Source organism: Lentilactobacillus sp. Marseille-Q4993, assembly GCF_951230165.1.
In the GTDB taxonomy this organism is placed as follows: Bacteria; Bacillota; Bacilli; order Lactobacillales; family Lactobacillaceae; genus Lentilactobacillus.
Genome location: NZ_CATNVB010000003.1, coordinates 57672 through 115342, shown reverse-complemented (window position 1 = coordinate 115342; position 57671 = coordinate 57672). Strand labels below are relative to the sequence as shown.

General features: G+C 40.1%; 60 protein-coding genes (2 of these 60 cut by a window edge). 46 read left to right on the top strand and 14 right to left on the bottom strand.

Translation table 11 applies throughout. From position 1 onward, the window contains the following. The 3 genes from QOW94_RS02220 to QOW94_RS02210 form a co-directional block, all read left to right on the top strand. Positions 1-1278, top strand: the 3' portion of a protein-coding gene (locus QOW94_RS02220) for a DUF5776 domain-containing protein (RefSeq protein WP_283678489.1). It extends 1122 nt beyond the left edge of the window; only the last 1278 of its 2400 coding nucleotides appear in the window; the start codon falls outside the window, past its left edge; its stop codon occupies positions 1276-1278. A gap of 314 nt (positions 1279-1592) precedes the next feature. Then, a complete protein-coding gene (locus tag QOW94_RS02215; protein ID WP_283678487.1) occupies positions 1593-3716 on the top strand; it encodes an alpha-galactosidase in 2124 nt (707 codons plus the stop codon). 205 nt (positions 3717-3921) lie between these two features. Then, entirely contained in the window at positions 3922-4365 is a 444-nt protein-coding gene (locus QOW94_RS02210) for a hypothetical protein (RefSeq protein WP_283678485.1), read from the top strand. A gap of 43 nt (positions 4366-4408) precedes the next feature. Here the strand turns inward: QOW94_RS02210 and QOW94_RS02205 are convergent, their stop codons facing one another. The 6 genes from QOW94_RS02205 to glpK form a co-directional block, all read right to left on the bottom strand. Then, on the bottom strand, positions 4409-5215 hold the full coding sequence (locus tag QOW94_RS02205; RefSeq protein ID WP_283678484.1) for a hypothetical protein: 807 nt from the start codon (positions 5213-5215) through the stop codon (positions 4409-4411). Positions 5216-5283: 68 nt separating this feature from the next. After that, complete coding sequence (locus QOW94_RS02200) at positions 5284-6210, bottom strand: hypothetical protein (RefSeq protein ID WP_283678482.1); 927 nt, start codon at positions 6208-6210, stop codon at positions 5284-5286. After that, positions 6207-6776: a hypothetical protein gene (locus QOW94_RS02195; RefSeq protein WP_283678480.1), complete on the bottom strand. Its 570-nt coding sequence runs from the start codon at positions 6774-6776 to the stop codon at positions 6207-6209. Before QOW94_RS02195 ends, QOW94_RS02200 begins: the two co-directional genes overlap by 4 nt. Positions 6777-7172: 396 nt before the next feature. Next, on the bottom strand, positions 7173-9572 hold the full coding sequence (locus tag QOW94_RS02190) for a Xaa-Pro dipeptidyl-peptidase (protein WP_283678479.1): 2400 nt from the start codon (positions 9570-9572) through the stop codon (positions 7173-7175). A 157-nt stretch (positions 9573-9729) separates the two neighbouring features. Next, on the bottom strand, positions 9730-10824 hold the full coding sequence (locus QOW94_RS02185) for a helix-turn-helix domain-containing protein (RefSeq protein ID WP_283678477.1): 1095 nt from the start codon (positions 10822-10824) through the stop codon (positions 9730-9732). A gap of 175 nt (positions 10825-10999) precedes the next feature. Next, complete coding sequence (gene glpK / locus QOW94_RS02180) at positions 11000-12505, bottom strand: glycerol kinase GlpK (RefSeq protein ID WP_283678474.1); 1506 nt, start codon at positions 12503-12505, stop codon at positions 11000-11002. A gap of 217 nt (positions 12506-12722) precedes the next feature. Here glpK and QOW94_RS02175 point away from each other — a divergent pair, with 217 nt between their 5' ends. From QOW94_RS02175 to QOW94_RS02075, 21 genes are all read left to right on the top strand, one after another. Continuing rightward, entirely contained in the window at positions 12723-13427 is a 705-nt protein-coding gene (locus tag QOW94_RS02175) for an MIP/aquaporin family protein (protein WP_283678471.1), read from the top strand. Positions 13428-13718: 291 nt separating this feature from the next. Continuing rightward, the gene (locus QOW94_RS02170) at positions 13719-14015 is read left to right on the top strand and encodes a BMC domain-containing protein (protein WP_283678469.1); all 297 of its coding nucleotides are present in this window, start codon (positions 13719-13721) and stop codon (positions 14013-14015) included. Positions 14016-14042: 27 nt separating this feature from the next. Beyond that, the gene (gene pduB / locus QOW94_RS02165) at positions 14043-14870 is read left to right on the top strand and encodes a propanediol utilization microcompartment protein PduB (RefSeq protein WP_283678467.1); all 828 of its coding nucleotides are present in this window, start codon (positions 14043-14045) and stop codon (positions 14868-14870) included. Between the two features lie 21 nt (positions 14871-14891). Further along, positions 14892-16568: a propanediol/glycerol family dehydratase large subunit gene (locus tag QOW94_RS02160; protein WP_283678465.1), complete on the top strand. Its 1677-nt coding sequence runs from the start codon at positions 14892-14894 to the stop codon at positions 16566-16568. Positions 16569-16590: 22 nt separating this feature from the next. Then, positions 16591-17307, top strand: a complete 717-nt coding sequence (locus tag QOW94_RS02155; protein ID WP_283678464.1) for a propanediol/glycerol family dehydratase medium subunit — start codon at positions 16591-16593, stop codon at positions 17305-17307. Between the two features lie 15 nt (positions 17308-17322). Then, positions 17323-17847 carry a diol dehydratase small subunit gene (locus QOW94_RS02150; RefSeq protein ID WP_283678463.1) on the top strand — a complete coding sequence of 175 codons (525 nt, stop codon included), beginning with the start codon at positions 17323-17325 and terminating at the stop codon, positions 17845-17847. 20 nt (positions 17848-17867) lie between these two features. Next, the gene (locus tag QOW94_RS02145) at positions 17868-19709 is read left to right on the top strand and encodes a diol dehydratase reactivase subunit alpha (RefSeq protein ID WP_283678462.1); all 1842 of its coding nucleotides are present in this window, start codon (positions 17868-17870) and stop codon (positions 19707-19709) included. Further along, the gene (locus QOW94_RS02140; protein WP_283678461.1) at positions 19699-20049 is read left to right on the top strand and encodes a glycerol dehydratase reactivase beta/small subunit family protein; all 351 of its coding nucleotides are present in this window, start codon (positions 19699-19701) and stop codon (positions 20047-20049) included. Before QOW94_RS02145 ends, QOW94_RS02140 begins: the two co-directional genes overlap by 11 nt. 16 nt (positions 20050-20065) lie before the next feature. After that, entirely contained in the window at positions 20066-20554 is a 489-nt protein-coding gene (locus tag QOW94_RS02135) for a BMC domain-containing protein (protein ID WP_283678459.1), read from the top strand. A gap of 14 nt (positions 20555-20568) precedes the next feature. Continuing rightward, complete coding sequence (locus QOW94_RS02130) at positions 20569-20844, top strand: BMC domain-containing protein (protein WP_283678457.1); 276 nt, start codon at positions 20569-20571, stop codon at positions 20842-20844. 28 nt (positions 20845-20872) lie between these two features. Further along, a complete protein-coding gene (locus QOW94_RS02125; protein WP_283678455.1) occupies positions 20873-21514 on the top strand; it encodes a phosphate propanoyltransferase in 642 nt (213 codons plus the stop codon). 25 nt (positions 21515-21539) lie between these two features. Then, positions 21540-22052, top strand: coding sequence for a PduM family microcompartment protein (gene pduM, locus QOW94_RS02120; RefSeq protein WP_283678453.1), 513 nt, complete (start codon positions 21540-21542; stop codon positions 22050-22052). Then, on the top strand, positions 22034-22303 hold the full coding sequence (locus tag QOW94_RS02115) for a EutN/CcmL family microcompartment protein (RefSeq protein ID WP_502867223.1): 270 nt from the start codon (positions 22034-22036) through the stop codon (positions 22301-22303). The genes pduM and QOW94_RS02115 overlap by 19 nt, the downstream gene beginning before the upstream one ends. Before the next feature lie 17 nt (positions 22304-22320). Beyond that, the gene (locus QOW94_RS02110) at positions 22321-22899 is read left to right on the top strand and encodes a cob(I)yrinic acid a,c-diamide adenosyltransferase (protein WP_283678450.1); all 579 of its coding nucleotides are present in this window, start codon (positions 22321-22323) and stop codon (positions 22897-22899) included. Beyond that, entirely contained in the window at positions 22899-23372 is a 474-nt protein-coding gene (locus QOW94_RS02105; RefSeq protein WP_283678448.1) for a GlcG/HbpS family heme-binding protein, read from the top strand. The genes QOW94_RS02110 and QOW94_RS02105 overlap by 1 nt, the downstream gene beginning before the upstream one ends. A 2-nt stretch (positions 23373-23374) precedes the next feature. Continuing rightward, entirely contained in the window at positions 23375-24814 is a 1440-nt protein-coding gene (locus tag QOW94_RS02100) for an aldehyde dehydrogenase family protein (protein ID WP_283678447.1), read from the top strand. Between the two features lie 3 nt (positions 24815-24817). Further along, positions 24818-25939 (top strand): 1-propanol dehydrogenase PduQ, encoded by a 1122-nt coding sequence (locus QOW94_RS02095; protein ID WP_283678445.1) that lies wholly within the window; start codon positions 24818-24820, stop codon positions 25937-25939. Between the two features lie 22 nt (positions 25940-25961). Further along, the gene (locus tag QOW94_RS02090; protein ID WP_283678443.1) at positions 25962-27143 is read left to right on the top strand and encodes an acetate/propionate family kinase; all 1182 of its coding nucleotides are present in this window, start codon (positions 25962-25964) and stop codon (positions 27141-27143) included. 18 nt (positions 27144-27161) lie between these two features. Beyond that, positions 27162-27512 (top strand): BMC domain-containing protein, encoded by a 351-nt coding sequence (locus QOW94_RS02085; RefSeq protein ID WP_283678441.1) that lies wholly within the window; start codon positions 27162-27164, stop codon positions 27510-27512. A 40-nt stretch (positions 27513-27552) separates the two neighbouring features. Then, positions 27553-28335 (top strand): tyrosine-protein phosphatase, encoded by a 783-nt coding sequence (locus QOW94_RS02080; protein WP_283678440.1) that lies wholly within the window; start codon positions 27553-27555, stop codon positions 28333-28335. Positions 28336-28354: 19 nt separating this feature from the next. After that, positions 28355-29224 carry a GNAT family N-acetyltransferase gene (locus QOW94_RS02075; RefSeq protein ID WP_283678438.1) on the top strand — a complete coding sequence of 290 codons (870 nt, stop codon included), beginning with the start codon at positions 28355-28357 and terminating at the stop codon, positions 29222-29224. 62 nt (positions 29225-29286) lie between these two features. Here QOW94_RS02075 and QOW94_RS02070 read toward each other — a convergent pair whose 3' ends face one another. The 3 genes from QOW94_RS02070 to QOW94_RS02060 all read right to left on the bottom strand — a co-directional run bounded on the left by QOW94_RS02070 (position 29287) and on the right by QOW94_RS02060 (position 30680). Continuing rightward, positions 29287-29727, bottom strand: coding sequence for a EutP/PduV family microcompartment system protein (locus tag QOW94_RS02070; RefSeq protein ID WP_283678436.1), 441 nt, complete (start codon positions 29725-29727; stop codon positions 29287-29289). Positions 29728-29831: 104 nt separating this feature from the next. Continuing rightward, on the bottom strand, positions 29832-30023 hold the full coding sequence (locus QOW94_RS02065) for a hypothetical protein (RefSeq protein WP_283678434.1): 192 nt from the start codon (positions 30021-30023) through the stop codon (positions 29832-29834). Positions 30024-30266: 243 nt separating this feature from the next. After that, positions 30267-30680, bottom strand: coding sequence for a hypothetical protein (locus QOW94_RS02060; protein ID WP_283678433.1), 414 nt, complete (start codon positions 30678-30680; stop codon positions 30267-30269). Positions 30681-30794: 114 nt separating this feature from the next. Between QOW94_RS02060 and QOW94_RS02055 the strand changes: the two genes are divergently transcribed. The 7 genes from QOW94_RS02055 (at position 30795) to QOW94_RS02025 (ending at position 37785) form a co-directional block, all read left to right on the top strand. After that, positions 30795-31133 (top strand): hypothetical protein, encoded by a 339-nt coding sequence (locus QOW94_RS02055; RefSeq protein WP_283678432.1) that lies wholly within the window; start codon positions 30795-30797, stop codon positions 31131-31133. An 85-nt stretch (positions 31134-31218) separates the two neighbouring features. After that, the gene (locus QOW94_RS02050) at positions 31219-32097 is read left to right on the top strand and encodes a hypothetical protein (RefSeq protein WP_283678430.1); all 879 of its coding nucleotides are present in this window, start codon (positions 31219-31221) and stop codon (positions 32095-32097) included. Between the two features lie 368 nt (positions 32098-32465). Further along, complete coding sequence (locus QOW94_RS02045; protein ID WP_283678428.1) at positions 32466-33056, top strand: ECF-type riboflavin transporter substrate-binding protein; 591 nt, start codon at positions 32466-32468, stop codon at positions 33054-33056. Between the two features lie 15 nt (positions 33057-33071). Further along, positions 33072-34763: an ABC transporter ATP-binding protein gene (locus QOW94_RS02040; RefSeq protein ID WP_283678426.1), complete on the top strand. Its 1692-nt coding sequence runs from the start codon at positions 33072-33074 to the stop codon at positions 34761-34763. Between the two features lie 13 nt (positions 34764-34776). Further along, on the top strand, positions 34777-35634 hold the full coding sequence (locus QOW94_RS02035; RefSeq protein WP_283678425.1) for an energy-coupling factor transporter transmembrane component T family protein: 858 nt from the start codon (positions 34777-34779) through the stop codon (positions 35632-35634). Positions 35635-35648: 14 nt separating this feature from the next. Then, complete coding sequence (mmuM, locus tag QOW94_RS02030; RefSeq protein ID WP_283678424.1) at positions 35649-36605, top strand: homocysteine S-methyltransferase; 957 nt, start codon at positions 35649-35651, stop codon at positions 36603-36605. 226 nt (positions 36606-36831) lie between these two features. Beyond that, the gene (locus QOW94_RS02025) at positions 36832-37785 is read left to right on the top strand and encodes a coiled-coil domain-containing protein (protein ID WP_283678423.1); all 954 of its coding nucleotides are present in this window, start codon (positions 36832-36834) and stop codon (positions 37783-37785) included. A gap of 53 nt (positions 37786-37838) precedes the next feature. On the opposite strand, the gene QOW94_RS02020 is transcribed toward QOW94_RS02025, so the two are convergent. Next, a complete protein-coding gene (locus QOW94_RS02020; RefSeq protein WP_283678422.1) occupies positions 37839-38225 on the bottom strand; it encodes a hypothetical protein in 387 nt (128 codons plus the stop codon). A 141-nt stretch (positions 38226-38366) separates the two neighbouring features. Here QOW94_RS02020 and QOW94_RS02015 point away from each other — a divergent pair, with 141 nt between their 5' ends. The 5 genes from QOW94_RS02015 to QOW94_RS01995 all read left to right on the top strand — a co-directional run bounded on the left by QOW94_RS02015 (position 38367) and on the right by QOW94_RS01995 (position 40467). After that, complete coding sequence (locus tag QOW94_RS02015) at positions 38367-38561, top strand: hypothetical protein (RefSeq protein ID WP_283678421.1); 195 nt, start codon at positions 38367-38369, stop codon at positions 38559-38561. A 125-nt stretch (positions 38562-38686) separates the two neighbouring features. After that, positions 38687-39076 (top strand): hypothetical protein, encoded by a 390-nt coding sequence (locus QOW94_RS02010; protein WP_283678420.1) that lies wholly within the window; start codon positions 38687-38689, stop codon positions 39074-39076. Between the two features lie 18 nt (positions 39077-39094). Further along, the gene (locus tag QOW94_RS02005) at positions 39095-39430 is read left to right on the top strand and encodes a hypothetical protein (RefSeq protein WP_283678419.1); all 336 of its coding nucleotides are present in this window, start codon (positions 39095-39097) and stop codon (positions 39428-39430) included. An 80-nt stretch (positions 39431-39510) separates the two neighbouring features. Further along, positions 39511-39996, top strand: a complete 486-nt coding sequence (locus QOW94_RS02000; protein WP_283678418.1) for a hypothetical protein — start codon at positions 39511-39513, stop codon at positions 39994-39996. A gap of 33 nt (positions 39997-40029) precedes the next feature. Then, on the top strand, positions 40030-40467 hold the full coding sequence (locus tag QOW94_RS01995; protein WP_283678417.1) for a hypothetical protein: 438 nt from the start codon (positions 40030-40032) through the stop codon (positions 40465-40467). A 71-nt stretch (positions 40468-40538) separates the two neighbouring features. On the opposite strand, the gene QOW94_RS01990 is transcribed toward QOW94_RS01995, so the two are convergent. Together QOW94_RS01990 and QOW94_RS01985 are read right to left on the bottom strand one after the other, a co-directional pair. Continuing rightward, complete coding sequence (locus QOW94_RS01990) at positions 40539-41393, bottom strand: hypothetical protein (RefSeq protein WP_283678416.1); 855 nt, start codon at positions 41391-41393, stop codon at positions 40539-40541. A 41-nt stretch (positions 41394-41434) separates the two neighbouring features. Continuing rightward, on the bottom strand, positions 41435-42106 hold the full coding sequence (locus QOW94_RS01985) for a hypothetical protein (protein ID WP_283678415.1): 672 nt from the start codon (positions 42104-42106) through the stop codon (positions 41435-41437). A 351-nt stretch (positions 42107-42457) separates the two neighbouring features. On the opposite strand from QOW94_RS01985, the gene QOW94_RS01980 reads away from it, so the two are divergent. From QOW94_RS01980 to QOW94_RS01960, 5 genes are all read left to right on the top strand, one after another. Then, the gene (locus tag QOW94_RS01980) at positions 42458-43012 is read left to right on the top strand and encodes a restriction endonuclease subunit S domain-containing protein (protein ID WP_283678414.1); all 555 of its coding nucleotides are present in this window, start codon (positions 42458-42460) and stop codon (positions 43010-43012) included. Positions 43013-43014: 2 nt separating this feature from the next. Further along, on the top strand, positions 43015-44601 hold the full coding sequence (locus QOW94_RS01975) for a type I restriction-modification system subunit M (RefSeq protein ID WP_283678413.1): 1587 nt from the start codon (positions 43015-43017) through the stop codon (positions 44599-44601). Next, positions 44601-45791 (top strand): restriction endonuclease subunit S, encoded by a 1191-nt coding sequence (locus QOW94_RS01970; protein WP_283678412.1) that lies wholly within the window; start codon positions 44601-44603, stop codon positions 45789-45791. Before QOW94_RS01975 ends, QOW94_RS01970 begins: the two co-directional genes overlap by 1 nt. 24 nt (positions 45792-45815) lie before the next feature. Then, positions 45816-48818 carry a type I restriction endonuclease subunit R, EcoR124 family gene (locus QOW94_RS01965; RefSeq protein ID WP_283678411.1) on the top strand — a complete coding sequence of 1001 codons (3003 nt, stop codon included), beginning with the start codon at positions 45816-45818 and terminating at the stop codon, positions 48816-48818. An 89-nt stretch (positions 48819-48907) separates the two neighbouring features. Continuing rightward, positions 48908-49828, top strand: a complete 921-nt coding sequence (locus tag QOW94_RS01960) for a site-specific integrase (protein ID WP_283678409.1) — start codon at positions 48908-48910, stop codon at positions 49826-49828. On the opposite strand, the gene QOW94_RS01955 is transcribed toward QOW94_RS01960, so the two are convergent. Then, on the bottom strand, positions 49757-50431 hold the full coding sequence (locus tag QOW94_RS01955) for a restriction endonuclease subunit S (protein ID WP_283678408.1): 675 nt from the start codon (positions 50429-50431) through the stop codon (positions 49757-49759). The genes QOW94_RS01960 and QOW94_RS01955 overlap by 72 nt on opposite strands. A 120-nt stretch (positions 50432-50551) precedes the next feature. Between QOW94_RS01955 and QOW94_RS01950 the strand changes: the two genes are divergently transcribed. After that, the gene (locus tag QOW94_RS01950) at positions 50552-52369 is read left to right on the top strand and encodes a hypothetical protein (RefSeq protein ID WP_283678407.1); all 1818 of its coding nucleotides are present in this window, start codon (positions 50552-50554) and stop codon (positions 52367-52369) included. Between the two features lie 45 nt (positions 52370-52414). Here the strand turns inward: QOW94_RS01950 and QOW94_RS01945 are convergent, their stop codons facing one another. Then, complete coding sequence (locus QOW94_RS01945) at positions 52415-53347, bottom strand: nucleoside hydrolase (protein ID WP_283678405.1); 933 nt, start codon at positions 53345-53347, stop codon at positions 52415-52417. Positions 53348-53526: 179 nt separating this feature from the next. Here QOW94_RS01945 and QOW94_RS01940 point away from each other — a divergent pair, with 179 nt between their 5' ends. From QOW94_RS01940 to QOW94_RS01925, 4 genes are all read left to right on the top strand, one after another. After that, positions 53527-54117, top strand: coding sequence for a hypothetical protein (locus tag QOW94_RS01940; protein WP_283678404.1), 591 nt, complete (start codon positions 53527-53529; stop codon positions 54115-54117). A 21-nt stretch (positions 54118-54138) separates the two neighbouring features. Then, positions 54139-55035 carry an HNH endonuclease gene (locus QOW94_RS01935; protein ID WP_283678402.1) on the top strand — a complete coding sequence of 299 codons (897 nt, stop codon included), beginning with the start codon at positions 54139-54141 and terminating at the stop codon, positions 55033-55035. Between the two features lie 455 nt (positions 55036-55490). Next, positions 55491-57098, top strand: coding sequence for a peptide ABC transporter substrate-binding protein (locus QOW94_RS01930; protein WP_283678401.1), 1608 nt, complete (start codon positions 55491-55493; stop codon positions 57096-57098). A gap of 13 nt (positions 57099-57111) precedes the next feature. Then, positions 57112-57671, top strand: the beginning of a protein-coding gene (locus tag QOW94_RS01925) for a metal-dependent hydrolase family protein (RefSeq protein ID WP_283678400.1). The gene runs 628 nt beyond the window's last position; the window shows 560 of its 1188 coding nt (coding positions 1-560); the start codon lies at positions 57112-57114; the stop codon falls past the right edge of the window.

Sequence of the window (57671 nt, the reverse complement as noted above, 5' to 3'; positions counted from 1 at the left end):
GTTCTGTTTGGTGGTAAGAGCGGTGATACGACAATCAATGTTAGTGGTTTGAAGGCTGATAAGTACACCAACAATACTGCCAAAGTAACCGTTTCAAAGACTCCTTGGTATGGTGTCGATACTGCAGTTGACTCGCCAAAGGTTGTTGAACAGGGAACTGTTCCGGTCAAAGATGGGAAAATCTCCGTTCCTGTTAATGACATTGATGCCACTTCAGGTTATCAATTGCAAGTAACCCCAAGTGATTCTAAGAACGAAAAAACTAACTTGACGGTAACCCAAGCCACTGATAAGGATCCAATCAGAGTAGAAGCTGAAAATAGCCAATTTGTTGGTAAAGAAGTTTTTAAATCTCAAGGAAGCTATGCATCGGCAGACTATTATGCTAACCATATAAACAAGGTTGGTGATGGAGTCACTACCAAGATTTATGCTCCTAAATCTGGGGAATACAAGTTAGAAATTGGATACGGCGGTGGCCAAGCCTCAGTTGCAGAAATGACACTGAACGGTAAAAAGCTTCAGGATGCATCATTTGAAAAATCAAATAATGGAATTGCGGCCACAACTGCACCGGTTGGTAACCGAAAAGTTCTTCAGTATGGAACGGTGTCACTAAAGAAGGGTGAAAATACGTTATCAACTATATATAAGTCAGGAAGTTTGCAGCTTGACTACTTTAATTTCACCCCAGTAGATCAAAGTACTTCTTCTTCGACTAACTCAAATAATTCATCAAGTTCAAGCTCATCAAGTACTAGTTCGATAAGCAGTTCAGTAACGTCCTCAACCAGTTCATCCTCGTCCGCTTCGTCGTCAAGTAGTTCATCATCTAGCAATTCAGCTAAGAAAATTACTAATAAGATGACTAAAGCAATTTACGCTAAACGAGGAATCTACGAATACAAGTCAACTTCATTCAAGAAAAGCAATCGCGTTGCTAGGGTTGCCAAGAATAAGGTCTTGAAAGTTAAGGCACTGGTTACTGAAAATGGCGTTGCTCGTTATCAATTGACAAATGGTAAGTACGTAACTGCTAATAGTAAGTACGTAAGAAATGCAAACTATCGGGCTAAGCATTCAGTAATTTATGTTAAGTCAGCCAAGGGTATTAACGAGTACAACAAGGTTAGCTTAACTAACAAAATTAAGCACCTCAAGAAGGGTACCAAGCTTCATGTCAAGAAGATCGTATTGAATAAATACACTTCGCGGTTTGAATTAACCAACGGTAACTTTGTAACCGGAAATTCAAAATTAATTTCAATTAATAGGTAGTTGAGATTAAGGTATCAATTTTTAGTATTCAAGGGTAACATAGAGCAATCTTTTTTGCTGAACCAATTAAATATTCTCCTAAACTAATTAACTTAATCAAAAGGGTCAAGAAACCTTCTCCAGTTTCTTGACCCTTTGCTTTACAAAGAAAGTTCAGTATCATAGTGAGAAAAGACCACCAATTCTATATTTAATAGTTACAAAAAGGCACTATTAATGCTAAAAATGATATTTAACCACCTTGTGGAATCGCTTACAATTATTTATATAATGAACCAATGAAAATCATGAATGACACGGAGGAATTTTAATAGATGAAAGTACTTGATGATCAGAAAACATCAATCAATGTTCAAACTGATTCAGCTGAACTAGGATTTGAAGTGATTGATAATAGAATTATTCTAACAAAGCTTAATTCAAATGACCTAAGTGATGCCGATGAAGAGTTGAAAAAGCATTTTCAGATTACTGAAGTTCAGGTTACGGGTCGTAATTTCCATCATAAGGGAGTCAGCTTTGTAGATTCAAATCCCGGTCGTGATATGAAGTTCGAAGACTATGAAGTTACTGATAATGAACTAGGCAAATTAGTGACAATTGAGCAGGTTGATGAAGAGAATAGCCTAAAGACTACAAATTACTACCAACTGTTTAATGAATCCACGGTTATTAGAAGTTGGGTTCGTGTTGAAAATATTGGTAACCAGGATTTGGGGATTGAATACGTATCTTCGTTTGCCCTAAGTGGGATTAATCAATTTAAAGACATTGAAGGCAACTATTCTGAAGATAATGAAGTTTCTATCCCTAATAACGATTGGACAGCAGAGGCTCAGTGGAAAACGATGACCTTAAAGGACGCTGGCCTTGATTACTGGGCTGATGGTGAGAAGAATCAAGCATCAACCAAACGGATCAGTGTTACCAATAATTCATCATGGTCATGTTCTGAATATTCACCAAATGGTATTTTGCATAACACTAAGACCAATCAGACCGCCGTATGGCAAATTGAAAATAATGGTGCTTGGCACTATGAACTGACTGATATTGGTCGCGGAAATCTATTGGCAATCCGACTTTCTGGCCCTGAAGAATATGATAATAACTGGTGGAAGAATCTTAAGCCAGGGGAGTCATTTACCACTGTTCAAGTAGCTTTCGGACAACTAGTTGGTGACTTTGAAGATGCATTAGGTGAAATGACAAAGTATCGTCGTTTGATTAGACGTCAAAATGAGGATAATGACAAGTTGCCAGTCATCTTCAATGATTATATGAACGGTCTGGCTGGAGATCCAACAACCGATAAGGAGATTCCACTGATTGACGCAGCTCATAAGGTTGGCTGTGAATACTTTGTTATTGATTGTGGTTGGTACGCTCCCGGATACTGGTGGGATAGTGTTGGTGAGTGGCAACCTTCTAAGGAACGCTTCCCAGATGGAATTGAAAAGTTGATTCAGTACATTCGTGATAAGGGGATGACCCCTGGACTTTGGCTTGAAATCGAAGTTGTTGGTATCAAGTCACCACTTGCTGATAAGTTACCAGATGACTGGTTCTTTACTCGTCACGGCAAACGAGTAATTGATTGTGATCGTTATCACCTTGATTTCACTAATCCTGAAGTAAGAAAGTTTGCTGATGAAGTTGTGGACCGATTAGTTAAGCAATATGGCGTTGGCTATATTAAGATGGATTACAACATTACGACTGGAATTGGGACTGAATTGAACGCTGATAGTTTTGGTGATGGTCTGTTGAACCATAACCGTGCCTACTTGAAGTGGTTAGACGATGTTTTCAAACGTTACCCTGAATTGGTAATTGAAAATTGTGGTAGTGGTGGAATGCGTCATGACTACGCAATGCTCCAACGCCACAGTATTCAATCAATGACTGATCAAACTGATTATGTACGGAATGGAAACATTGCTGCTGTTGGTGCATCAGTTGTAACCCCAGAGCAATGTGCAATTTGGTCATATCCACTTCAAGATGGTGATGATGAGGAAGTAATCTTCAATATGATCAACGCAATGCTACTAAGAATTCACCAGAGTGGCTATCTTAACAAGGTTAAAGGTCACCGACTGGAATTGGTTGCTGAAGGAATCAAGGCTTATAAGTCTTATCGAAATATCATTCCTGAAAGTTTGCCAATTTGGCCAGAAGGGCTGAGCCAACTGGATGATGGCTGGTATAGCTATGGTTTGAAGCATCAAAAAGATGTTTACTTAGCAGTTTGGCGCGGTGATGAAGAAAGCTCTAAGCATACAATTTCACTTGAGAAATATGGTAAAGTTGCTAAACTTGAACAGGTTTATCCTCAAGCGGATAACAATAGTAGGTTTGAGTTTAAAGATAGCCAGCTGAATGTTGTCTTTGATAAGCCAAAGATGGCACGGCTATACCACGTAACATTTGAATAAAAGAATAACTGCGGAATTTCCGCAGTTCATATCGCCTTTCTCAGGTCGCTCCTGATAAAGACGCAAAAAGTTCTCTACTAATCAACTAATCTCCTACTGGCGTGTGGCCGGCGGGAGTTTTTTTGTTAAGTGAATAATTGTAAAAAGGTAATTATGTTAAATCATAAGTGGTATCATTTAATCATATTCTATTTGGAGGCTCATCATGACATTACATAAAGCACTATTACACACTGGACTTGCATTGGCAGCGTTAGGAACAATTGGGGTTGCTAGTTCTGCCAAAGCATCGGCAAAGGCTACTACTTTAAACTACATGCCTAAGCAATTGAGAGGTAATTGGATTCATCGTCAAGACAGCAAATATGCTTATGGTTTCAGTTTATCAAAGCACAAGTTTAGATATGTTGACTTCAGTAAGAAGAATAAACTAATTGGAATCGATCAAGACGGAATTGGAAAAAATATGTTCGTTAAGAAGCTGAACAACAAAGGCCTTTACGAAATTGGGGTTAAAGAAGGCACTTTCTACGGTTGGGAAGTTAAGGTTGTTAAACATCATGGTAGAAAAGCGATTGCGGCTGAATCAATTATGATTGGCCACCCAACGAAGCATTTTAAGGTATCGGGTTATTATTATAAGCATTAGAATTAGTCAAAAAGCATCCGAAATTTTTTCGGATGCTTTTTCCTTACCACTTAGCGTTATCATCGTTCTGTTTTCTCATAAACCAACCATCATCAAATCCAACATCGTACTCACTACTTGAGTAGCCACCGCCACCACCACGATGGGGATGGTTACTCTGATAATTGCCGTAGATGAGCCAAATGATGATAATCAAAATTATTACAGACCACAGAAATATATCATTTGAATCGGGGCCACCACCGTCGAGAACGGCCGAGTTTAAATGCTTACTCATAAATCTCGTGTATTGGTTAGCAACTTTAGTAACGTTACTACCACTGATATCATCATTATCCACCAGTGTCGTCATGATAATGTCTCGTAGGTCACCCATCACAGTACTGCAATTTTCTGACATGGAAACTGCAACGGCAGGCTTTTGTTTAGGAGAAACGAAGATAATATTTATTTTATAGCTAAGCAGATCAAAGTCTGACATAGTAGCGTCGTTTGCAGTATTCTTGTTGTACCCGACATGATTAGCAATCACTGATTGTGTAGCATTGTAAGCTCGATATGAAAATGTTGTTTGCCGATTCTTAGGATAGTAGACGGGGTCGTTCGAGTTGTCATATCCCTTAAACTTCTCATTCGACGTCACCACCCAAATCTGCTGCGGGTGCTTTAGTTTAGCTAGTTTGGCATTATCATCCATGATTTGCTGTTTTTGGGCATCAGATAAGATACCCATTTCGTCATCGATGACCGGTTGCGGATGAAATTGATTTGCTGAAACTTGCTGTGGAATTAATATCAGAAAGGCAAGAGCCAAAATCGTCCTTGTTATTAATTTACGTAGTCGGTTCATTGCGTTCCCCCCGAACGTTATGTATGTACTTAAATATTTAGCATACCTTTAGGCTTATGGCTGAAAAACTAGTAAGAATCATCGTCACCATCGTCAGGATTAGACGAACCAACATATGAACCATCCTTGTAACCAAACCCATCGTTATCTTCTTGCAGACCAACATAGTAACCGTCCGCATAGCCCCCGTCGTAACCGCCATCGTAATAGCCGCCCCCACGAGGATTTTTAGGATGATGCTTTCGGTAAAAGTGGTGGACAATCCAAATCAGAATAACCAGAATGAAGAATCCTCGAATCGTAACTTGGTCCCAGGAAAGACCTGGTGCATCACGTGGTTCATTACCATGTTTGAGCATAAACCGGGAATAGTCATGGGCGACAGTCGTAACATTTTTCCCAGATAATTCGGTTGGATTGACCAGGTAAGACATAATTTTGCTCCGAACTTCACCCATGCGACCAGCAGTTCCGTTAGACATTGCAAACGCAACTGGGTACTTTTGCTTAGGAGAAACGATGAGGATATTGATGTGACTTGATACTAGTTCATCAAACTCATAGTAGGATAATTCCCGATACTTGGTTTCGTTAGGGTTACTTGGATAGTAATTTTGAAAGTAGGCAAAGTCGGCTTTGGAAACATTGTCAACGTCGCGCCAATTGTAGTACGTCTGAATGATGGTGTCGTAGATGCCACTAACTGAGGATGATACCCTCTCAGGATTACGTTTAGTTAGGTCGTCCTCCTCGTAGTTTTCCTGAATGCTAGGGAATTTTTTGTTCGAAGTGAAAACCCAGATCTGTTGGGGATCCTTTAGCTTGGCTAGTTTGGCGTTATCCGCAGCGATTTGCCGTAACTGGCTTTTGGAAAGGATGCCCATCTCGTCTTGAATGACCGGTTTTGTGGGGAGATGGTACTTGGCGTGGGTGGTTAAGGGAATCAAAAACGTTCCCATCATTATTAGTGGAATGAGATATTTCTTTAACTTCAATCTGCTGTCACCTTACTTAGTAATTGGGTTAAACCGGTGCGGTCTATCATTTTAAAGCGATAATTTGTGCCAAAACCGGCTTCAAAAGTGCCGTTTGTTATCACGTATTTTTGCTTATTTTGAGTGGCCAGTAGCTTGCCCGCGGTTGGTTGCCAGTCCAACTCCACCTGTTCATTCTTATTGTGAATGCAGTAGGCGGTAAACTGTTGACCCTCAACAATGAGATTATTACCGTCGGTCGAAGGCGTTACCGTAACGTTTTGGTATCCCAAATCAATAAAGATTTTGGCAACGTAGTAGGTGAACGAAGTTGAATCTAGACGGTCGGCGTAGCTTAGTTCGTTGGCGACTTTATCAAACTCAAAATCGCGGTAGTTGTATTTGTTGATGGGACGATTAGTATGCAGTTGGTATTTGATCAATGCCCAGATGCCGGCAATGATGGCAAAGATAATCGCTGCAATGATTAGTTTGGCAATGAAATAAAGTAGGATGAGAACAATTCCAGAAAGAATTGCTAGAAAGCCGTTGATTGCTCCCTTGATGCCGTTGTCACTGTTATCCATGGGTAAACTCCGATTTGTTATGTATTTTACAAGCGTGCGAGTTTAAGAATATCAGATTAAGGGCATTGACGTAAAGGCGGTGGTACAGAAAGCATACAAAGATGCTTTCGTTGTACCACCCCCGCAGAGAGCACTACAGGAATCTTTGATTTCGTCTTAGTGCCCCCGCAAGAACAACAATTAGTGAATTCTGCGAAAAGCGGGATTCACTCTTGATGTTTACTGCAAACCCAACAGTAACTGAGAGCCATGAATAATGGATCTCAGTCCTGATGGTTACTGCGTGTAGTAAGGATTTGGATGAAAGCAAAAAAGTAACGATAAATTTCAAGAAAATGAAATTTTATCGTTACTTTTTTTCGATTTACCTAGTTGTATCCCAGCCTCGTCCTTTATTTAGTTATCAAATTTTCTAAACCTCAACTCCGATTCCGCCAAGTTCACCTCATACTCAATCCCCTGATTTCCCTTAATTGTGCAGTAAAAATCAGTTGCATAGATAACGACGCCGAGTTGGTGGCCTTTCTTGATTCGCCAGAACGTTGGCTGAAGGTCGAAGGTTAATTTATAATCATGATTTGGTTCCAATTCATCAACCTTATAGCTATTCTCGCGATGTTGCATGTTGATGTGAGCCTCACTAAAGCGTTTGAAATCAGTAGTTTTCTTTTGAAGGGTGAACTCCTTGAGATCATCTTTTTGCCAATGATAGCCGAGAAAGATGGTTTGGGAATCTAGCACTGATGGTACTTCGACCAAGCGTTTGTCGGTACCGTAATCGACAAGGGCAACACTCAGCATGCCAATGTTCTGATTGCTCTTGGCGGTTAAGGTGATTTGAGGGAGGCCGTCGATGGTCAAGTCGTTTTCAAGTGGGTTAGTGAGCAATCGAAGGCAGTGACCGTCCATTGGGCTTCCCGTAATACTGTATAAATCAGTCCGCCACTTTTCAATTTCCTTATCGTAAAGATTAAAAGTATCTTCGGCCAATTTATCCGAAAACGATGACTGATTTCCCGAATTAGTAAAGTCCGATTCAAGATTCAACGTCTTTGGTTTAGCTTCATCACCACCCCAGTCACTAGTGGGATACCAGGTTTCGGGTTTGGCATTATCCTGCACTATCACCTCAGGTAGCCATTCATTAACGTGGTTTTCAAAGCCGAAAAGTTTGTTGGTGAACCACAGATTAACGATATCTGAAAAATCGAACGATCGGAAATTATTCAAATATTCATGTTGTCCTTGATGCAAAATTAGTTTTTGGGTACCAGGACGTGTTTTAAGAGCTTCGCGCATTTTCCAAACTTGGCCGGGACGGACGTTCCAGTCATTTAAACCGTGAACCAATAGCATATCCGCCTTAGCGTGATTTTTCCGCAGCAAGTTGCGTTCGTCCCAAAATCGGGAGTAACTACCAGAGTCGTGAGCCTGGTCGATTTTCATTTGGGCTAAATGTTGTTGCCAATGATCTTTGACGGTTAGGTAATCACCAGCTTCCTGTTGGCGGCTGAAAGTCCACTCGGCGAGCGAGTCCGCATCGTCACCGTCAGGAGCCATCATCAAGCCGTTTTCCCGGTAGTAATCGTAGTAGTTTGATAGGCCAGCTTCAACGACGCAAGCTTTGAGTCCGTCAACGCCGGTTAAAGCACTAGCATTCTGCAGGGTGCCCAGATACGAACGACCAGTCATGCCGACGTTGCCGTTAGACCACCAAGCTTTGATCTCAATCTGCTCTGTTTTATTGGTAAACGCGGTTCGGTCACCGTGGAGCCATTCAATGACCGAAGTAGCGCTGATTGTTTCAGCATCAGTTCCAGTAGTTCTAAACCCGTCGGAGTCTTTAGTGCCGACGCCGGATGAATATACAACTGCGTACCCACGGGCTAGTAGAAATTCGTTGAGGGTGTACATCCATTCCTTTTGAAACGATTCTTCAGCCTCTGATGAATAACCGTGAACTTCACGGGGGCTTGGTACTGATTTAGGTGTGTCGTCTGCTTTAACATCTTCGTAGGTTAACTGGTTTGGTTGTTTCCGTTTGAGGGGACGCTTATTATCGTGAGCCATTTTAAGCGACCAATCGACGTTCATTCCTTCACCGTATGGGTCGGCAGTGAAAACGGTTGGAACCTTTGTGCCGGTCTCGGTTTCTGAAGGACGAATGATGTTGACCTTTAGTAAATCTCGTTTGCCATCATTGTCGCTATCAAGAGGAGCTTCAACGTATACAACTTCCCAAATTAGTTTGGTAGTATCCGCAATCGCCTGAGTCTTACCGTTGAAAATAGTTGGAATTTTCAAGTCATCGAACTGGTGATAATATCCCTTGCTAGCAAGATAGTCGATTAGCACTTCACCAAACGTGGTCCGGGTGTTCAAGAGACGATACCATGCATCAATCAACTGGTTAACATCGGGTTCAACTTGGGGGAGAAATTCGGGCAGGCCGGAATTGGTAATGGTGGTCTCCGGATCGGTGGCGGAGAAGTTGAGCCCTTCAGTAAATCCAAGTAGTTGCAAGGAAATGTTGTTGAATGCCGGCCTAGATAATGGGCCTGGCTCATTTAGGTAGTCCAGAGCGTTCATAGTTGGTGTAGCTAGGAGTTTCGCAAGTTTGGCTCGCTTAGTTGTTGGTGTCTTGGCCTCAACGAAGAATCGGTCGAGTAGGTTATGTAAGAGTTGCTTGGTACTTAAGTCGGATATATCTTGATCCGTAATAAAGTGAATTGATTTGAGTTCAGCTACAATTTTACCGTGAGGCGTTGGTATGTACGCAAATTGATTGAGTTTCATTGGGTTGATTCCTCCCGAAAGGTTTAAGTTAAGTATACACTTATATGAGATTATCATTAATTATTTTCTAATAAAAAGGAGCTTCAATGGAGAATTTCAACAAAGTGAAATTATCACTGAAGCTCTGGTATTTATGAGGTTATGCACTAACCCCACATTAACTATTAAAATTTGTGTATACCCACTGGATTTCAGATGCATCACTTACCATCATTTTGTCGGCTGGAACGTTAGGTTGCTCACCATCAACGGTGAATGTCCAACCGCAGTTTCTGTTTGAATCAATCAAATTATCAATGCTGTTGATGTAGATGTGATCATTAACTGATTGATAGAAGAAATCGATTCCCTCTTGCTTGAAAAATCGTTTTGAAACACTGAAAACGGTACATTGTGGCGTCCAGTCAACGGTGTGGGGAATCGTGAAGATTCGCTTTGCCGAGATTGTTTGCTTTCTATAAGCGGAAGGGGTGGTGTTAGCCAACTTCTTGAATGTTTTGGTAAAGTAGCTAGTTTGAGAAAAGCCAACTAGGTTGGAAATGATATTAACTGGCTTGTTAGTCAAAGCTAATAATTCTTTAGCTTTCGCAATCTTTAGCCGGTTCACGTAGTCGATAAATGTAATATGAAGCTGTTGTTTGAACAGGCGGCTTAGGTATGATGACGAAAGGAAAACCTGGTCGGCAACTTCGTTAAGTGAAATGGGCTGGGTGACGTTGCGAAGAATGTAGTCAACGGCATTCGATAGGCTCTTATAGGATTCGCTACTATCAAATGTAGACGTTTGTGATTCTCCTTGCTGAACGACAGAATTATCTTCAAAGTTCGGGTTCATTTTAAGTAGGATACTAAGATAATTCATTTGATTGAACTGATTGTTATCAAGTGGTTCTAGCACCATAGTTAGCATGCTTTCCGGATTGTTTTCAAAAACCTGTGAAAAAATATTTTCCAAATACTGTTTTGACATCCTAATTCTATCTTCTGGAACTGTGTTGGAACTGCACACGGTAAATCCCCACAATTTACCGTTAATACAGATTGGAAATAGGGTGTACTTTTTAGCTTGGTTTACGTCGAGATGCTTTTGGATATCCCGTTCGTCGGAATAGACCATCTCATCACAAACTAAAACCCCCGTCAGGCTATAAAAGTGTGCTGTAATTTGAGTGATTTCTGAAAAGGATTGTAAATATGATCCTAAATTTGAATATTCCTCTTGTGTTGGCATGTTTACGGCAATGTTTTGCACATTCTTTACCCCCTTATTGGAAAGAGTTAAGAAAGCCCTTTCAAATTTGATTATAACGAGTTTGGAATTTCATAGCAACGCAAAATATTGCTAATGACAGTATAAATTATTCAAAACTAGCTCTAAAAGCCTTTGATTTGTAAGGAAGTGAACAAAATAATTACATTCTTGGTAGCTATTTTTTTATATGTTTAAATTCCTGGGTTGCCCGAACCGCATTTTTCCAACCCTCATATAAAAATTCCCGATTATCAGGTGACATTGATGGATAAGTTGAGGTTCCTGGCTTAACCAGTTGCTTGATTTCTGCAAAACTATCCCAGTACCCTACCGCAAGGCCAGCAAGGAATGCAACTCCCCGGGCATCTGCATCTTCAGCACTTGATTGCAGAAGTTGGACATCTAGAATATTAGATAAAAATTCCCGCCAGTATTTGCTCTTAGTTACTTCACCGTTTACTCTTAGTTCATTGATGTAGATGTTTGATTCGTTTTGCATCAGTTTGATAATATCTGTGGTCTGATAGGCAATTGAGTCAATCGTTGCTCGGATAAAATCAGCGTTAGTTGTCTTGCTCGTCATGCCAAACGAAGCGGCTTGAGCGTTCGGATCCCAGTATGGAGCGCTGAGGCCGGTAAACGCTGGAACCACGTACATATTGTTGTTGTCGGTTGACTGAGTTGCCAAAATGTCTGCATCAGCGACCGATTTTACCATTTTAAGTCCATCTTTAAGCCATTGTAAAGCTGCTCCGGCGACAAAAATACTACCTTCTAAAGCGTAGTTTACCTCACCGTTAAGTCCATAACAGATGGTGGTGATGAGGTTATTATTTGATAGCTGAAGTGTGTTTCCGGTGTTCATGATGATGAAAGCGCCAGTGCCGTATGTGCCAACGACGTCTCCTCGCTCAGTTGCTAGTTGGCCAATTGTGGCAGCTTGCTGATCACCAGCGATTCCGCAGATTGGGACCTCAGTGTTGAAAAAAGTCCGTTTATCAGTCGTATCATAAACTTCAGAGTTAGATTTTACCTCCGGAAGTATGTTTGCTGGGATTTTAAGGAGATCCAACAAGTCTTCGTCCCAACTGAGCTCCTTGATGTTAAAGATCATTGTTCGGCTAGCGTTGGTGTAGTCAGTTACGTGTACCTTGCCCCGAGTAAGCTTCCAGATCAGCCAAGTATCCATTGTCCCGAATAATAATTTTCCCTTTTCAGCCTTTTCCCTAGCACCGTCTACATGGTCTAATAACCACATTATTTTAGATGCTGAAAAGTATGGGTCGATTCTCAATCCCGTTTTGCGGTGAATCATTTCTGAGTACCCGTTACTAATCATCCGATTCGTGTACTCTTCGGTTTGTCGAGATTCCCACATCAATGCGTTATGAATTGGGGTACCGGTCTTTTTGTCCCAGATTACGGTGGTTTCTCGTTGGTTTGAGATTCCAATTCCAGCAATTTGTTCTGGCTTTAATTTACCCATTATAAGGACGCCAGTTATTGCCGACATAACTTGTTCCCAAATTTCGTTAGCATCTTGTTCAAACCAGCTTGGTTTAAAAGAGAATTGGGAAATGGGCTTGCTAGCGTGAATTACTTTGTTACCGTCATGATCAATGATTGTGGCGGTTGTTCTAGTAGTCCCGATATCAATGGAAAGAATGAATTGTGAGTTCAAGTGGGGCACCTCCAAGCGTGGATATTGTTCAGTAGTTAACTTAATTATAAATCTTTGTTCTTTTAAACTGATGAATATTTAATAAACTTAATTAAATACAAAATGGCATTTTTTTATCTTGTTTATCATCTCAGAAAAAAACGAGCTAAAATATTACTCTTGAATCTTGTTAGAATACAGGTGCATGGAATATATGAATATATAGGTGGTGTTTATTGTGGATGGATTTATTGGTGAGTTTTTCGGAACGATGATCCTAATATTACTAGGTGCCGGAACTGGTGCCAGTATTAGTTTGAATAAAGCATACGCAAAGGGGCAAGGATGGCTCTTCGTGTGTATTTCCTGGGGAATGGCGGTAACGATGGGGGTCTATGTTGCTGGAGCTCTTGGTTCAGATGGTCATTTGAATCCGGCGGTAACGATTCCGTTTGCTTTGTTTGGAATGTTTCCTTGGAGTGAAGTATTACCATACTTGGCGGGGCAGTTCCTTGGTGCCTTCGTTGGGGCAGCGTTAGTTATTATTCAATTTGCACCTCACTTCAAGGAAAGTAAGGGTGAGGAGAGTGGTAATTCAGTTGGTATTTTTGCGACTAGACCAGCAATTAAGTCTTCACTCTTTAACTTTATCTCCGAAGTTATTGCAACATTTGCTTTTGTATTTATCTTGGTTAATTTAGGCAACTTTACGGTTGGCTTGAAACCATTTATCGTTGGAATGCTGATTGTTGTGATTGGGTCAGCTCTTGGATCCACAACTGGATTTGCGATTAACCCTGCTCGTGATTGGGGTCCGCGGTTAGCTTATACGCTCCTGCCAGTACCAAACGGTGGTAGTGGTGAGTGGTGGTACTCATGGGTGCCAATGTGTGGCCCGTTAGTTGGCGGGGCAATTGCAGTTGGGCTTAAGACAATCTTGTAACTATAGTTAATTCAGAAATAAAACGGGTGTCACTTTTAAAGTGCATCCGTTTTTTTGTTGAACAAATTTTACTTCTTCAAGTTCAAAAATGTTCAATTTTGGAATGATTAATTCCAAAAAGGTATTTTTTTGTGAAAATGGTAATTTAGTGTTTTAGATTTATCCATTTTTGATAATAAATATTTGACCTGAATAAAATAATGTAAGCGGTTTAATATAAACTTTACTTGTTTTTAAAAACACCGGTTATCTCAGACAGGGATAGCCAAATACTATTAGGAGGTTTCACTCATGGAACAAGAAGCTTTAGGTTTAATCGAAACACAAGGATTGGTTGCTTCAATCGAGGCGGCAGATGCAATGGTTAAGGCTGCTAACGTTGATCTCGTTGGTCAAGAAAAAATTGGCCATGGTTTGGTTACTGTAATGGTTCGCGGAGATGTTGGTGCTGTTAAGGCCTCTGTAGATGCCGGTGTCACAGCTGCTGAAAACATTGGGGAAGTTGTTTCAAACTACGTAATTCCACGCCCACATACCGATGTTGAAAAGCTATTGCCAACTAACAAGTCAGCTGCCGACAAGAAATAAATTGTCAGACAGTAATGGTAACTAAATATGACAAGACTAAATGAAGATGAAGTTGTTCAGAATGTAGCTAAAGAACTACTAAAGCGTGGAATTTCTTTGAGCAACAATAAGCAGTCTGATTTGTCAGGAGGCCATGGAATGAATAATTTTTTGAATACCACTAGCTCAGTTCCTGAGTTGGTCGGTACCAGAGAAATTGGTGACACGATTGGAATGTGCATTCCGAGCGTTGATCCAATGCTCTTGGACAAATTGCACGTTACCAAGAAGTTTTCAGTATTAGGAATTTTAAGTGCTCGTTCAGGAGCCGGCCCTCATATTATGGCGATGGATGAAGCAGTTAAGCAAACAAACACCGAAGTTATTGATATTGAATTGCCTCGGGATACTAATGGTGGAGCTGGTCATGGATCATTGATCTTGATCGGTGGATTCGACCCTTCAGATGTTCGCCAAGCAATCAATGTCGCTCTTGATAACTTAAGCAGAACTTTTGGTGATGTTTACAATTCGGCTGCTGGTCACTTGGAACTTCAATTTACAGCTAGAGCAGCGGGTGCATGTAACTATGCGTTCGACGCTCCTGTCGGCAAAGCTTACGGATTAATTTGCGGTGCCCCCGCAGGAATAGGGGTCGTAATGGCCGATACAGCTGTCAAAACTGCTGGAGTTCATGTGATTTCGTTTGGTTCACCAGCCCATGGAACCAGCTTTTCTAACGAAGGAATGGTTCACATTTATGGTGATTCTGGTGCCGTTCGCCAAGCAGTTATTGCAGGTCGAGAAGTCGGCTTGAAGCTGTTGGCTGAATTAGGTGAAAAACCAGTTAACGATTTTCCATCATACATTAAATAATTTGAGGGAGGAGGATTTAATTTGAAACGTCAAAAAAGATTTGAAAAACTAGAAAAGCGCCCAGTTCATCTAGATGGATTTGTTAAACGTTGGGATGACGAAGGGTTAGTCGCCATGATGGGAAAGAATGACCCAAAGCCAAGTATCAAGATTGAAAATGGTGTGGTTACTGAATTGGATGGTAAGACTCAGGACGAGTTTGACTTGATTGACCAATACATTGCTAAATACGGAATCAATCTTGAAAACGCTGAAAAGGTTATGAATATGGATTCATTAAAGCTAGCCAATATGCTTTGTGATCCAAACGTTCCCCGTTCAGAAATCGTTCAACTGACAACTGCAATGACCCCAGCTAAGGCTGAGGAAGTTATCAGTAAGTTGAACTTTGCTGAAATGATTATGGCTACTCAAAAGATGAGACCAAGAAGAACTCCAGCTACCCAATGTCATATTACTAATACATTGGATAACCCAGTGGAATTAGCTGCTGATGCGGCTGAAGCTGCAAGAAGAGGGTTCCCAGAACAAGAAACCACCACTGCGGTTGCGCGTTACGCACCAATGAACGCCATTTCAATCATGGTTGGTTCACAAACCGGCCGGCCTGGAGTTATTACCCAGTGTTCAGTTGAAGAGGCGGATGAACTTAGTTTAGGGATGAGAGGATTTACCGCTTATGCCGAAACCATTTCCGTTTACGGAACTGACCGCGTGTTTACTGATGGTGATGATACCCCTTGGTCAAAGGGATTCTTAGCATCATGTTATGCATCTCGTGGTTTGAAGATGAGATTTACTTCCGGTGCCGGATCAGAAGTTATGATGGGTTACACCGAAGGAAAATCAATGCTTTACCTTGAAGCCCGTTGTATTTTCATCACCAAGGCATCTGGTGTTCAAGGTCTACAAAACGGTGGTGTTAGTTGTATCGGGATCCCAGGAGCCGTTGCTGGCGGAATTCGCGAAGTGTTAGGCGAGAACTTGCTTTGCATGATGCTCGACATCGAATGTGCTTCTGGTAATGACCAAGCATTTTCTCACTCAGATATTAGAAGAACTGAAAGATTACTCGGCCAATTCATTGCTGGAACTGATTACATTTCATCAGGATACGCGGCTGAGGAAAACAAAGACAATACATTTGCGGGTTCAAATATGGATGTGTTGGATTACGACGACTACGTAACTATGGAGCGTGACCTTGCTGTTAATGGTGGCATTTACCCAATCGAAGAAGATGAGGCCATTATGATTAGGAACAAGGCTGCTAAAGCAATTCAAGCCGTATTCGAAAGCTTAGGATTACCACCAATTACTGATGAAGAAGTCGAAGCTGCAACTTACGCAAGTAATTCAGATGACATGCCAAAACGTGACATGGTTCAAGACATGAAAGCCGCTCAAGACCTGATGGCTCGTGGAATTACCGTTGTCGATATTATTAAGGCTCTTGATGAACATGGCTTTGACGATGTTGCCGATGCAGTTACCCATCTGGCTCAGCAAAAGGTTTGTGGTGATTATCTGCAAACTTCAGCTATTTTTGATGGTAACTGGAATTGTATCTCTGCTATTAACGATACCAACGATTACAAAGGCCCAGGTACTGGTTACCGAGTTTGGGAAGATGAAGAAACATGGAACAAGATTCAGGATGTCCCATGGGCACTCGATCCTAAGAAGACGGACTTTTAGTTAGTTAAAAGGAGGGATACAAATGGCTAAGGAAATTGATGAAGCGCTGTTAAGAAGCATTATCAAGGACGTAATTAGCGAGGTAGGTACTGTTGAAACCCCCATTTCGTTCAAGGATGATCCTAAGACAAGTGCAGCTCAAAGCAGTTCAAACGCTGCCGTAGCAACTCAAACCCGTCCAACAGCTAACAAGGTTGACTGGTTCAAGCATGTAGGTATTGCGAAACCTGGATTTTCAAAGGATGAAGTTGTTATCGCAGTTGCTCCAGCGTTTGCAGAAGAAATTACAAGAACGATGATTAAAACCCCTCATAAAGATGTGTTAAGACAAGTAATTGCCGGCATCGAAGAAGAAGGGCTTAAAGCACGAGTAGTTAAGGTTTACCGGACATCTGATGTGTCATTCTGTGCCGTTGAAGGTGATAGTTTGTCAGGTTCAGGGATCACGGTTGGTATTCAATCAAAGGGAACCACGATTATCCATCAAAAGGATCAGGAACCCCTAAACAACCTTGAGTTATTCCCACAAGCTCCAGTTCTAACACTGGATACTTACCGGGCAATTGGTAAAAATGCAGCTCAGTATGCAAAGGGAATGTCTCCAACCCCTGTTCCAACTGTCAACGATCAAATGTCTCGGGTTCAGTATCAAGCACTTTCTGCATTGATGCATATTCAAGAAACCAAGCAAGTGGTTGTTGGTAAGCCAGCTGAAGAAATTGAAGTAAATTTTGATTAATGGAGGACCATTGTAATGAGTGAAGTAGATGAATTAGTTTCAAAAATTTTAACCCAGATCAAAGACGATGATTCTTCCAATGGTTCTGGCAGTAATCTATCAACGCCAACCAGCTCAAACGGAGCCGAATTAGGACGCAACGATTATCCTCTGTATCAAAAACATCCAGAGAAAATCAAGTCACCAACTGGAAAGCCATTGGATGACATCACAGTTAAAAATATTGCTAGCGGTAAAGTTGATTCTAAGGATATGAGAATCACCCCAGATACCTTGAGAATGCAAGGCGAAATTGCTAAGAATGCTGGAAGACCAGCTATTCAAAAGAATTTCCAGCGGGCTGCTGAATTAACTAAGATTCCAGATGACAGATTGTTGGAAATGTACAATTCCCTTCGACCATACCGTTCAAGCAAACAGGAGTTGCTAGATATTTCTTCTGAATTGAAGAATAAGTACAACGCTCCAGTATGTGCCGGTTGGTTTGAAGAAGCCGCTGACTTCTACGAGAAGAATAAGAAGCTTAAAGGCGATAACTAATCTAGTCAGGAGTTTTAGATATGAAGCGAGTAATTGGTGTAGATATTGGAAATTCCTCGACGGAAGTTGCTCTTGCTGACGTATCAGAATCTGGTGAAGTCAATTTCTTAGGTTCCGGAATTTCTGAAACAACGGGAATCAAGGGTACCAAACAGAACCTGATTGGGGTAAAGAAGTCGATCAACAACGTATTGGAATCGACCAACACCTCGTTGAATGACGTTGATGTCATTAGAATCAACGAAGCTACGCCGGTTATTGGTGATGTTGCAATGGAGACAATTACCGAAACGGTGATTACGGAGTCGACCATGATTGGTCATAACCCTGGAACCCCTGGAGGGATTGGCACCGGTTCTGGTTACACCGTAAAGTTATTGGATTTGTTGAAAGAAACTGATAGGTCAAGACAATATATCGTGGTTGTCCCTAAGGACGTTGACTTTGCGGATGCTGCTAAATTGATTGATGCTTATGTTACGGCAGGGTACAAAATCACCGCAGCTATTTTACAAAGTGACGATGCTGTCTTAATTGACAATCGATTGCAACACAAAATTCCAATCGTTGACGAAGTATCCGGAATCGATATGATTCCAATGAATATGTTAGCCGCGGTTGAAGTTGCGGGTAGTGGTCAGGTAATCTCTCAACTTTCTAATCCATACGGCATTGCTACGTTGTTTGGTCTTTCATCAGATGAAACCAAGAACATCGTTCCAGTAGCCAGAGCACTTATTGGAAACCGGTCAGCGGTTGTTATCAAGACGCCGGCTGGGGATGTCAAAGCAAGAGTAATTCCAGCAGGAAAAATTATGATTAATGGTGATGGCAAGAAAGGTGACGTTAATGTTGCCCAGGGGGCTGAATCCATTATGAAGAAAATCAACGAGTTTAATTCAATTTCAGATATCACTGGTGAATCGGGAACCAACGTTGGTGGAATGCTAGAAAAAGTTCGTCAAACAATGGCTGACTTAACAAGTAAGCATAATAGTGAAATTGCGATTCAGGATTTACTTGCTGTAAATACATCAGTTCCAGTTAAGGTACGCGGTGGACTAGCCGGTGAGTTCTCGATGGAACAAGCCGTTGGAATTGCTGCAATGGTTAAATCAGATCATCTCCAGATGCAAGCTATTTCAGATCTTATTCAATCTGAATTGCACGTTCCCGTTGAAATTGGTGGAGCCGAAGCTGAAGCAGCAATTCTTGGTGCGTTAACAACGCCAGGAACCAACAAACCGATGGCAATTCTAGATTTGGGAGCTGGTTCTACCGACGCTTCAATCATCAATCAAAAGGATGAAAAGGTTGCGATTCATTTGGCAGGAGCCGGTGATATGGTCACGATGATCATCAACTCTGAGTTAGGCATCGATGACCCTTACCTGGCAGAGGATATTAAAAAGTATCCATTAGCAAAGGTAGAAAACCTCTTTCAACTTAGACATGAGGATGGATCAGTTCAGTTCTTTGAAAAACCATTACCATCTGAATTATTTGCGAGAGTTGTGGTAATTACGGAGGATGGTTACGAACCGATTCCAGGAAACTTGAGTATTGAAAAGGTTAAAATCGTTCGGCAAACTGCCAAGAAACGGGTCTTTGTGACTAACGCAGTTAGAGCCTTGAAACACGTAAGTCCGACTGGCAACATTCGTGATATTCCGTTTGTAGTTATTGTTGGTGGATCAGCTCTAGACTTTGAGATTCCTCAGCTAGTTACCGATGAATTATCTCACTTTAACTTAGTTGCTGGTCGGGGTAATATTCGAGCAATTGAGGGACCACGAAATGCTGTTGCTACTGGGTTGATTTTATCCTACGCAAATGAAAGTCGTGATCGTTATGGTAGTTAGTAATTCAGACAGACCAAGTATTTTGATTGCAATGCCCACCGGAGTTACTGAAGTACCAGATGCAATCAAGACGTTGACATTAGGAATTGAAGAGGAACAAATTCCCTTTGATTTCATTAACGTCGATAAAAGTACTCCTGTTGAGCGAGCGTACGATGCTGCAGTTGGTTCGCGATTATCAGTTGGAATCTCGTTTGATGACCACAATGTTGTTGTTCACTATAAGAACCTCAAACCGGATGACCCGCTGTTCAATGTTCCGCTAGGTGATGTTGAGCAGAACCGGATAGTCGGTGCCAATGCCGCTAGGCTTGTAAAGGGAGTACCGTTCAAACTTTAAGAATCAGGTGAAATAAATGCAATCAATAGGATATGTCGAAGTGGTTGGGCTTTCCAGTGCGGTTGTTGTCTGTGACCGAATGCTAAAGACGGCGGATGTTGAAGTGCGAAACGTTGAGAACACAAAGGGTGGCGGTCTGGTAACTGTATCAGTTGCTGGTGACGTTGCCGCTGTTCAAGCAGCTGTCGATTCTGCCCAAGATACTGGTGTTCAAATTCAGGGAGCGGTAGTTCTTGCCAACCCTGCAGAGGGAATTCCAGAACTTGGCAAGACGGATGCTTTCAACGACAAAGCACCATTTCAACCAGATTTCTACCGACCAGTTTATGATCAAAATGAAGAAACTAAGTCAGTAGAAGTAAAGCCAAGTGAGCCAAAGGTAGAACCTGAAGCTCCAAAAGCAGAGGTTAAAAAGCCAACCCCTACTAAGAAAGCACCAAGTACCAAGAAACAGGCACCAAAGAAGAATAGTCCAAAAAATAAAGACAATAAAAAGAAGAAGTAATGGAGGAATTTATTATGAATAACGCTCTAGGAATGATTGAAACCAAAGGTTTAGTTGCATCAATCGAAGCTGCAGATTCAATGGTTAAAGCAGCTAACGTTGAAATGGTTGGCCAAGAAAAAATTGGTAGTGGATTAGTAACTGTTATGGTTCGTGGTGATGTTGGTGCCGTAAAAGCTTCTGTTGATGCTGGTGTCCAAGCTGCAGAACAAGTTGGTGAAGTGGTTACTTCTTACGTAATTCCTCGTCCACACGCAGAAGTTGAAAACATCTTACCTCAAAAGAAATAAATTTTTGAAGAAAGCTGAGTAGGTAGATATGGAATTAACTGAAGAAAATCTAAGACAAATTATTCGGCAGGTTTTACAGGAAAACTCCGATCCTAACCGAATTCCAATTGGGGTATCAAATCACCATATTCATTTAACCAAGGAAGATTTCCACACATTATTCCCTGGTCAAGAGATGGAAGTATTTAAGCCCCTCAAACAACCAAACGAGTTTGCAAGTAAGCAAAAAGTTGACATCGTTGGCCCTAAAGGGGAAATCAAAGGTGTTCGAGTTCTTGGCCCATGTCGTTCTCACTCACAAGTCGAGATTGCAAGATCAGAAACGTTTGGAATTGGTGTCGATGCTCCAATCAGACTTTCGGGTCATCTTGATGGAGCTCCATCAGTTAAGCTGAGAACCAAAGATGGTGAAGTAACTGTTCAAGGAGTCATTGCGGCTAAGCGTCATATTCATATGAGCTTGGAAGACGCTGAGCGGTTTGGGGTAAAACTTGGTGACTCTGTATCAGTTGAAATTGATTCACCAGAACGAAAGACAATTTACAGTGATGTAATTGCTAGACCAAGAAAAGACTTCGTTCTTGAAATGCATCTTGATACCGATGAGGCTAGTGCAGCTAACGTTGGTCCTAACACGTTTGGTCGAATTATCCCAAACCCAAATGAATAAACAACATGTAAAGTAGGTGAGCTGGATGAATCAAGTAGACGAAATAATTGAAAAGGTAGTTCAACGGATTCAGCAGCGGAATCACCAGCAAAAGGCTCTGTCCTTTCACTCAGATGATCCATCACCTGATGATGATTTATTCATTGAAAACAGTTCAATTACGATTGACGGAATAACAATTAACCTGATTCTTGATTTATACCGGGCCAATCAGCAAAATGCATGGGTCGACTGGATTTTAAAGGGAATCAGTTATGATGTTCACTTCTATTTTCAAATTAGTAAGAATATGGTGAACTTCATTCCGAGAAAGATGTTGTTGGACTGGCCGATTGACTTTGTTGTTGGAACCGATTCGTTAGTATGGTCAACTCACTCGCAGGTCATAAACCGAGGTGAGCTAGCCAGGATTCCCGATAATAGCATTCTCATAATGAATCCAAAGCAAAGATTTACCGAAGAAGCTCGAGATCTAATAGGTTTAAAGCAATTGGTATTACAAGAAAGGACTGATGAAGATTGTATATGGCAAAAGTAATGGGTAGTGTTGTTTCTACTCAGAAGGACAAGTCGCTAGTCGGCCGTAAACTAATGATCGTTCAGCCCGTTGATTCTAAAGGCAAACCTACTAGAGCAGAGGAAGTTGCTGCGGATACAGTGGGTGCTGGGATTGGCGAATTCGTATTGTTAGTTAGAGGTGCTGGTGCCAGAAGGGCCAGTGCAGAAAAGGTAGCAAACGACGTCAATGATTGCTCAATAGTAGGGATCATTGATCGTGTGGATGCTTGACGAAAGAAGGCTGAGTAATGGCTATTTATACAAAAGGTGGGGATAAAGGCTCGACTAGTTTGTATGACGGTCAACGGGTTTCAAAGGACTCGCTAAGAGTCGAAACTTACGGAACGTTTGACGAATTGAACGCCAATATTAGCTTTGCTGATAAGTTCTGTATCAACCCTAAAAACGTCGAGTATCTACAACGAATCGAGTACCGAATGTTTTTCCTGCAGGGAGAAATTGCAACGATGAGAACCCAGCAGTTTATTGAAAACAGTCAGATTATTACTGATGATGATGTTCATTTTTTGGAACAAGTTATTGATAAATATACGGAAAAACTACCCAAGGTCGACAGTTTTATCCTGCCTGGAGCCAGCAAAGCAGGAGCTCAACTGCATGTTTGCAGAACACTTTGTCGACGGGCTGAACGGAATTTAGTTGCGTTTATGAAAAGCAGCTCTGTTAGGCCAGAACTTGAAAGATATGTTAATCGACTCTCTGACTTTTTCTACATTATTGCAAGGGAAGAAGATCAGGAAGCCCAAATGAAAAAAATATCAGACGAAGTTGTTAAGAGATACTTTGCTGCTACGGAGGGAAAATGATGGATACAAATGAGCTAAAGAAAATTGTCCGCGAAGCGTTGGATGAAGGCAATGAAGAAAATTTATTTTCAAGAAGTAAAATGCAAACGGTTTTAGACGCAGCCGTTAATAAAGCTAACGAGTTAAAAGTTGGCGTTACTATCTGTTTTATGGACTTAACCAATACGGTTCAAATGCTTTACCATATGCCAAATGCAAACCTTGTTAGCTCAACGCTTGCACCCAAAAAAGCATGGTCCGCAATTGCTATGAAGGAGCCCACTAAGGATATTAGTAAGGATATCCAACCGGGTGGTCCCTTATACCAAATGGAAACTATGTTAGACGGAAAATTAGTTTCTTTTCCTGGAGGAATCCCAATCGTCATCAATGGTCAAATTAAAGGGGCTATTGGCGTAAGTGGCGGATTGATCGAGGAAGATCAAGCAATTTGTGAAGCTGCAATCCAGGAATTTATAAAGGAGAGTCACTAAATATGCAAGTCACAGATCTAGAAAATCAAATCAGACAAATTTTAAAAGAAGAACTCTCAACCTCTGGCAAGAGTTCTTCTGACAATATTAATCAACCAGACGGTTTGGGTAACGGAATCTTTACCTCAGTTGATGAAGCAATCGCTGCCGCAAAACAAGCTCAAGAAGCTTATGCTGACAAACCAATTGCTTTTAGAAAGAAAGTTATTAAGGCAATCAAAGACGGCTTTGGTCCCCACATTCAACAAATCGCTGAAGCAATTCACGATGAAACTGGAATGGGAACAGTTGATGCCAAGGTTGCTAAGCTAAAGAATGCACTCTATAACACACCAGGCCCAGAGGTACTTCAACCAGAAGTCGAAACTGGTGATGGCGGAATGGTTATGTATGAATATACTCCATATGGGGTTATTGGTGCCGTTGGTCCAAGTACTAATCCCGCTGAAACAGTTATTAATAACTCAATTATGATGTTGTCAGCAGGAAACGCATTATTCTTCGGTGCCCACCCAGGTGCAAAGGATATTACTAGATGGACGATTGAGAAGCTAAACGAGTTTGTTTTCAATGCTACTGGTATGAAGAACTTAGTCGTTTCACTTGATAAGCCATCAATTGAGTCAGTGCAACAAATGATGCAACATCCGGATATTGCTATGCTTTCAGTTACTGGTGGCCCTGCTGTTGTTCACCAAGCATTGACTAGTGGTAAAAAAGCAGTCGGTGCCGGTGCCGGTAACCCACCTGCAATGGTTGATAGCACTGCAAATATCGATCTTGCAGCTCATGATATTATCGTGTCAGCTGGATTTGATAATAATATTTTATGTACTGCTGAAAAGGAAGTTGTCGTTGAAGCAAGTGTTAAGGATGAATTGATTGAGAAGATGCAACACGAAGGAGCATTCCTAGTTACTGATCCTCATCAAGTTGACAAACTAGCTGAAATGACAATTCAAGATAGTGGTGATCCTGACCGTAAGTTTGTTGGTAAGGATGCCACATATATCCTTGATGAAGCTGGAATTTCATACACTGGTAACCCAACCGTTGTTATCTTTGAAGCTCCAAAGGATCATCCTTTAGTTAAGACAGAAATGTTGATGCCATTACTCCCAATCGTAACTTGCCCTGATTTCGATAGCGTATTGGCAACTGCAGTTGAAGTTGAAATGGGCAATCATCATACAGCTTCAATTCATTCAGAAAACATTCCTCATATTAACAAGGCAGCTCACAGAATGAACACCTCAATCTTTGTTGCAAACGGCCCAACCTTTGCTGCAACAGGTGTTGGTGACAATGGTTACTACAGTGGTGCTGCTGCATTGACAATCGCAACCCCAACGGGTGAAGGAACAACTACTACAAAGACATTTACGCGTCGTCGTCGTTTCAACTGCCCAGAAGGATTTTCATTAAGATCTTGGGAGGTGTAGGCCATGGAAGAGATTCGCATTCCAACCAAAATTTATTCAGGCACTGACAGCTTGAACTGGTTAACTAAGATTAGCTCTAAAAAGGTATTCTTAGTATGTGATTCATTCCTGCCAGATACGCCAGCGTTTAACACGATTGTTGGCAAAATCAACTCATCTAACCAAGTCTCAATTTTCTCTGATGTTAAGCCAGATCCACCATTGGAAAACATCATGGAAGGGGTTAAGCAGTTTAACGACTTCAAACCTCAAATCATTGTTGGAATTGGTGGTGGTTCTGCCATTGATACAGGAAAAGCGATTCGGTTCTTCGGTGAAAAAGTAAATCACTGTGAAATTGAAGAATTTGTTGCCATTCCAACTACTAGTGGAACTGGTTCAGAAGTTACCAACACCAGTGTGGTTTCTGATACTAAGAACCACAATAAGTTTCCAATCATGGAAGATTATTTGATTCCTGACGTTGCGTTACTCGATCCTAAGCTAGTAATGACGGCACCCAAAAATGTAACCGCCTACTCAGGCTTGGATGTTTTGACTCATTCGTTGGAATCATTGGTTGCCCAAGATGCTAACACGATTACCGATGCTCTTGCTGAAAAGGGAATTGATATTATCTTCAAGAACTTGGTGGATTGTTATAAGGATGGTAATGATGAGGAGACCAGAAAAGTAGTTCACGAAGCTTCTTGTGCTGCTGGAATTGCGTTTAATAATGCCGGTCTTGGAATCACTCACTCGTTAGCACATCAACTTGGTGCCAACTTCCATATTCCTCATGGTTTGGCATGTGCAATGTTGTTGCCACTCGTAGTTGAATATAATGCTAAGAACTGTGAACCAGCAATGCACAAGTATGCTGAAGCCGCTAGAAAAGCTGGCTTGGCCTCGACTGGTTTGAGTGATCGAATTGCGGTTCAGAGGATTATTGCCAAAATCAAGCAATTGATGATTCAAATGAACTGTCCTCGGACTTTGAGAGCCTTTGGTATTGATACTGAAGACGCTAAGTCAAAGACAGATATAGTGGTTGCTGATGCCAAGAAGGATGGAACATTCCCTGGTAACCCGGTCGTTCCTTCTGATGAAGATCTTAAAGAAATCTATCAACGAGTTATCAAATAAATATTAGTGAGAGGGTACATGTATGGTAAAAGTTCTATCAATAAACGCAGGTAGTTCATCGCTAAAATTTAAATTATATTCCATGCCTGCAGAAGAAGTATTAGTCAGCGGATTGGTTGATCGAATCGGCCACCAAGACGGAGCTTTTTCTTACAAAGTTGGCGATGAAAAACACGAATCAGTTCAGCCCATCGAGGATCATACCAAAGGGGTTCAACTGGTGATTGACGCATTGCTAGACAGTGGTGTCATCAAAGATAAGTCGGAAATTGTCGGAGTCGGACACCGAGTTTCTCACGGTGGTCGCAAGTATGAAAAATCAGTTGAGATTGATGAAAACGTTGAAAACGAAATAGATAAGTTAGCGACGGTTTCCCCTCTTCACAATCCTGTTAATCTCGCTGGAATTAAAGCATTCGAACAACTACTTCCAGAGGCTCGTGATGTGGCGGTCTTCGATACATCTTTCCACAGTACGATGCCACCTGAAGCGTACATGTACGCATTACCTTACGAATATTATGAAAAGTACGGAATCCGGCGTTATGGGTTCCACGGTCAATCTCATCAGTACGTATATAGTGAAGTTCAGCGAAAGTTTGGTGATGCCCAGGCAGCTAAAATCATTTCGTGTCACTTAGGAAACGGAGCAAGCATCTGTGCAATTAAGGACGGTAAGTCAGTTAACACGTCGATGGGCTTCACGCCACTTGCTGGTTTGGTAATGGGTACTCGTTGTGGTGATATTGATCCTAATATTATTCCGTTTATCGAGGAAAATGAGCACTTAAGTCCAGATGAAATGCGAACAGTCATGAACAAAAAGTCTGGGCTGCAGGGCTTATCTGGAGTATCTAATGATGTTCGGGATGTACTTGAAGCAGAAAGTGCAGGCAATGACCGAGCTAAATTGGCATTAAAAGTGTACGTCCACCAAATTCAACATTATGTTGGGGCTTACGCTGCTGATTTAAATGGGCTTGAAACGTTGGTATTTACTGCTGGGGTTGGCGAACATTCCGCTCCAATTAGGAGTCGGGTATGTAAACAACTTGGATACCTTGGGGTCACGATTGATGAACAGAAGAATAAGAATAATGAATTCGAAATTCAAGGTCGTGACAGTAAAGTCAAGGTGTTGGTAATTCCAACAGATGAAGAGCTCGTAATTGCCCGCGAAACTTCAAGAATAATCTCAAAATAAACGATTGGTGTGGTTAAATTGGCAGAAGATAGAAATATTGAACGTTCAATTCAAGAGTACGTACCTGGTAAACAGGTGACCTTGGCTCATATTGTAGCTAACCCAACTGATGATATCTATGAAAAATTAGGAATTCAGACCAAGAAAAATGCTCTCGGAATTCTAACGATTACCCCGAGTGAAACGTCAATTATTGCCGGTGACATTGCAACCAAAGCGAGTTCGGTCCAACTAGGATTTATTGATCGGTTTAGTGGTTCTGTTGTTATTGTCGGTGAGGTCTCCGAAGTGGAGTCGGCACTTCGGGAAGTTGTCGATACGTTGCATAACTTGCTCGGGTTTGACGTTACTAACATTACGAAGACGTAAGCGTAGATATTAAAGGAGGGAGATTGCTATCAAGAATCGAGTGTTACCAGTCAAAAGTGTTGTCAACATTCGGGACCTTGGTGGCTACCAGTCAGCCGATGGTCGGTTCGTCAAGTGGCGAAAACTGATTCGGTCTGGTGAACTCTCTGGGTTAACTGAATCTGATCAACAGGAACTGTTGAACTATGGCGTTAGTTGCATTGTTGATTTGCGTTCAAACGCGGAAATCGATAGCAACCCTGACGTGGTCCCAAAGGGGATCGACTACGTCCGGCTTCCCGTTTTTGATAATGATGAAACGGAAAGTAAGACCACTGTCGATAATTTGAACCAGATGTACTCGGATGATCCTAATGGGGGTCACCTACGAATGATGTATGTGTACCGACGGTTAGTTTTGAATAGCCAGCCGAGAAAGGCCTACCGAGAGTTCTTACAGTCGCTACTTGTTAGTGGCGAGGATAAGAATATTTTGTATCACTGTGCTTCGGGAAAGGATCGAACTGGAATGTGTTCAATTCTGTTGCTTGGGGCACTTGGTGTGGACTGGTGGCAAATTAAGCAGGATTACTTGCTGACTAACCAACTGATAACACCAAAACTTGAACGAAGAATCACAGAGGCCAAGAAAGCCCATATGGGCAGAAACTTCTTACAGTCTTTACAGTCATTGACCTCCGTCTCTGATGATTACTTTGACCAAGCGATGACGCTGATCCAGCTAGAGTTTGGGGGAATCATTCCCTACTTGACTGATTATGTTGGCTTTTCGAATAGTGAGATTGCTGATTTAAAACGACTATATTTGGTAGGTCAAAAATGAAATTTGGAAGGGTCATGAAATGAAGAAGATTGGAATTATTGTTGGGAGCCTTAGGCGTTATTCTTGGGCTAAGGCGCTCGCCAAAAACATCGCAATTATTTTTCCAGCTGAATTTCAAATCGAGTTTATCGATATTTCTCGGTTGGGATTATTCAACGAGGACATTGAGAGCCAACCCAATGCAGAGTGGGACAGGTTCCGAGATCAGGTTCGTAGTTCAGACGGTATTGTATTTGTTACACCAGAATATAACCGATCAATCCCAGGGGGGTTGAAGAATGCCTTGGATGTTGGTTCTCGACCGACCAGTAAAAGTGTCTGGGAAGGCAAACCGGCAATGATAGTTTCAACATCAACGGGACGACTTGGTGGTTATAATGCTAGCCAGCATTTGAAAGATATTGCCCTGGGCATGTACATGAAGATTGATGGAGGCACTTCTGACCTTAATATTGGCGGTGTTGCCAGCATTTTTGACAATAATCTTGCCCTTAAGGATAAGGGGATTGCCCAATTGTTGAATATGAGTGTCCGTAAGTTTATTAGCCAAGTGGTTGTTAGCTCGATTGAGCCAGCAATTAGCCAAGCGGTAGGTAATGATTCCGATAAGTTTAATTTTGCCTTTTTACCTCACCAACTTCATCTGAGTGACCTAAAGGGAAATCAGGTGGCGTTTGCAGATATTGAGCTGAAGTTTGAACCAGACGTAATCATCGTTGACCATATTGAAGTTGATGACAAATATCGTGGTCAAGGAATTGCTAAACTAATGGCTGAAAAAATTGTGACAATTTGTCGAACATTTGATTTGAAAGTAGATCCACAATGTGAATTTGCGGTTGATTTCTTCGAAAGAAATCAGCAGTATCACGATTTAGTGCAAAGATAATATATGAAAAATAACCAAAAAATCCCGCCAACTTGAGCATAGTCAAAGTTGACGGGATTATTTTATTTAACGTGTGATTCAATGTAATTTCTTACTTGGTCGAGATTATCGCCAGTAACGGCAGAAACTTCCATCATGTCTGAAACCCCAGCGTCAAGGATTCGGCGGCGGGCATATTCAATGTCATCAGCGTTGGCTTCATCGGTCTTAGTAATCAGGCCAATAACGTCCATTGAAAACATTGTGGTGAAACCGGGTGGAAAGATAACGCGCTTATCCGTGGCACTCTGAATGAGGACGATGAGGGCTGCGTCAACCGAGGTTGTCATTAAATTTGAATACAACGGTCTGTGTTCAACATACTCGCCCGGAGTGTCAATAATGTCATCGTAGAAATCAAGAGATTGAGTTTTATTGTAGTGAAGTGATTGGTTGTGCATTGCCTGAATTAAGGTGGTTTTGCCACAACCAACCGCCCCAATAAGCATGGCTTTTTTTCTCATGGGATAGCCTTCCTTTTATGTCGTTTGTGAAAACGATTACAGTTATAATTATAACATTTGGACATGGAAAAACCACCTTCGAGTCGGCCGAATGTGGTCAAATGTTAGTACTTATAAAGGACAGGTTGCCCCTTAAACGAATGACTAAATGTGAACTTAATTTTGTGTCCTTTTTTATAAACGTACATGGTTTGGGTGATCGTATTCATCTTGTCACGACCAGATATTTTATAAGTTCTGGCGCCAACTTTTTTATATTTGGCGTGACTAGCGATGCCCAGCATTGGTGAATTCATAGTGTATCCACCCATTTTCCAAAAGTTATAAAATGGGGCTGAATGTTTACGAAAATAGATCCGGGTGTAATTCTTACGGGCACCGCGTGGTTTGCTCTTGTACTTGCCACGGAGAGCCTTGGGAATACCGTTGTGCCAGCTAGCTGCTTGAGTACTTTGGGGTGCAAGTAGAGCAAAAGTTGATAGACTGGATGTGAGAAGTAGGGGGGGGCGAGTTTGGTGAGTTGCGTGGGTGAGGCATCCTTAGTTATTGACCTTGTAGTAATAGTAAACGTGGCTTGGACCACCCAGACCACCTACATAGTTTTTCAGAGCTAGGCGACCGTTTCGGCGAACTCGCTTTAGTAAGGTGTAGTCATCCGTGTAACGGCGACCAAGTAGGTAATATCCATGTGCTCGCTTGCTGACAATCAGTTGCTTACCAGGGAGATTACCACCCCAATTCTTAACCCCAGATAGTCTTTGATAGTGGCCCGCCCGATATGTAGCGAAGGTGTACCTGGTTATTTTAATGGTTCCTTGGAGTTTTGATCTCCACTTTCCCCTCAACGACACCGGTGTCTTTACATATTTTGCCTGGGCGGTAACTGGAGTACTCATCAGTGAAACTCCAAACAAACCAGCCATTGCCGCAGTTAACGCGAGTTGTTTTTTCATTTTAAATCTCCTCCGAATATAGAATGATATTATGCGAATCAAGTTATAAATTTCAACTTTTATAATACAATAATGGTGGTAGTTTTAAAGGATTTTGATTAGGGGGAATACATGATGAAAAAGTGGTTAATTGGGGTTGTTACGGGGGTTTCGATGTCTGCCTTGTTTGTGATTACGGGAAGTAGTGTATCAGCACACAGTTATTACTATTGGCTCAGGCCCCACTGGGTTACGGTGACTAAAAGAGTTAAAATTGTGAAAATTAAAAACACGATTCCACGGGTTAATTCTTATGCAGTTAAGCATACATGGGTCAAACGTGGTCACCATCTAAAAGTCCATCATGGAGCAAGCTATTTATGGGTCGTCGAGAGTGGCAAATTTAATACTAACGGTTATTACACTTACGTTGTTGCCGCCAACAAAGGCTGGTTCAAAGCCGGGATCCACTAGTTAAAAAAGAGTTATGTTTGGGTGAATTGAGGTTGGATATCGGTTAGCCGGACTATAATTTTCTCGAGTACACGGAGGGAAAATAATGAAAATTACTACAAAATTGACTGCGACACTGTTGTTGGCTTTTGCGTTTGGTGGGACAACTATCACGCAAGCTAAGACTGCAAAATTCAATATTAATAGTATCCAGAATCCATTTACAAAGACATATTATCGAACTAATAGGGTAATTAAAATTCCAGTAATGTTGGTTAATACGGCCAATAAGGAGCGAGTTCATAAGACGTTGACCATTCCCAAGGGGACGATTGTTGCTGCAAAGATGAATACTTATTGGAATTCAAAAATCCATAAGAATAATGACTATCGGGTGGATTACTATGGCGACAGTCTAAGCTATAAGATTAGAAAGACCGTATTAACCAAAGGACTTAGATTCTATGATAGCGGGCTTGGATCACAGGATGTTAAATATCATAAAGGTCAATTAACGAAGGTCAGTCGACCGGGATATGAGCTACCTTACAGCTTTGGTGACCTTCAATATGGGTCATTGCCTAAGCTAAGCAAGCTGAATGTTCCAGCAAAGTATTCTGATAAGCTACAGATAACTTCGGATGGATATCTTGAGTACTATAAAGCGAACCCTAAGCTAGTTGATGTAAACGCATATTTGGGTGAATATCCCAATAAGCCAGTTTCAATTGCTAAGATTACGGCTACCAAACAGAAGGGCGATTCTCGGTATCTATACACCAAGACACATGTTAAAGGAGTAAGCGATAAGCACATTCGTAAAACTGGAAGCTATCGTTATCGACTAAGAATTACAAACCTTCATAAACCAACCGATAGATATAGTTACACGGATGGTGATTACTATATGAGTGAGTGGTTTAGCACTTACTCAATTGGTGGTAAGAAGGCATATACCCAGATTGGAACTGATGGTGGGGATTAAGTTGATTAAAAAAATGTTGACTTTAATTCCGAATGGTTGTTTAATATTCAATAATTAGAAAAACATTAGATAAGCGATGATTGAATGAGTAGAATCTAATTGTGCGATAAAGAGAGTCAGATTAGGTGAGAGCTGACCGCAACGATTACTTCGAATATGGTTCATGAGCATTTCTTTGTGAACGCAATGTGAGCAAAGACGGTAGCCTCGTTATTGGCAAAGCAGTTTGATGTTTAGACTGTGGAGATGTCGAATTCTGCTATTGGCATTATTTGATAAAGACAGGTGGTACCGCGTGAAGACGCCCTCGATTTTTCGGGGGCGTTTTTTGTTTATCTAAAATTAGATAAAAGAAAGAGGAGATTATCATGGCAGCAAATGAAATTAGAGAGTCAGTTTTTAGTAAGTTAGTTGGAAGATGGAGTACGCAATCAATCGTGACGGTAGCGATTGGATCAGCATTGTTTGGGGTATTACTAGATTTTGTTGGCATTCCCGTTTACACAAACACAAAGTTGTCCGTAGCTTACCTAGTTCCAGTCTTTGTCGGAGCCCTTTACGGTCCGCTCCCGGCTGGGTTTATTGGACTGTTCGGTAACTTCTTTGCCGACTTGATTGCTGGTTCGGGATTTTGGCCAGAATGGTGGATTGGTAATTTCATCGCAGCCTTTGTGATTGGGCTATTACCACTCTACGGTGCCAGAATTGAGGACGGGATTTTTACCAAAAAACACGCAGCCATTTTCACCATCACATCGTTGATTGGCCTGTTGGTCGCGTTTGGATTCATCGCTCCATTTTTAAACACGCTGTTCTACGGTGGTGAGAAGCTGATCAACTTTGCTCAGGGATACATTGCAGTGATTACTGATGGGGCAATTACAATCATCGCCGGGATCCCGCTGCTATTCTCACTTGCCAAACGCAACCGGAAAAATTCTCACCTAACCAAAGAATAATCAAGGAGGGTCACCATGACAGCTCTACAACCAATCATTAGTTTTAAGGATTTTACATTCAGATATAAGAGTCAAGAAGAACCAACGTTGAAAAACATTAACCTAGATATTTATCCTGGCGAAAAGGTTCTGATTTTAGGACCTAGTGGCAGTGGTAAGTCAACCCTTGCCAAGACAATCAATGGCTTGATTCCCAATCAGGATAAGGGTGAGTTTACGGGGGATGTCATCGTTAATGGTGAATCATTAGCTCAGTCGACTGTCTTTTCCCGTTCTGAGTCTGTTGGGACGGTGCTACAGGATTCAAATTCGCAGTTTGTTGGGTTGAGCGTTGGTGAAGACATTGCCTTTTATCTAGAAAATTTGAATACACCATTACCCCAGATGAAACGAAGAGTTGCTGAATCAGCTGATATTATCGGCATGAAAAACTTTTTGAATCGGTTGCCATTTTCATTATCAGGTGGTCAAAAACAAAGAGTGACGGTTGGTGGAGTGTTGAATGGTGATGCCCCGATTATCTTGTTGGACGAGCCGTTGGCGGCATTGAATCCTAAGATGAGTAACGAAATGATTGAGTTGTTGGATAGGTTAAACAAGCAGAATAACAAGACAATCGTGATTATTGAGCACCGGCTGAAAGAAGTGCTTCACCGCCATGTTGATAAGGTTGTTTTGGTGGCAAATGGAGAGATTGTTACTGTTACCACTCCTGATAAATTACTTTGCTCTGACCTGTTAGAAAAGTATGGGATTCGTCAGCCGTTGTACTTAGAGTGTTTGGATAAGATTGCCAAACCGGATGCTAATCAAAAGAATCTGTGGGATGTTGATCAGATTGATTTAACTAAATATCAATCTGGGGTCAAAGAGTTAGCTACTAGACCAGCTTCTGTGGCTGAAGTTGATGAAAGTGAAAAAGCTGATCTGTTAACGATCAACAACCTCCGCTTTAGTTACGACAACCAGCCGTTTGTGCATATTGATGATTTAACTATCAAACGGGGCGAACGAATCAGTTTAGTCGGTAAAAATGGAGCGGGTAAGTCAACCTTTGCTCAATTGATATGTGGTGTATTACGACCGCAAATTGGCAGTATCACTGAACTTGGGGAAGACATCAAAAGCAAGTCAATCCAAGAGATTGGCAAGCAAATCGGCTATATCATTCAGGATCCAGACAAAATGATTGTTGAAGATACGGTGAGTGATGAGGTCGCACTAGCCCTTACTCTGAGGGGGTTTGTGGAAGCTGAAATTAAGTCCCGGGTTGAACAGGCACTGAAGGTAACCGACCTGTATTCAATGAGAAATTGGCCGGTCGATGCCCTTAGTTTTGGCCAGAAAAAACGATTAACAATTGCCTCAATGTTGGTGCTAAAGCCAGCGGCCTTGATTCTTGATGAACCGACTGCTGGTCAAGACTATCGTCATTACAAACAAATGATGGACTTTATCAATCAGCTTGCGGTGCAAAATAATATGACGGTTATTGTCATCACGCATGACATGCAACTGGCGCTTGATTACACCGACCGGACGTTGGTGGTTGATGATGGCGGCATTATTTCAGATAAGGATCCATTTGCAACGTTAGCTGACCAACAGTTGATTGACCGAACGGGATTACTTCAGACTTCAATCTACAAACTGGCTGCTAGAGTTGGCGTTGCCGGTGATAAGTTAGCCAGAGCCGTTTCAATTTAGAAGGAGGAACATCATGGAAGATACATTTATCGTTAACTATTTACCTGGAGTTCACTCCATTCAAAAGCTGAACGGAGCTACCAAAATTGCTTTGCTGGTTGCTAATCTAGTGCTGATTATGGTGACTTTTGACGTTCGAATTTTAGGAATCGCGTTTTTGATCAACTTGGGGCTGTTACTCTCCGAAAGACCACAGTGGCGGACTATCAAGGCTGTTACCTGGTTTGTCGTTTGGATGAACCTGCTGAATGTGGCTCTGATGTTTTTAGTTTCACCAAACGTGGGCAGTAACGCGATTGGTCAGAGTACCGTCCTATTTAGCCTAACCAGTCACTATCCGGTGACCGCCGAAACCCTGTTCTATCTGAGTGTGCGGTTGCTAAAAGTTTTCAGCATGTTCGTTGCCAGTCTGTGGTTCATTCTTGCAATTACCCCTAGTCAGCTGGCCGAAGGATTGTACCGCCTGCACGTACCATATAAAGTCTGCACAATTATGTCGTTGGGGTTGAGATCAGTTCCTGATATCATGCGGGATTACAAGACTATCAAGAATTCGCTTCAAATGAGGGGATTGGAGCTTGATAAGAAACGAACGGGCCTTTTCAAACGAATTAAATTGTCCGTCAAAATTTTGATGCCGCTTTTGTTTTCGACGTTTAATCGAGTAGGAACAATCGCAACGGCGATGGAATTACGACTCTATGGCATTAAAAATCAACGTTCCTACTACAATTTTCAGCCAGCTACCAAAGTTGACTGGACCTTTAGATTAGTAGCAATCGCCGAACTTTGTCTGGCAGGGGCGTATCTATATATTGAACTATTCATTACGAAGGGCGGGTTATCCCACGTATGGTATCCCGGTAAATAAACGAGGTGACGATTATGGTTGGTAGTTTGCTAAAACAACGATTACTGAGAGCTCCCCACAACGCATTGGTCCTTGATGGGGCGATGGGGACGCTGCTTGAAAACGAGGGCTTGATCGACAGCGATAAGTTGTGGTCAAGTCAGACCCTGATTAATAATCCGGAGGCCATTTACGATGCGCATACCAAGTACCTAGAAGCAGGGGCGGATATCATCATTACGACAACTTATCAATCCAATCCGCTGGTATTCACGACGAATGGGATGAGTGATGAGGACGCCAGTCACTACATTCATAAGGCTGTCAAACTAGCTAAACAAGCCCGTAACGACTTCGCTGCTAGGACGCAGACGTTACCTGCTGTAATTGCCGGAAGTGTTGCCCCATACGGAGCGTTTCTGAGTGACGGTAGCGAGTATACGGGGGATTATCATCTGACAAAGTACCAATATCAGGATTTTCACCGACCACTGCTTGAGGAGCTTGATGATGCAGGAATTGATATCTTTGCCCTTGAAACCATGCCCAGGTTTGATGAGATTCAGGCACTGGTAGAGTTGCTGTATCGGGACTTTTCTAACAAACGAGCATGGGTGTCACTGAGCACCGCTGATGAGCGGACGATTTGCGATGGGACGCCAATTTCTGAAGTGGTTAGGTATCTCGATGAGCAACCAAACATTGAATTGGTTGGGGTAAACTGTACCTCGATTCACCGAATCAGTGAGCTGATTAATGAAATCAAGAAGTACACGGATAAGCCGGTGATCGTGTATCCGAATAATGGGGATGTGTTTGATACCGATAAAGGTGAATGGGTAGCAAGCAAGACACCTGCAGACTTTGGCGAGTTTGCCCAGAAATGGTTGGCAGAGGGGGCCAACGTGATAGGTGGTTGCTGCCGAACGACGCCTGCAGACGTGAGAAAGATTGCGGAGCGGGTGTATGATCTGAAGGTGGATGTTAGTTAGAGTTGAAAATCAAATATGAGTTGAAGAACCTCACTAAAGTTAAGTACGGGAAAAAGGGTGGAGGTTCTTTTTTGTTTTGGAAATATTTTTGAATATATGTAACAGGGGTTATAGTTAATGCCGTTATTTCTGAAAGTAAACCCTTTAAATTAATCCTTTATTACCAACTTGTATTCCTGTACACTACTAAAGTTACATAAATTTTTAAAGGGAGATTTTTATTTTTATGAAGACAAAGCAACTAGCAACAACTTTACTAGCTACTTCGTTATTATTTGGGGTTAGTTTGACCACTGCGAGCGCAAAGACCAAGTCAATGAAGGTTAGTGTGAATAAACTGACTGAGCAAAGTACTTATGTTAAGGGAAAGACTAAAGCCAAGGCCACGGTAAAAGTGACTCGCAAGGGGATTACTTACGCTAAGGGTCACGCCAATACTAAGGGAGTATTCAAGCTTAAGGCAAAGTACTCTTTGACTGGCAATTGGCATTATCGAGTAACTGTTTCAAAGAAGGGGTACAAGACCGTTAAAAAGACGGTGGCGGTTAAGACCGTTAAGTACAGCAAAAATACCACTACTAATAACAACTCAGTGGCACCAACTAATAAGCCAGGGGTGTTAAATCCTGAGAATACTAATGTGGCGGGATTACAACCTGGTTTAGGTGCGACAGTGATGACTAATGTGGAAAAGCATAAAGATGAGATCAACAAATTGAATGAACAAATCGCAGGATTAAAGGTTAAGGCTGATTCTTTATCAAAGAAAATCGCTAAGACGGATGCTGATGGTGGCAAACGGGCGAAGGCGGAAATGATGAAGGAAAAATATGAAGAATTTTTAGTTATTTATAGAAGCGATGGCCTAAGTGGTAGTGAATCGTTACTAGATTCCCTTAAGTCCGAATTAGAAAAGATGGATGCTAACTCAGATGATAAGCAACTAATCCTAGAATATCGGGCTAAAGAATTTCAGATTAAGAAAATAACTGAGCAAATTGATGAATATAAATCAATCGAAAATGAAGTAGGACCTGATGCTGAGAAAGCTGAAGAATACTATCAAAAGATGGTTGGCTTAAGGAATGATGCCGATAAGGCTGATGGATACAGAACTAAGTTGAAAGACATTAATAACCAAATTTCAGATTTACAAAAGAAGATTAGTGATTTGATTTAATAAAAGAAAAGCCTCGGTTCGTGTTAAGTGAACCGAGGCTTTGTTAATAATGTTTATTTTTTAATCCTGTAATACCTAACTCCATGGCTCGAAGCAAAAGTATTGTGGTTGATAACCTTCCATTTAAATGTATGATGAGTTTTTGCACCATAATCCTTTACTCTGAACTTGTATGTATGACCGACATGCTTGTAGTAAATATGGTTATATAGATTTGGCGCATAGAAGTAGTTGCCAATTGTTGAATACTGTCTATACTCAGATATTTGTTTTTTTGAGACTTCCCACTGTTTGTATGGTTTGTGTATCCAAGACCCTCTAAAGAATGTAGGTGTTCCCTTATGCCACTTTGCCGCATTCACACTTGTCGGATTACTAAATGCTACTGACAATCCTAATGGAATCGCCAAGACTCCCCAAAATAATTTCTTACCGTTCATTGATATATACCCCCGTATAAGTTTATTCACAAAAATTATATCACTATCGACTAATAAAAATATTATTATTTAGGATTATTGAATCTGTTTTGTAGTAAACTAATCTTGTACCAAAAATTTAATACTAAGGGAGACGTTTTGATGGACGACAAACCAAATGATTACTTATACGGCCGACTTTTCCCACACAGCATGCCAGAGGCGATAATCGCTAAATATGCCAGAGATGAGCTAGAGAAGCGCGCACGCTGGGGTGATGAGGAAGCAGAATATCTGCTTAATAAGAGAAATTATGGCAAATGTATAATTAAGATATTGTTTAGGAATAAAAAGTGATTTAAAACGCGTAATCGTTATGGTTACGCGTTTTTTGTTTGCCAAAATTCAACCTGCTTTTTAATTGAAGTGATTATGTATTGTAGTATTATAAAAAAGTAATCATATTTGAGGGGATGAACAAAATGAAATTAAACAGAATTGCAGTGATTGCTGGGCTAGCGCTTGGCGGAGTTACATATGTGTCGACGCAACAGCAGGTGGATGCGGCAGGATGGCATAAGGGGACGCCGAAAGTTTTGAGGCATCATTATACCAGTAAGCGTCATGGAATCTCTTACTATACGACAATTGGCAAGGCAGGCTTTGATGATGGTGGCCCCGGTGATGGGTTACATTTAAAAAATGTTAAATATAAGAAGGTTGGTAAACATTCTTATATCTTCTCAGGGATTGAATATTTCTATAGCCATAAGAGATATCACATAAAAGTTGTTGGTAATAGTCATAAGGTCACTAGTCGGGAAACCTATCCATATAATAACAAGTACTGGAGTGGCTGGGATTATAGATAAACAAAGGGGGATTAACCAATGAAAACCAAACAAATCGCACTCATACTTCTATCCACCACACTTCTTGGACTTGGCGGCATGACCGTTTCAGCCGGAGCAAGCTCATGGCATAAGGGATCACCAAAGGTTCTTCGTGGTACATGGAAAAATGAAGGCTATCCAGTATACAAGATCACCAAGAATAAGCTTACCGTATATGGTAAGGGCGGTGGCACTGGTAAAGTGAGTTATAAAAAAACTGGTCACAATAAATATTCTTTGAAGTTTAAAGTTCAAGGTTATCATTATACAGATAAGTTCACTTATATTAGCAAGCATAAAGCTAAGGCGAGAGGCCTTGTTTTAACTAGATAGTTAAAATAAGAGCCCAATTCTTTTTGGATAGAATTGGACTCTTACTTTTTAGGATTATATACAAGCGAGGAGAAAGAATGATGGGAATTAAGAAAATTGTTGCTATCGTACTTGCATCAGTTAGTTTGGGAATCACTTTTGCGATTGTTTCAGATTCGAATAGCACATATGCTGCAACAACTCCAAAATCTGTTAGAGGTACATTCTATCAATATAATGGTAAGAAAACGTGGAGAACTATCAAAATATCAAAAAGTTCTGCCTATATTAAATCACCCGGAGTGAAGGCCTTTAAGATATCAACTAGTGCCAAGTCCAATGCTCACAAAATGTCATTTAAAGGTTTTTACAAAGTAGCGAATGGAGTCAAAATTTTCTATTTACAACCAAACTTGAAATACGCGGCATCAAGTGCATTTCCCGGTAACGGTCTTGGACTCACGTATCGAAAAATTAATGGGAAAAAGTACAAAGTCATTAGAGGGTATCAAGGTGGAGTATGGTTTGATTTTGTAAGTCATAAGGTACCGCATAGTTATGGTGGTTTGGCGAATGGATCTCATTAAATAGATTTAAAATAATACGAAAGGAGATTAATAATGAAAAAACGAACTTGGATGCAATTAACTTTAATTGCGATAATTAGTGGTGGTGTTGGGTTAAGTTCAACCACGTCCTACGCCAAATCAAAAGATGTGACAACCCCAAAGTCCATTCGGGGTAATTGGTATCATCATTATAAAAATGGCGATACTTCAGTTTTCAACATCAGTAAATATTATTTTAAATCCTATCAGTACCATAACCATAAAGTTAGGTACTACTACGAACTGTCAGGAAAGAAGCATTATTATAAAACCCGCCAGTTAGTTGTTCAAAAAGACCATGGTAAGTGGCTTCTGTCCCAAAATGGTACGGATGCATGGACTATGCTAAAAGCGGTTAAGTATAATGGCAAGCAAGCGTTAGCTGATTATAAACCGTCTGGTGGGGGATTAATGTCTCCGTTAAAGGCTACGTATTATTATCATAAATAATAAGTGAAATATAAGTATAAAGCGCCTCAAGCTAGTTATTATTGTGAACTAGTTTGAGACGCTTTTTAATATTAGTTTGCTTTGTAATTATACGTTTGCCTATTTACCAATAGTATCTTCTGGTGCCAATTATACAGTGTTGAAAAACCTTGGTTACCGTATTTACCACCTAGTATTAAAGGAAAATATGATTGTAGTGGATCATACATATGGCTGAATAACCTAAATCCTTTCTTTCCAGGAGTAGTTCCGTAGTCAATTGGTGCATCATTTGTCCAGTACATTTGCCAATGCCTTGTATGGTTTACAAATTTTTCAGATAAGCTGTGGATACCAGGAACAGATTCAACAGCAAATTTTGGATGGTTTGTTAGCCAGTAAATGTAATTGCCATCATACAATTTTGCAGTTCGCATACCAGGTACGCGACTATAGCTATTAATTAGGCCACCTGATTTTTTAGGCTTAGATAAAAGCATCACATCTTTTTGGGAATTAGCTAAGTGTTTACCAACTTTAGGAATGGCAATTTTAGATACCCACTTAGGATGAGTGGTGTATTTATGAAAAACGTACCCAACATAAAATTTATGCTTTCCTGGAGTAGTCTTAACACATCGGTAAAGCGCCCAGCGCCCGTTTCTAAGTCTATACTTTATCTCATAAATCCACCAAAAACTCTCACCAGTTTTTGCTTTTGATATTTTAATTGGGTGCTTATCAGTTAAATCTGGATAGGTGTATATTTTTCCGTGAGTCAGCGTAATACTTTTCATATGCATTCGCTTTTGACTCCAAATCTTTACATCTTTATAGTGTTTAGCGTAAGCAATTTTGTACTGGCCTGAAGTACCCACAGAGAAGGTAAAGACACAAGCAATAGCAAATAGAATTAAATTTATTAGCGTTTTTTTGTTGAATTGCATTATTGTTGTCCCCCTATGTGCTGTATTAATCTCAAAGCTGATTAATTACCCGTTGGCCACTCGTACTTAAACATATCTGGAGCTTGAATCAAAATCTTTTTCTTAGTATTGACGGCTCCCATACCATTGATTGCACCGCCCATGTTTGGCATATAGTTAAATAGATTATCTTGATAGTAATATGGATCTTTGAAACCAGGAGCTTTAATATACGTTCCATCAGTATCAGTTTCATAATAGGTATTCATTGCATAGTCTACCCAGTGTTTACCGTGTGATGGATTTGTGATTTTATCGCTTTTGTTGAGCATTTTAGGCATTAATTCAATCACTTTTTCCTTTTTAATTCCGCTTTTATTATCAAAATAATAATCATCAAAATAAAATCTGTGGTTATTTTTTCCAATTGCATAAAAGTTTATTAGTGGAAAGGATCTGTGGCCTGTAGTTGCGACATATAAATTATGATTCTTTAAAGAAACATGGTTATGTTTCAAAACATAGTTTGCCTTGTGCATAAAGTCCTTTTTGGTTTCAGAGCCACCTATAAATTTAATCCAATGTGATTCTGACCACTTATTTATTTTCTTTCCAGTCTCATACCCAATTGTTCCGTAAGTTTTCTTTGCCGATGCGGTTTCTTGGTTAGAGACAAGTGATAAGGACATTGCTCCAACCCCTAAAAGAATGGTACTGATTATTTTTTTGTTCATTGTTATTCCCCCTAGTGACTATAATTATTCCACTTTTGTAAGCATAATTCACTAATAAATAGTTTTTCTTTGAACTAGCTGAAAACACAAAAGCAAACTACACCCTTTTACCCATTGACCCCACCGTAACTTCCTTGTTACGCTTATACTCATCCTAATTCATAAATTAATTATGTATTGCTCAATTTTTGATATATACATAGGAATAGAAATCTAAAAACGCTTCTGCTTTTTAAATAAATCATCAGATTTATTTAAAAAGTTGTTGACGAATGATCTTCACTCTTTTACAATTAGTTTTGTAATAATAACTCAGCTGATTTATTTTTAAAAAAGAGGAGGAGGTAACATTTGAAATTAGATAAGATTGCAAAAGTATCCGTTGGTGCAAACAGCTTCGTACTTCGTCAAAAGATGGATAATCCAAATATCTACACCAATGAAGATATTGATTTCGATCTATCACAAGGCTATTGGAGTAAGGATGCTAAAAGTTCGACGGGGGACAGCTTAGTTGCGGGGGATTTAATCATCAATTTGATGACTAAGAAATCCACAATTGTTTCACCACAGTCAGAGGGGAAAATAATTCCACAGAACATTATGCGGATGACGGTCGATGATTCCAAGGTATATAGATGGTATATCTGCTATGTCCTAAATGAATCGGAAACGGTGAAGCGTCAATTGTTCACAACAATGGAAGGTTCTGCGATAAGAAGAATGACTGCTGGCAGTGTGAGGGGATTAGATATCAAACTACCGCCATTTGAAGCTCAAAAGCGGTTAGGTGACGTTTATCGTCAAATGCTCATTCAGATTCGGCTACAACGAGAATACTCAAAAAAAATAAACAAAGCGATTCTTACTATATTAGATAAGAACGATATTAACGGAGGAAAATAATTATGTCAGAAACAACAAGCTTACAAAGCGGATTATTCAGCGCAGCGGATGTGCTTCGCTCAAAGATGGATGCCAACGAATACAAAAACTACCTATTAGGAACGGTCTTTTACAAGTACCTCTCAGACAATATGCTTTATGAAATTTCTGAATTACTTGGTGAAGACGGCGGCACTTTGGAAGATGCTCAAAAAGTCTATGAAGAAAATGCTGATAACCCAGATTTGCTAGAAGAACTACGCGCAGATTTTGGTTATGTTATCCAACCCCAATACACTTATACCAACATTTTAAAACTAGTTAATGATCACACTTTCCAATTAAGCGAACTCCAAAATGCCTTTACTAGCTTGGAAGGGTCAAGTTCAGTATTTGAAGGCTTGTTCGATGATTATGATTTATATTCAAAACGATTAGGGAGCTCTGCCCAAAAGCAAGCTGATACAATCTCTGGGGTTATTTCTGCAATTGGTAAGCTTGAATTAGTTAAAACATCTGGTGATTCGCTCGGGGATGCTTACGAATACTTAATCAGTCAATTTGCTTCAGAATCAGGTAAGAAGGCCGGCGAATTCTATACTCCTAAGCAAGTATCTGAATTGTTGACTAAACTAACGCTGGTTGGTAAAGACTACTCAGATGGAATGACCGTCTATGACCCAGCTATGGGATCTGGTTCACTTCTATTGAACTTCAAACGGTTCATTAAAAACGGAGACAGAATTACTTACTTCGGACAAGAAATCAACACCTCAACTTTCAACCTTGCCAGAATGAATATGATTCTTCACCACGTTGACATTGCTAACCAAAAGCTTCGGAATGGTGACACATTGGACGAAGATTGGCCCGCTGAAGAAGTTGCCAACTTTGATTCAGTTGTTATGAACCCACCATACTCACTTAAATGGTCAGCCAACGATGGTTTCAAGGATGATCCAAGATTCTCTGCTTTTGGTGTTTTACCTCCAAAGTCTAAGGCCGATTATGCATTTCTTTTGCACGGTTACTATCATTTGAAACACAGTGGAGCAATGGCAATCGTTCTTCCACATGGGGTTCTATTCCGTGGCGGTACTGAAGGAAAGATTCGTCAAAAATTGCTTGAAGATGGTGCTATTGATGCAGTTATTGGATTGCCCGCAAACTTGTTCTACAGTACAAGTATTCCAACGACCATCGTTGTTCTCAAAAAGGACAAGAAGGATCGAGATGTGATGTTCATCGATGCATCTAAAAACTTCGAAAAAATTAAAACTCAAAATATGTTGAGGGAAGAAGATATCCAAAAGATTCTCGACACATACGAAAAGCGAGAAGATGTAGATAAATTTGCGCACCTTGCTACCTTCGATGAAATTCAAGAAAATGAGTTTAACTTAAATATTCCTCGTTATGTAGATACCTTTGAACCAGAACCAGAAATTGATCTTCGTGAAGTATCTAAGGACCTTAGAGAAACTCGCCAAGATATTAAGAAGAATGAAAAAGAACTTGTATCAATGTTGAAAGATATGACGTCTGACGATGACAGCATTATGGAAGGATTGAATGCGTTTATCAATGACCTTGAGGAGGACTTGGGTTAATGAAAGAAACAACTAAAAAGCCAAGGCTGAGGTTCAAGGGATTCACTGACGATTGGGAACAGCGTAAGTTATCTGATGTTGCTGAAATTTCAATGGGTCAATCCCCTAATGGAGAAAACTATACTGATAATCCGGATGACACTATCCTTGTTCAAGGAAATGCTGATATCAAAAATGGGTGGGTAAAACCAAGAATCTATACCAAGCAAGAAACTAAAATTGCAGAGAAAGGTGATATTATTCTGACAGTCCGAGCTCCTGTTGGAGAAGTAGCTCTAACTAAGTATAGGGTTGTTTTAGGACGTGGGGTTGCGGGTATAAAGGCCTCGATGTTTATTTATCACTTATTAAGAAAATATAATACTGTTAATTATTGGAGAATTTATAGTACAGGATCAACGTTTGAATCCATCAATTCTGATGACATAAAGAATGCTAATGTACTAATACCCAATGAGGAAGAATCTGTTCAGGTCGCATCCTTATTTTCAAGTATTGATTACCTTATCACTGCCAATCAGCGTCAGCTCGACAAACTCCAAGAATTAAAAAAAGGATTGCTTCAAAAAATGTTTCCAAAAAATGGGGCAAAAATTCCAGAGCTCAGATTTGATGGATTCACTGACGATTGGGAACAGCGTAAGTTGGGAGAATTGTCAGATATTAGGCGAGGAGCAAGTCCAAGACCAATAAAAAGCAAAAAGTGGTTTTCAGAAGATAGCGATGTTGGATGGCTACGAATATCCGATGTGACTGAGCAACATGGAAAGATAGAACACGTGGAACAGCATCTATCCGAAGCGGGGATTAAGAAAACGCTAGTTCTTGAAGAGCCACATTTGATTTTAAGTATTGCGGCATCAGTTGGTAAGCCAGTGATCAATTATATTAAAACGGGTATTCATGATGGCTTTATTGTATTTTTAAACCCAAAATTTAATATTAATTTTATGTATCAATTTTTAGAATTTTATGAATCAAGTTGGCAAAAATATGGCCAGCCAGGAGCTCAAGTAAATATAAATTCTGAATTAGTAAGAAACCTACAAATTTTCATCCCAAATACTACCGAACAAAAAGTCGTTTCAAACATATTCATAAAAGTAGATGACCTTATCACCGCCAATCAGCGTCAGCTCGACAAACTCCAAGAACTCAAAAAGAGTCTGCTACAAAAAATGTTTATCTAAATAATTAGAACTGAGGGAAATAATATGGAAGAAGAACTAGCGATGGAAAACAAACTGATCAATCGCCTAACTCAGGGGGTTAATCAGTGGCAACTACGGGAAGACTTAAAGACAATTCCGCAATTATGGGATAACTTCTTTACCATTCTTGCTGCAAATAACAAGGAACAGCTTGCAGATGCACCACTAACTGCAAATGAAAAAGCGACAATTAAAGCTCAAATGATTCAACCATCATTTTATAGAGCAGCTGAATTTATGACGGGGGCCAATCGGCAAGTTAGGATTCATGTGAAGCGGGACGACTCCACAAATCCAGATGCTGATTTAGTTATTCTGAACAATACGAATGTTTCAGGTGGCACATCCGTGTACCAAATCGTTCATCAAGTTCAAGTACCAAAGAGCATGGCATTGGATCAAGATCGACGATTTGATGTGTCACTGTTGATTAATGGGTTGCCAGTCATTCATATTGAATTGAAGACACCTAAGCAGCCATATATGCAGGCTTTTCATCAAATTCAAAAATATATTGATGAAGGTAAGTTCTCTGATATCTACTGCTTTGTACAAATGTTCATTGTGACAAATGGAGCTATGACTAGGTACATTTCAGCTGGTGAAAACTTGAACTCAAAGTTTTTAACAACTTGGGTTGATGAAAATAATAAGGTGGTTGAAAATTACCTGGACTTTGCTAATGACGTATTGTCGATTCCGGCAGCTCACCATATGATTGCTGACTACACAGTTTTAGATAGTGAAGCGAAGAATTTGATTCTCTTGCGGCCGTACCAAATCCATGCGATTCAAGCAATCTTTGAAGCCTCAAAAGAAGGTAAATCTGGATTTATTTGGCACACGACTGGTTCAGGTAAGACTTTAACGTCATATAAGGTTGCTAGGAACTTACTTCAAATTCCATCGATTAAAAAGACTGTGTTTTTAATTGACCGGAAAGATTTGGATGCTCAAACCACCTCTGCATTTCAGACATATGCAAACACCGATACCATCAGTATTAATGAAACTAGCAACAGTTATGATTTAGCTGATCAGTTGACGAACGGTGATAGAAATGTTGTGGTTACAACCCGCCAGAAGATGCAGACGATTTTTAAACGAATTGATGAAGAACCAGAAGGGGCTAAAAGATACGCAGAGTTGAAGAATATGCGGCTAGCATTTATTGTCGATGAATGTCACAGAACGATTACTCCAAGCCAAAAGCGTGAACTAGATAAGTTCTTTAATAAGCAACCGTTGTGGTATGGGTTTACAGGAACACCGATATTTGACCAAAATGCTAGAGCTGAGAACGGCCAGGATGCTCGGACAACCGAGCAGATGTACGGTCCAGTATTGCACTCATACACAATTGAAGATGCTATTCGTGATAAGGCGGTTCTTGGATTTAAGGTTGAGAACTATGGGAGTGACGCCCAAGATTCAAATGATGAATCTGATAAGAAGAAAATGGATGAGGTATACGCATCGGACTCGCACATGATGTCCGTTGTTGAGAACATCATCAAGTTAGCTTACCGAAAACAAGGCCTAATGAATAATGACCGTTACTCTGCTATTTTTACAACTTCTTCAATTAGTCAGGCCCAAAAGTACTATAAATTTTTCAAGAAGTATATTAAGGAGCAGGGAGTACCTAAAAGAATTCAAGAGGTTGCACCAGATTTTCCTAGAATTGCAATCACTTACTCAATTTCTCAAAACGAAGCTGAATCACAAGCTGATCAAAGTGAGATGAAGGAATCACTTGCTGACTATAACGAGATGTTTGGCACAAGTTATACAATGGGGGAACTGGACGGATATAACCGGAATGTTAATGATCGCTTAGCTAGAAAAAAGGCTAACTATAAGCAGCCCGGGGCTCAGTTGGACATAGTTATTGTTGTTGATCGGCTGTTAACAGGATTTGATTCGCCTAACTTATCAACTCTTTATCTCGATAGAAGACCGCTTAACCCACAGAACTTGATTCAAGCGTTCTCTAGAACAAATCGGATTTTTGACAAGAATAAGACTTGGGGACAAATCATTACGTTCCAGTACCCTGAAACGTATGATAAGGATGTTGACGAGGCTTTAAAGCTGTACTCCCACGGCGGAACTAATGATATTCTTGCTCCAGATTGGAAGACGACCCGGGATAAGTTTGCTAGTTCACAGAAAAAGATGCAGGAGTACATGAATGCTGGTCCGGATGCAACATCGATTCTGGCAGCTCCGCTTGATAAAAGGAAGGCTTTTGCCCAGGCATTCCAAGAGTATGATAAGAATTTATCTGCTATTCGAACGTTTGATGAATTGGACAATCAAGAATCACTACCAGAAGATGAGCGAATTGATGTTTCTGAAATTGACGATGAAAGTATGGAACAAATGCGCGGTACCTATGAGGATGTGTTAGAGTCAATTCGTCAGGAAGATGGTAGTGACGAAGAAGAATTGGAAATTGACGATGAATATGAGTTGACCTCATTTCATACAAAAGAGGTTGATGACCGTTACATCATGGGCTTGATTCAAGCATATGTTCCTGATGATGAAAATGAGCAAGTCACGATGAACAAAAAAGAGGTTAGCGAAGTTGATGAATATATTGACGAGTTGGCCAAAACCAATAGTTCATTGGCCGATATTATCCGGAGTTTGTGGCAAGATGTTCAGAAGGATCCCCAAAACTATTCTGGTCAACAATTGAACCAAGTTTTGGAAGACTTGATTGATCAGGAAAGTAAGAAGATGTTATCTCATTTTGCTGATGAGTATAAGGTTGATTACGATGACTTGCGGTACGTCATGGCTAATTATGATTCTGAGGAAGAAAGTCAGCAACAAAAGGGTATGACGGAGCTGATGACCAAAAAAGCTTTTAATCGATTTAAAGAAAGTTACCCTGATAGTGATTTAAACAACATGCTTGCTTGGAAGAAGAAAGTAAGAGGGGACGTTGAGGATTACTATACAAATAAGATTGCACCATTGATGACGCGGGGATAAAAGTTTAAATTTTTGTTTTTCCATAATTCAAGATACAAACGAGTTAGTAGCCAGATGGTTGCTAACTTTTTTATTTTGGAGGGGTTGTTATGGATAAACGAATGAAGTTACACCAGTATTTTCTTGAGTGGATGAATTTGTATAAACGAGGGGCTGTCAGGGAGGTTACGTTTAAAAAGTACATTATGACGCATCGCCATTTAGTGGGACTGGCTCCAGAATTGAGGTTGGAGGAAATTGATCGACTTGAGTACCAACAAATTTTGAACGATTATGCTCAAACGCATGAAAAACAAACGGTAATGGATTTTCACCGTCATTTACGAAGTGCATTAATCGATGCAATGGAAGAAAACCTGATTGATAAAGATCCAACAAGAAAGGCGATTATAAAGGGGAGGAAGCCCGGCTTTCACAAACCCAAGTTCTTGAATCAAAAGGAGTTGCAATTACTGCTAGACAACTTGGAGTTGACTGATGGTGAATTGACGTGGGATTACTTCATTTTGTTAGTTGCCAAGACGGGGTTGCGGTTCTCGGAAGCACTTGGGTTGACCCCAGCAGATTTTGATTTTGCAAGGCAGACATTAAATGTTAGTAAGACTTGGGACTATAAGAGTAATGTGCCGAGGTTTGCACCAACTAAGAACGAATCGTCAAAGAGGAGGATTCAATTGGATTGGCAGACGGTGATTCAGTTTGCGCAAATTACAAAGGGCCTGCCACTTGATGATCCAATATTTGTTCGAGGCAAGGTTTATAACGATACCGTGAACCATTGGCTTGAAAGATTATGTAAAAGAGCAGAAATTCCGGTGATTTCGGTGCATGGCCTAAGGCATACTCATGCTTCACTTTTATTATATTCTGGGGTTAGTATTGCGTCGGTGGCGAGAAGGTTGGGTCATTCGAATATGAATACGACACAGCAGACATACTTACACATAATCCAGGAGTTGGAGAACCAGGATAATGATAAAGTGATGAAGCATTTGGCAAGTCTGATATAGTGATGAAAAGATCCCACTCTCGGTGGAAGAAGGGTGGGATTTGTGCTGACGCTGATTGGCGGTGATAAGGTTACTAACCGTTACTAGAAATAAGCCTACCTTTTTTTGCTCTTCAATTTTAGGAACACTAACTTCAAAATCTTTAACAGTTTTCATAGGTACCAAATTAGTAATAGCTGAACCAGGATTAGTTGAGGTTAACTTTCTCTGCATGCTCTCTGATCTCATGAATTCTAAAAAATATATATCATTTACCAAATCGTGATTTATACGAATTCTAATTAATGCTTGGTTAAAAACTCCTTTTTTTATTCCATTGGGAACTCTTGAAATTTTGCCAATTGTACCAGCACCACTTAATATATAATCACCTGGCTTCAATTCAAAAGACTTCAACTTATTGAAACGGTCTGCGCTGATTTCGTATCTTACTTCATAGTTATCGTATATTGCATTCTTTTGTTCGTATACTGCATATTGACCATTTTTCACGAAGAAATCTTTTTTAAGTGAACTTCCAAATGGACCTCTTCTGATACCATCTTTTGCAGTCAGCAAATAATTAAACTTACGCTGTTCCCAAGCATCATGATTTTTACTCATACGATTCGTGTACATGCTTCAAACAACTACGCACTTTGATCTATTTAATTATAGTTATGACTCCTGTATACTTATTGTTACGTTGCTCACATTGTGGGTATAAATTGGAGAGGGAGATTTATGTTAGTTGGCTACGTTCGATGCGAAAAAAATATTGATAAGGTAGATAGTCCAAACTTGCGACGCTTTATCAGAGATTATCAAATTAATGTTAAAAAACTTATGGTTGGAAACGAAGTAAGAATTCCACTAACGGTGGTTAATGAAGTCTATGAAAATGACAATCCATTTTTTAATTTATTAGTAATGGAGTTTGGATTACGGGGCTACGAAGTAGTTGCAAACGATGATTTTGATATGTTTTATAAGGAAATTGAACATTTTGATAATCACTTTACTATTTTAAAATCAATGAACCCGTTTGATGATTCTTTTAAAGATGTTAGGCTTCCTAATTCGATTGAGTTTTTTCTGGAAAAATCCGGAGTTGAAAAGAATTCATTTTTTAATGGGATTATTTTAAACAATATATTTAAGGTGTTTCAAGGGAATAATTCGTGGACTTTGCGAGCTCTTAAGCATGTTGGAGTTGTACCGCTTAAAGAAAAATCTGGTATGAGTTTTGAGAACATGGCTGAGTTTAGCGAGATAGAGCCTGAAAAGATTGTTATCCGAAAACCCAAGAGTGTAACTGTGGTGAATAATGAACAACGGTTTGAAATGCCTGAAATGGATGAGCCAGATGAGGTTTTGGAAGAACAGGAAGCGGTTGTCGAAGATAAAAAAGATGAATTACCTGTTGAAGAGGAAAAGGTTCTGGAGCATACTGAACCAGAACCAGAACCAGAACCAGAACCAGAACCAGAACCAGAACCAGAACCAGAACCAGAACCAGAACCAGAACCAGAACCAGAACCAGAACCAGAACCAGAACCAGAACCAGAACCAGAACCAGTAAAAGAACCCAAGGAAGAAACGCCGGAAATTGATAATGATTTAGAAATGGATTTTTCCAAATTTGAAAGAGATACTCGTTATGAGTTCAGAGTGTTTCCTGAAGTTATTCTCCATTCCCAATATTTAAGAAACGTTATGAGAGCCAAGGGCTGCTTGTACCTGATGGTGAATTCAGACGGAATAGTTACTGATAGAAGCTTAATAGGAATGACCGATGAGATTGTAGAGGGAATTCAGAAAGATGTTATGAAATTTGTAGCTAAGCGATTTGATTGCGAGACCACTATAGTTTCAGAAAACACCAAACAATTAATGATATCAGAACTGAATTTTCCAGAGTCTATGCTTAAAAAAATAGAAGAGCTAGATTTGGCGGACCGATTAGAATTTTGGCGAGAATTAACTTATGAGTATTACTTTTCAATCAAAGATCGAATGGTTGATTACAAGAAGGAAAATGAAACAGTTTGTGTTCCAACCCCTGTAAAAGAGCCAGAACTTACTTTAATGGAAAAAATCATGGTAAAACTTGGACTTTGGGAAATAGAAAAGGCCCCGCAACCGGAGCCTGAAGTAATTATTGCTGAATATAATGAACAGTTTATTGAAGATTATCGAATTCAGGAAATGGCAGTTGTGACCAAGGTTAAGGACAAACCAATGATGTTCTTTGATGAAGTAAATACTGAATTACTGGGTAAGTTGGTAGAGCTTAATTCATACTTGGTTGTTCCAGGCTCGCCTTTCATTTTACTTGATCAGTCAGATCCAGATTTAATTCTTAAAGTTAATGAGTGGGTTAGAGTGTTTAGGCAATCGTCAGAAATCAACATTGACTATTTGATGGAGGATTTACAAGAACTAAAAGGATCCAGAAGTAATGGCTCGTATAAGAGTAAGATGAAGCAACATTTAATTGAGCATTTTGGGTTTGAAGAAAATGATGGTGGTACATTGGTTAAGCCGATTGGGGCTTGGTAGATTGTACTAAAAAAGCTCTCCTACTTAGGAGGGCTTTTTGTTTACTTAATTTGTCGCACTCTTCGCCAACTCATCCATCTTATCGAAGAACTCGTCCGCGTGAACACTTGTCACAAACGTTACTTCGCGGCCTTCTTCTGTGATGTAAGTTTTGCCGGCAGATGGACCGTCAACTACGACATCCGTTTTAATTTGCTTGGACTCTACGAGGTCTGGGTACTTGCTAACCAATGTGGTCAATACGTCCCAAAGGTAGTAGGTTGAGTTAGCTTCGAATGAGTGAACCAGAGAATAGCCCATTCCAATAAGGTCAATGGCTGGGTACCGGCGTTGCTTTGCCCACCGTTTTCTCAATTCAGGAGTTAATGGCACTTGATTTGTGCTGTCCAAACTAACCACGGTGATTTTTATGTCAGAGTCCCAAACGGTTTTAACGGCCTCAGGATCCCAGAAGGCGTTCCACTCAGCTGAGCCGTCGTGACCTGGTTCTGACACGTTCCCGTCGGTGGTCATTGAGCCACCCATCCAGAACAATTCGTCAATATTATCAGTGATGCTTGGGTCAACTTCGATTGCCCGCGCAAGGTCAGTGAGGGGACCGGTCATAACTAACGTGACCTTTTCTTCGCTGGCCTTTATTTTATCTAGCATGTCCAAATGAGCTGGTTTGGCAGCTTCAGGTGTCTTGATTTTGTCCTCTTCGTTAAGAATTGGAAAATCGTCGAATGAGAAGGTGCTGAGTCGCCATTCGTTTGGAAACTGGTTAACTGGTCGAGAGTTGGATTTGGCAACTTCAAGGCCGGCTTGGTGACCAAACAGATCGATGATTTTCCGTGATGCTGAAACGGAAGGCTCAACGTAAGAGTCGGCACCAACGGTACTAACGCCAATTAGGTTAGTTTTGGGGAACTGAAGAATGAGGAGCAGAGATACAAGGTCGTCGACGTTACCGTCGTGGTTGAAGTAGATGGTTTGCAAGGGGGATACCTCCAGAAATGATTTGATAGGTTAATTGTAAGGGATAAAGGAGTAGTAATGATAGTTAAATTTTTGAATTAGTGGGGAATATTCATCTGTTCCCGTAAAGTTCGCTTTACGTAAACCCTTTGATTTGTTAATGTTTTAACGTTGCGTAATTTTGGAGGGAGCTTTTAATTATGAATAATTCTATGACTGTATATGATGGAATAAATGGTTGGTCAGTATTTTTAGTGTTCTTTGCGGTGTTGGTTCTTTTACCTGTTGTAATTGGATTCATACTAGATATGTTTAAAAAGAAGGTTAATAAGAAGTTGGGAATTGCTGCAATTGCACTAACAATTTTTATAGCCGGTGTGTTTATTTTTCAGAAAATATCAGTTAATATTTTTTGGCAGAATAGAGCAAGCGAGATTGCAAGGATGACTACTCAGCAGAAGGTTAAGCAGGTGGCATTGGATGAATTTTCTGATAATGCAAGAATATTTGCGAGAAAATTTAATTACAATGAACAGAGTTGGATGACATATATTGTCCCAAAGCCAGAATCGAGTTATTTACGTGATGGAGCAGAAGCTTTGGGTAATCATGAGGTGAGTGAAGACACAGAGCAAACAAAAAAAGATATTGACTATTATTCAAAAGAAACTGGCAGGAAAAACTTGGTTGTATTATGGGATTATAAAGGGAAAAGGCCAGTGTATGCTTCAATAGAGGGACAGAATATGACCAAGTGGGTTAAAGATAATGTGGATTTTACTAAATCATAAAAGATTAATTAAAAATAGTGTTTGAAGAAAATTGGAAAAGAGATAATAAATTTGCTCGATGAGATAAATGAATTTAAAAATAAATTAGAAATTGGTAGCGTGTTAACTAGACGTGAATTGATAAAAAAATATGATTTGGGTTTTAATGGGGGGATTCGAAAATCAACCAAAAATAAAGTTATAATATTAGTTTCTGATAGAGAAGATAATAAGGTACAAGATAGATGGGTTGGAGATACCCTTATGTACACAGGAACTGGCATTCCCGAAAAAGGTGATCAAAATTTTGAAAGGGGTAATAAGTGGCTTCGAGATGCTAAAGACGAAGATTATAAAATCTTACTTTTTATGAAGCTTGAGCCGGATCGCTATGTATACTTTGGAGAAGTATTTCTAGCTGACTCTCCGAGTTCTGAAGAGAGGGATGATAGAAAAGTAATTATTTTTCCTATTACTTCAAAGAATAACGTCGAGAAAGTACGATTACTTAATAGTCGTATTATCGATGAAAATGAAAGTAAGCTTCAAACTAGGGTTAGAAAAAACAGCTCTAGGATAAATAAAAGAGTAATTCAAATATATGAAGAAAGTAAGAATAGTAAAAATCCATCCGTATATAACGTTACTGAAAAAAGGTTTGATAGAAATCAAGCGTTAGTAAAAGAAGCAAAAATTTTTGCAAATGGCGTTTGCCAGTTATGTGGTAATAACGCACCCTTCAATGATCGTAACGATGAACCATTTCTAGAAGTTCACCATATTAATTGGCTTTCGATGGGCGGGAGTGATTCCGCAGATAATGTGATTGCACTGTGTCCTAATTGTCATAGGAAAATGCATATTGTACAAGATAAAAGTGATAAAGAAAAATTAGTACATAAAGCAAAAATTTTTGCTAACCAGGTTTATCAAAAATAACATGATTTTACATTCTAACGAGAATTTGAGTCAGTAATTCAGAAAATGTTCCGAAAAAGTATTGACTTTGAACTTTATGAGATTTAAAGTATTAATCATTAAGAAATGATTAGAAAAAGCGTTGAAGAAGAGAGTATCGTTTTACAGGTTTACAGGGAGCCCTGGATATTGAGAACGGGTAATCTTAGAATCGAAAAAGTAGCTTCTGAGCTGTGTGCTGAAAATTACAGTAGGTACAAACCGGGCCTGCATCCGTTATAATTGCTGCAAATCGTGATGATATTTGGACATTGCTGATCCTAGCAGTAATATTCTAAATAACTAGGAATCATTACCGTTTGTCTAAGGCTTTTATGCGAAAAAAAGGTGGTACCGTGCACTAGCACCCTTTAGAGATTATATCTCTAGAGGGTGCTTTTTTTAATTGTTTTTTAACCAAACTAGGAGGCGTTTATATGCGTAAAAAGATTTTAACTATTATGTTTATCTGTATTATGGGAATCACAACAGCAGCTTGTGGAAATAAGAAAGCAGCTTCTTTTAAAAATAAACCTTTGGCGGTAACTCTTGCGGATGAACCCTTGACGGTTGATCCTAACAAGTCGACTGATACCAATAGCGCTAGTTTGATTTCACAAATCATGGAAGGATTATACAAGTACGACAAAAACGGAAATATTGTTCCGGGAGTGGCAAAGAGTATGGCCAAAGTGACAAATGACGGTAAGACGTATACTTTTGACCTACGAAAAGATGCAAAATGGAGTAATGGACAACCAGTTACGTCAAAGGACTTCGTAGCTTCGTTCACAAGAATGGTAGATCCGAAGACTAAAGCTCAATATGCTAGTTTGTTTGATGCTTTTAAGAATTTTGAAGCAATTCAAAAGGGTAAAATGTCAGCTGATAAGCTTGGGGTTAAAGCGCTGGGAGATTATAAACTTCAGATTCAATTAACCAAACGAGTACCATATATAAATGATTTGTTAGCTGATAAGTATATGCCGTTGAATCGTGATGCCCTTAAGAAGTTTGGCCCAAAGTATGGAACCTCGGCCAAAGAAGCTGTTTATAACGGCCCATACAAACTTGAAGGCTGGACAGGTAGTAATTCAAAGTGGTCTTATGTTAAGAATCCATACTATTGGAATAGACACAACGTTAAAATCAATAAGGTAAACGTGACGGTAACAAAGGAACAAAATACCGCTATTAATTTATTTAATAGCGGAAAGATTCAAGAAACGACTGTTTCTGGTCAATATGTTAAAGCTAATAAAAACAATCCTGAACTTAAGACCCATCTAACAGGAAGGCTTAACTATCTTGATTTTAGTAGTAAAATTTCTAAAACAAATTCTGAGAATTTGAGAAAGGCAATTTCCTATGTTCTTGATAGAAAGCAAATCACTGATCGAATTCTCCAAGATGGTTCAGCTCCGTCTAAAAATATGGTTATTGAAGGTGATCAAAAAAATCCTTCTAATGGAAAGGATATGGCAAATGAAACTGGTGACCTTCTCAAACAAAATATTGCGGAATCAAAGAAATATTGGAATAAGTATTTGCAGGAGATTGGCAAAAAGCATGTAACTATCAATCTACTAACTGATAATCTTGATGATGATATGCATGTTGGGCAATATATACAATCCGTTGCTGAGAAAAATTTAAAGGGTTTAAATATTACAATTACTTCCTTGCCGCATGCACAACATGTTCAGCGAGACTTTGATGGTAAATTTGAGATGAATCTGACGGGATGGTCTACTGATTGGCTTGATGCTAGCGACTTTATTAGCTTAGGATCAGTTAAGAATAGTGTTAACTTCACCCACTGGAAAGATAATAAGTTTGAAAAAATTCTCACTGACGCTAACAGCAAGACTGGACAAGCCAGATATGACGGGTTAATCAAGGCTAATAAATACTTAATGAGTGTTCAAGGAAAGGTTCCACTTTATCAACCCGCTGAGCCAAAGCTGGTTAGTAAAGAAGTTGGTGGATTAACTTATTCGTTATTAAATGATGCTCAATATCAATATGCATACTGGAAGAAATAGGAGAGAGTAAAAAATGACAAAAACAACTTTTTATAACTTTACTTTATTTGATGGTACTGGTGACACTGAAGATACTGATTCGTGGATGACTATTGATGACGAAACAGGTAAAATCATAGATAAAGGTAAGGGTGACGCCCCACAATCAGATCAATCAATTGATTTAGAACAACAGTTTGTAATGCCGGGCTTTATCAACGTTCATTGTCATATCACTAGTCACCCTGATATGTTTAATGGTGGTGGAGACGAATCTGAGACCGAATCTGCCATCTTTGCATTACAAAGCCTAAGGCAGCTATTGAAGTCCGGAGTTACGTTTGTTAGAGAATGTGGAACTAGATATGATATTGATATCAAGTTGAAACGGATGATGGATAACGGTTCACTTACACACGTCCCTAATCTTCTTCCGTCAGGGAGAGCATTTTCAATGACTGGTGGCCATGGTGATGGTCCTCATTCAGCATACTTGGTTGATTCTCCCGATGAAATGAGAAAGTCAGTGCGACAAAATTTAAAAAATGGTGCCAAAATTATTAAAATGATGGCCACTGGTGGTGTTATGACACC

Bases quoted from the DNA above. Each gene is read 5' to 3' on its own strand.
- QOW94_RS02215 (WP_283678487.1), top strand. From the start codon at position 1,593: ATGAAAGTACTTGATGATCAGAAAACATCAATCAATGTTCAAACTGAT.
- QOW94_RS02210 (WP_283678485.1), top strand. From the start codon at position 3,922: ATGACATTACATAAAGCACTATTACACACTGGACTTGCATTGGCAGCG.
- QOW94_RS02205 (WP_283678484.1), bottom strand. From the start codon at position 5,215: ATGAACCGACTACGTAAATTAATAACAAGGACGATTTTGGCTCTTGCC.
- QOW94_RS02195 (WP_283678480.1), bottom strand. From the start codon at position 6,776: ATGGATAACAGTGACAACGGCATCAAGGGAGCAATCAACGGCTTTCTA.
- QOW94_RS02190 (WP_283678479.1), bottom strand. From the start codon at position 9,572: ATGAAACTCAATCAATTTGCGTACATACCAACGCCTCACGGTAAAATT.
- QOW94_RS02170 (WP_283678469.1), top strand. From the start codon at position 13,719: ATGGAACAAGAAGCTTTAGGTTTAATCGAAACACAAGGATTGGTTGCT.
- pduB (WP_283678467.1), top strand. From the start codon at position 14,043: ATGACAAGACTAAATGAAGATGAAGTTGTTCAGAATGTAGCTAAAGAA.
- QOW94_RS02155 (WP_283678464.1), top strand. From the start codon at position 16,591: ATGGCTAAGGAAATTGATGAAGCGCTGTTAAGAAGCATTATCAAGGAC.
- QOW94_RS02150 (WP_283678463.1), top strand. From the start codon at position 17,323: ATGAGTGAAGTAGATGAATTAGTTTCAAAAATTTTAACCCAGATCAAA.
- QOW94_RS02145 (WP_283678462.1), top strand. From the start codon at position 17,868: ATGAAGCGAGTAATTGGTGTAGATATTGGAAATTCCTCGACGGAAGTT.
- QOW94_RS02140 (WP_283678461.1), top strand. From the start codon at position 19,699: ATGGTAGTTAGTAATTCAGACAGACCAAGTATTTTGATTGCAATGCCC.
- QOW94_RS02135 (WP_283678459.1), top strand. From the start codon at position 20,066: ATGCAATCAATAGGATATGTCGAAGTGGTTGGGCTTTCCAGTGCGGTT.
- QOW94_RS02130 (WP_283678457.1), top strand. From the start codon at position 20,569: ATGAATAACGCTCTAGGAATGATTGAAACCAAAGGTTTAGTTGCATCA.
- QOW94_RS02125 (WP_283678455.1), top strand. From the start codon at position 20,873: ATGGAATTAACTGAAGAAAATCTAAGACAAATTATTCGGCAGGTTTTA.
- pduM (WP_283678453.1), top strand. From the start codon at position 21,540: ATGAATCAAGTAGACGAAATAATTGAAAAGGTAGTTCAACGGATTCAG.
- QOW94_RS02110 (WP_283678450.1), top strand. From the start codon at position 22,321: ATGGCTATTTATACAAAAGGTGGGGATAAAGGCTCGACTAGTTTGTAT.
- QOW94_RS02105 (WP_283678448.1), top strand. From the start codon at position 22,899: ATGGATACAAATGAGCTAAAGAAAATTGTCCGCGAAGCGTTGGATGAA.
- QOW94_RS02100 (WP_283678447.1), top strand. From the start codon at position 23,375: ATGCAAGTCACAGATCTAGAAAATCAAATCAGACAAATTTTAAAAGAA.
- QOW94_RS02095 (WP_283678445.1), top strand. From the start codon at position 24,818: ATGGAAGAGATTCGCATTCCAACCAAAATTTATTCAGGCACTGACAGC.
- QOW94_RS02090 (WP_283678443.1), top strand. From the start codon at position 25,962: ATGGTAAAAGTTCTATCAATAAACGCAGGTAGTTCATCGCTAAAATTT.
- QOW94_RS02075 (WP_283678438.1), top strand. From the start codon at position 28,355: ATGAAGAAGATTGGAATTATTGTTGGGAGCCTTAGGCGTTATTCTTGG.
- QOW94_RS02070 (WP_283678436.1), bottom strand. From the start codon at position 29,727: ATGAGAAAAAAAGCCATGCTTATTGGGGCGGTTGGTTGTGGCAAAACC.
- QOW94_RS02065 (WP_283678434.1), bottom strand. From the start codon at position 30,023: ATGAATTCACCAATGCTGGGCATCGCTAGTCACGCCAAATATAAAAAA.
- QOW94_RS02060 (WP_283678433.1), bottom strand. From the start codon at position 30,680: ATGAAAAAACAACTCGCGTTAACTGCGGCAATGGCTGGTTTGTTTGGA.
- QOW94_RS02055 (WP_283678432.1), top strand. From the start codon at position 30,795: ATGAAAAAGTGGTTAATTGGGGTTGTTACGGGGGTTTCGATGTCTGCC.
- QOW94_RS02050 (WP_283678430.1), top strand. From the start codon at position 31,219: ATGAAAATTACTACAAAATTGACTGCGACACTGTTGTTGGCTTTTGCG.
- QOW94_RS02045 (WP_283678428.1), top strand. From the start codon at position 32,466: ATGGCAGCAAATGAAATTAGAGAGTCAGTTTTTAGTAAGTTAGTTGGA.
- QOW94_RS02040 (WP_283678426.1), top strand. From the start codon at position 33,072: ATGACAGCTCTACAACCAATCATTAGTTTTAAGGATTTTACATTCAGA.
- QOW94_RS02035 (WP_283678425.1), top strand. From the start codon at position 34,777: ATGGAAGATACATTTATCGTTAACTATTTACCTGGAGTTCACTCCATT.
- mmuM (WP_283678424.1), top strand. From the start codon at position 35,649: ATGGTTGGTAGTTTGCTAAAACAACGATTACTGAGAGCTCCCCACAAC.
- QOW94_RS02025 (WP_283678423.1), top strand. From the start codon at position 36,832: ATGAAGACAAAGCAACTAGCAACAACTTTACTAGCTACTTCGTTATTA.
- QOW94_RS02020 (WP_283678422.1), bottom strand. From the start codon at position 38,225: ATGAACGGTAAGAAATTATTTTGGGGAGTCTTGGCGATTCCATTAGGA.
- QOW94_RS02015 (WP_283678421.1), top strand. From the start codon at position 38,367: ATGGACGACAAACCAAATGATTACTTATACGGCCGACTTTTCCCACAC.
- QOW94_RS02010 (WP_283678420.1), top strand. From the start codon at position 38,687: ATGAAATTAAACAGAATTGCAGTGATTGCTGGGCTAGCGCTTGGCGGA.
- QOW94_RS02005 (WP_283678419.1), top strand. From the start codon at position 39,095: ATGAAAACCAAACAAATCGCACTCATACTTCTATCCACCACACTTCTT.
- QOW94_RS02000 (WP_283678418.1), top strand. From the start codon at position 39,511: ATGGGAATTAAGAAAATTGTTGCTATCGTACTTGCATCAGTTAGTTTG.
- QOW94_RS01995 (WP_283678417.1), top strand. From the start codon at position 40,030: ATGAAAAAACGAACTTGGATGCAATTAACTTTAATTGCGATAATTAGT.
- QOW94_RS01990 (WP_283678416.1), bottom strand. From the start codon at position 41,393: ATGCAATTCAACAAAAAAACGCTAATAAATTTAATTCTATTTGCTATT.
- QOW94_RS01985 (WP_283678415.1), bottom strand. From the start codon at position 42,106: ATGAACAAAAAAATAATCAGTACCATTCTTTTAGGGGTTGGAGCAATG.
- QOW94_RS01975 (WP_283678413.1), top strand. From the start codon at position 43,015: ATGTCAGAAACAACAAGCTTACAAAGCGGATTATTCAGCGCAGCGGAT.
- QOW94_RS01970 (WP_283678412.1), top strand. From the start codon at position 44,601: ATGAAAGAAACAACTAAAAAGCCAAGGCTGAGGTTCAAGGGATTCACT.
- QOW94_RS01965 (WP_283678411.1), top strand. From the start codon at position 45,816: ATGGAAGAAGAACTAGCGATGGAAAACAAACTGATCAATCGCCTAACT.
- QOW94_RS01960 (WP_283678409.1), top strand. From the start codon at position 48,908: ATGGATAAACGAATGAAGTTACACCAGTATTTTCTTGAGTGGATGAAT.
- QOW94_RS01955 (WP_283678408.1), bottom strand. From the start codon at position 50,431: ATGAGTAAAAATCATGATGCTTGGGAACAGCGTAAGTTTAATTATTTG.
- QOW94_RS01950 (WP_283678407.1), top strand. From the start codon at position 50,552: ATGTTAGTTGGCTACGTTCGATGCGAAAAAAATATTGATAAGGTAGAT.
- QOW94_RS01940 (WP_283678404.1), top strand. From the start codon at position 53,527: ATGAATAATTCTATGACTGTATATGATGGAATAAATGGTTGGTCAGTA.
- QOW94_RS01930 (WP_283678401.1), top strand. From the start codon at position 55,491: ATGCGTAAAAAGATTTTAACTATTATGTTTATCTGTATTATGGGAATC.